This window comes from Chitinophaga agrisoli, from assembly GCF_008386695.1.
Taxonomy (GTDB): Bacteria; Bacteroidota; Bacteroidia; order Chitinophagales; family Chitinophagaceae; genus Chitinophaga; species Chitinophaga agrisoli.
The window spans coordinates 403,700-444,135 of sequence record NZ_VUOC01000004.1; the positions used below are offsets into that span (position 1 = coordinate 403,700).

At 51.2% G+C, this 40,436-nt stretch carries 21 protein-coding genes (1 of these 21 cut by a window edge); 2 read left to right on the forward strand and 19 right to left on the reverse strand.

The genetic code is table 11. The features are described from left to right. The 4 genes from F0L74_RS20940 to F0L74_RS20955 form a co-directional block, all read right to left on the reverse strand. A protein-coding gene (locus F0L74_RS20940; protein ID WP_149839867.1) for an LXG domain-containing protein crosses the window boundary here: on the reverse strand, positions 1 to 1,059 show its 5' portion. Its footprint begins 435 nt before the window's first position; only the first 1,059 of its 1,494 coding nucleotides appear in the window; the start codon lies at positions 1,057 to 1,059; its stop codon lies beyond the left edge, outside the window. Positions 1,060 to 1,070: 11 nt separating this feature from the next. After that, positions 1,071 to 1,727, reverse strand: coding sequence for a hypothetical protein (locus F0L74_RS20945; RefSeq protein ID WP_149839868.1), 657 nt, complete (start codon positions 1,725 to 1,727; stop codon positions 1,071 to 1,073). A 59-nt stretch (positions 1,728 to 1,786) separates the two neighbouring features. Next, positions 1,787 to 2,248: a hypothetical protein gene (locus F0L74_RS20950; RefSeq protein WP_149839869.1), complete on the reverse strand. Its 462-nt coding sequence runs from the start codon at positions 2,246 to 2,248 to the stop codon at positions 1,787 to 1,789. Positions 2,249 to 2,330: 82 nt separating this feature from the next. Continuing rightward, the gene (locus tag F0L74_RS20955) at positions 2,331 to 3,227 is read right to left on the reverse strand and encodes a hypothetical protein (protein WP_149839870.1); all 897 of its coding nucleotides are present in this window, start codon (positions 3,225 to 3,227) and stop codon (positions 2,331 to 2,333) included. Between the two features lie 495 nt (positions 3,228 to 3,722). Here F0L74_RS20955 and F0L74_RS20960 point away from each other — a divergent pair, with 495 nt between their 5' ends. Both F0L74_RS20960 and F0L74_RS20965 read left to right on the forward strand, forming a co-directional pair. Next, the gene (locus F0L74_RS20960; RefSeq protein ID WP_149839871.1) at positions 3,723 to 5,456 is read left to right on the forward strand and encodes an ATP-binding response regulator; all 1,734 of its coding nucleotides are present in this window, start codon (positions 3,723 to 3,725) and stop codon (positions 5,454 to 5,456) included. Positions 5,457 to 5,643: 187 nt separating this feature from the next. Further along, positions 5,644 to 7,395 carry a hybrid sensor histidine kinase/response regulator gene (locus tag F0L74_RS20965; protein ID WP_149839872.1) on the forward strand — a complete coding sequence of 584 codons (1,752 nt, stop codon included), beginning with the start codon at positions 5,644 to 5,646 and terminating at the stop codon, positions 7,393 to 7,395. Here the strand turns inward: F0L74_RS20965 and F0L74_RS20970 are convergent. The 15 genes from F0L74_RS20970 to F0L74_RS21040 form a co-directional block, all read right to left on the reverse strand. Further along, positions 7,383 to 8,360, reverse strand: a complete 978-nt coding sequence (locus F0L74_RS20970) for a terpene synthase family protein (protein ID WP_149839873.1) — start codon at positions 8,358 to 8,360, stop codon at positions 7,383 to 7,385. The two genes, F0L74_RS20965 and F0L74_RS20970, sit on opposite strands and share 13 nt — an antisense overlap. Before the next feature lie 227 nt (positions 8,361 to 8,587). Continuing rightward, positions 8,588 to 10,726, reverse strand: coding sequence for a tetratricopeptide repeat protein (locus tag F0L74_RS20975; protein ID WP_149839874.1), 2,139 nt, complete (start codon positions 10,724 to 10,726; stop codon positions 8,588 to 8,590). Between the two features lie 246 nt (positions 10,727 to 10,972). Beyond that, positions 10,973 to 11,233, reverse strand: a complete 261-nt coding sequence (locus F0L74_RS20980) for a hypothetical protein (RefSeq protein ID WP_149839875.1) — start codon at positions 11,231 to 11,233, stop codon at positions 10,973 to 10,975. A gap of 42 nt (positions 11,234 to 11,275) precedes the next feature. Further along, the gene (locus F0L74_RS20985) at positions 11,276 to 13,312 is read right to left on the reverse strand and encodes an alpha-L-arabinofuranosidase family protein (protein WP_246197781.1); all 2,037 of its coding nucleotides are present in this window, start codon (positions 13,310 to 13,312) and stop codon (positions 11,276 to 11,278) included. A gap of 79 nt (positions 13,313 to 13,391) precedes the next feature. Next, entirely contained in the window at positions 13,392 to 14,345 is a 954-nt protein-coding gene (locus tag F0L74_RS20990; protein WP_149839876.1) for a hypothetical protein, read from the reverse strand. A gap of 168 nt (positions 14,346 to 14,513) precedes the next feature. Then, positions 14,514 to 20,066: a T9SS type A sorting domain-containing protein gene (locus F0L74_RS20995; protein WP_149839877.1), complete on the reverse strand. Its 5,553-nt coding sequence runs from the start codon at positions 20,064 to 20,066 to the stop codon at positions 14,514 to 14,516. A gap of 10 nt (positions 20,067 to 20,076) precedes the next feature. Then, entirely contained in the window at positions 20,077 to 22,173 is a 2,097-nt protein-coding gene (locus tag F0L74_RS21000) for a fibronectin type III domain-containing protein (RefSeq protein ID WP_149839878.1), read from the reverse strand. Positions 22,174 to 22,184: 11 nt separating this feature from the next. Beyond that, a complete protein-coding gene (locus tag F0L74_RS21005) occupies positions 22,185 to 26,687 on the reverse strand; it encodes a hypothetical protein (RefSeq protein WP_149839879.1) in 4,503 nt (1,500 codons plus the stop codon). A 36-nt stretch (positions 26,688 to 26,723) separates the two neighbouring features. Further along, positions 26,724 to 27,251, reverse strand: coding sequence for a hypothetical protein (locus F0L74_RS21010; protein ID WP_149839880.1), 528 nt, complete (start codon positions 27,249 to 27,251; stop codon positions 26,724 to 26,726). Then, positions 27,248 to 30,673: a glycohydrolase toxin TNT-related protein gene (locus tag F0L74_RS21015; RefSeq protein ID WP_149839881.1), complete on the reverse strand. Its 3,426-nt coding sequence runs from the start codon at positions 30,671 to 30,673 to the stop codon at positions 27,248 to 27,250. Before F0L74_RS21015 ends, F0L74_RS21010 begins: the two co-directional genes overlap by 4 nt. Before the next feature lie 4 nt (positions 30,674 to 30,677). Next, a complete protein-coding gene (locus F0L74_RS21020; protein ID WP_149839882.1) occupies positions 30,678 to 32,918 on the reverse strand; it encodes a fibronectin type III domain-containing protein in 2,241 nt (746 codons plus the stop codon). A gap of 20 nt (positions 32,919 to 32,938) precedes the next feature. Continuing rightward, positions 32,939 to 34,588, reverse strand: a complete 1,650-nt coding sequence (locus F0L74_RS21025; RefSeq protein ID WP_149839883.1) for a hypothetical protein — start codon at positions 34,586 to 34,588, stop codon at positions 32,939 to 32,941. A 274-nt stretch (positions 34,589 to 34,862) separates the two neighbouring features. Then, entirely contained in the window at positions 34,863 to 36,317 is a 1,455-nt protein-coding gene (locus F0L74_RS21030; protein WP_188316094.1) for a RagB/SusD family nutrient uptake outer membrane protein, read from the reverse strand. Positions 36,318 to 36,339: 22 nt separating this feature from the next. Continuing rightward, positions 36,340 to 39,429 carry a SusC/RagA family TonB-linked outer membrane protein gene (locus F0L74_RS21035; protein ID WP_149839885.1) on the reverse strand — a complete coding sequence of 1,030 codons (3,090 nt, stop codon included), beginning with the start codon at positions 39,427 to 39,429 and terminating at the stop codon, positions 36,340 to 36,342. A gap of 314 nt (positions 39,430 to 39,743) precedes the next feature. Further along, positions 39,744 to 40,286: a hypothetical protein gene (locus F0L74_RS21040; RefSeq protein ID WP_149839886.1), complete on the reverse strand. Its 543-nt coding sequence runs from the start codon at positions 40,284 to 40,286 to the stop codon at positions 39,744 to 39,746. Positions 40,287 to 40,436: the final 150 nt, after the last annotated feature.

The following is a 40,436-nucleotide window of genomic DNA, read 5'->3' on the forward strand; positions in this document are numbered from 1 at the left end:
ACCAAACTCCAGCCGTTGCAGGAAGCTTTTGGTCTTCATCTCATTGGGTTTGAAATCCGGCATATCAGCCGCATTGTCCACATCCGGGAACTTGCTTTTCAGCTGGTCAAACTGCTCCCTGGCCTGCGACATCTGCTGGCTTACCGCCGCGCGGGCATCCGGTCCGCCACCACCCAACCGCTGCTGTATAAGCTGTTCTACCTGGTTACGGGTTTGCAATCCTTCCAGGCTTTGGGCCACATCTGCGCCCGCGCCGCCGGAGAGGTTAAACAGGCTGGCCAGCTGGGAATGCTTTTGCAGGAAATCGTTATACGCGGGCAGCTTCTTTAAGGTTTCCAGGGCTTTCTGTTCCGCTTTTTTCTTGTCTTTCAACAGGTCTTTGTACTCCTTTAATTGCTGGCTATAGTAATAAGCCTCTTTGTTGATGTTCTGCAGGTCTTTGCCAAAGCCGGCATACTGGGCCAGCTGTTCTTTCAGCTGCTCCCGCCGCTCGCGGATATAGGCTTTGATCTTCTCTGCCTGTTGCAACCGGGATTGCAGGTCCTGTACACTTTGAAGGGAACTGTTCAACTTACCTTCCGCGCCACTGGTAAGACCTTTGGCGCCCTTGAGAAAGGATAAGGAGTTCTGCAGGGTATCCAGGTAGCCGTTATAGTTAGCACCCAGCGCAGCTGGATTGTATTTACCAGCTTTGCCTTGCAGGCGGGCTTTAAGGCTACCCAAAGAATCGATGGATTTGCTGAAGATGTTCTTAGCCGCAGCGGAGTCGATCTTCGCCATTTTGGCCTGCATCTTTTTCTCCTGGCGGGATAATTGGTCTAAAGCTTTCTGGGAGCGCTTATCTACCTGCTGTTCCATTTTGCGGGATTTGGCAGTTACCTGTGACAGGTATTTATCCGGCGCCTGGGCTACCGCATGGGCGGTGCTGTCTGCCTGCTGCAGGGGCTTTTGTGCGCTACTGTCAGCGGTTTGGGCATGTACTGCCAGCCCGGTCATCAACAGCAGCGTGATAGTCACAACACACACACGCCGGCCTGCAAAGCTTTTATGGTTAGGCATATAATTATTGCTTAGTGGGGTTGCTTCTTTAATTCAGCTATCTCCTGCTGCAGTTTTGCCAGTATTTCATCCTGTTTTTTTGCGGTTGCCTGCTGTTCGTTCAGTTGTTTATGCTGATCGATGATATAGAGGGTCAGCTCTTCTACTTTCTTTAATAACAGCCGGTTCATTTCGGCTACATCCATTCCGTCTTTTTCCACTTCGGCAGCAGCTGGCATTTCGGGCAGGTGTTTATGCTGTGTTATATAGTTAGCCAATTCACGAAGGGCAGGCAACTGGTAGTTATCGCTAAATACATAGTCAGGCCATGTTGCGTACGTTTTCACTTTGATCTTGGTAAACATGGCGTCGCCATTCACGGCTAGTTTAAAGCCTTTGGTATCCTCTGTGCCAATACCTATGTTGCCATCTCCGGTGAGAACGAAACGGGAAAGGCCCCTCGTAAACCATTTCATACCTCCATAGGCGGATGTCCATAAAGTAGGCCCGGAGCCTGTCCAGCTATCCATTGTCCATTGCAGGCCATAATGCGGTTGCATTTTATTGTCATAACGAAATGTATCCTGCATGGCTACACCAAACTTAGCCCCTATAGGCATCAGTAAATTCCCGTCTGAAGTAATACGGAAACGTTCCACAGGAGTGGCCATATTTGTCGGAGTGGTCATAAAACGCAGGAAAGTAGGTTGTGAGGTACCATCGGTCCAAGCCTTCTCACTCAACGCCTCTATCTGGGCGCCGGTCCGTAATGTGGTTCCGGTAGGGATAGTGCCAACAGGATGCCTCCCAGCCTTTGATTTACGGCTGTAGGCGTACCACTGTTGTATATTCTCAGGAATGCCCCGCTACCGCCAGAAAGCGCGAATCTGCTCTGCACGGTGATCCCTCCGGCGCCTGCAGCAGTGGATACATGTAAAGCGTCCAGGGGATTACTGGTCCCTATACCTACTGAACCGCCATTTTCATTGATACGGGTATACCCCCCGCCATCCTGCAGTATCAGCGTGCCAGCTGTACCCGTAACGCGGTTATATGCCTTCAGGTAACCGGCGTTGTTGGCACTGCTGCCATATAACTCCAGCCCCGCGCCTGTTGTAAGAATCCCGTTGGCCCCCGTGATCTGGAGCCACTGTGTGGTGCTGTTGCCATTGGTGGTAACCGTCTGCAATGTTTGCGCAAATGTCGGCAAACAAAAAAATGATAATACTGCGGGTAAAATTATTTTTTTCATGGGCTTATAGGGCATATTCATATCCAATAAATGATATTTATTAATGAGATTGTTTCTTTAATTCAGCTATTTCCTGCTGCAGTTTTGCCAGTATTTCATCCTGGTTCTTCAATTGTTTATGCTGATCGATGATATAAAGGGTCAGCTCTTCAACTTTCTGTAACAGCTTCTTATTCATCTCACCCACATCCTGACCCTCTTTTTCCACCTCTGCTGCAGCGGGTATTTCCGGCAGATGTTTATGCTGCCGGATATAACTTTCCAGCTCCGGCAAGGCAGGCAGGGTAAAAGAGGGCTCAAATACATAATCCGGCCAGCCGGTGGCGGTCACTTTCACTTTTTTGGCAAATACATCGCCATTCACGGCCAGTTTGGCCTGGGGCGTGGTGGTTCCAATGCCCACATTGCCGTCTTTATTCCATATGCCACCCTGCAAGTATACATCACCCGCAAAACGGTTTACATAAGGCACTTCTATCTGACTTGTAGCTGTGGCCAGCAGGGCTTCATCCACTACCGTCCAGCCAGCAAAATTAGCAGGCACTTCCGCCGGAAGCCCTTTTGCAAATGCCCGTACTGTAAAACGTATATAGTACTCCCTGTTTGCGATAAGGATCACCACTTTGCCTCCTTCATTTGCTAACTTAACCACTGGCGTAAAACCGCCATAGGAAGATATAGACGGCAGGTAGAAATTATTGTTATAAATATAATAGGTGAGCATAAGGCCAATTGGCGCTTTACTGTTATAGGCAAAGCCCTCTATGATGACAGTCATCATGTGCGAGCCATCTGTAAAGGGCATATTGGTCTTAATTTTTACACCATTTGCGGGGGTGCCGTTGATAGAATAAGAGGCAATATTTTCATAATAATTTTGTGCATGTGCGGAGAAGGCGACAAACACCAGGCATAGGCAAACGAAAAGCTTTTTCATTGATTTACCAGTTAACAGGTATAGAGATCTATTCAAAATTATTCTCACGGTACGCATACTATCTGCATACCACCGCTTATAAAGTTCTCACGGGCAAGATCATATATTCCAGGATTTAATTGATGGCAGTCTGTTTATTACATCGGAACATCCACATTCGGCTCGCATATAAAAGATGCAGAAAATCCGGGTTACTGATTGCGGGTAACAACATAACTTTCCAGGTATAGTCCGACACAAAAGAAAGTTTTTTCCCGGAATGTTCAAATACCCCTACTCATATAAATAGTACAAGAATATGATATAATAATAATATAAGGAACGGACTGCTGCCCCTTCCATACCGCCTTGTGTTATAGCAATTATTTTTATTATTTAGCTAAAATTGCGTACTTTGATCTCGTAAGAACGATACCGGAATCTATAGAAAGTCCTATTCCCCACTAACTAAACTCAAATAACCATTGCACATGCATTAACGCAACTGTACACACTATGTATCTTAGTAAAACCCTCTACACTGTTATCGGCGCCGGTACCCGCCATGTAAAAGACCGTCATAAAAAACTATTGATCAACAAGGTGAACGGCGTTGCCTGTTCGCTTATCCTGCTCAGCCTCATATTCGGGATCCTGTTCTACGCATTATCCGGTTACCTGATCGTATTGCTTTCCACGATAGTGGAGAGCCTGTTGCTCAGTTCCATCATCATACTTAATCATTATGGCCGGCACAAACTGGCGGCCTTTTCACTGCAGATGGTGCTGAACGGGGCCATCCTGTATTTTGGCCTGCTGCTGGGCAATGCAATAGACGGGCTCTGGCTGGCGCTGTTCCTGATCGTGACCTCTTTCCTGTTCCTGAAAACACGCACAGCGCAGGTGATCAGCCTTACGGGCGGCTCTATTTCGTTGGTATTGATAGAGACCAACAAATACCTGCAATTTGTGCCCCCTTTCCCCTTTACGCCGATGGTACAGCTGGTGGTGCATTATTCCGCCATTGGCGTGATCCTGTTCCTCACAGTGCTCACATTAATGCACTACATACAGCATAACAAACTGCTGGTAGCAGAAGTACAGGAACATACCGGGGAACTGGAAAAAGCCAACCGTTCCCTGCGGGTATTTATGCGGGAGCTCACGCATGAGATCCGCACGCCGCTGAATGCCATTTACAGCATTTCCCAGCTGAAGCTGATGGAAGCCCGCCCGGGCAATGAGAGCATTACCAATGAGCACCTGCATTTTGCGTGTCATAATGTGCTTAGCATTATCAATAACGTGCAAGACCGTAGCAAAATGGAAGCAGGCAAACCGGATGAGCTGAAACGGGAGGCCTTTAACCTCCGCAGCTGGATGCATGAGGTATGTAATATTTACCGGTACTTTGCCAATACAAAAGGGGTAACCATACAGGTATCCATAGACGAGCGCCTGCCCGCGGTGATCTTTGAGGACAAGACCAGCCTGACCAAAATAGCCAACAATATTATCGGGAACGCCATTAAGTTCACGCGGAAACATACGGTGGTCACGGTCAGCATTTTCCGGCAGGAGGCCAGTTGGATGATTGCCGTGAAGGACCAGGGCAAAGGTATCCCTCCGGAAAAGATAACCACCCTGTTCGACGAATTTACACGGGAGCGCATCAACTTTGCGGAGGGCACAGGACTAGGCCTGAACATTGCCAAAAAACTGGCCAATCATCTGCAGGGAGATATACGGGTGAACAGCGAACAGGGCACAGGCACCACCTTCATCATCAGCCTGCCTTTACGGGAATACCAGAGCCGGCTGGCGGAAAATGCCAGTACCGGTAAGGAGCTTTCCGGTTTCCAGGGGAAGAAAGTATTGCTGGTAGAAGACGACCTGATGAGCCAACAGTACCTGAGCCGTTTCCTGAGCGCAAAAGGCTTTCAGGTAGCGGTGGCGGAAGATGGGCTGGAAGGCTTATACACGGCCAGCGGCGATCAGTTCGACGTCATCATCTCTGATATGGGCCTCCCCCGGATGGGCGGCCGGGAGCTGCTTGCACACCTGAAAGACAATACCTATCTGCAACATATACCGGTGATCATTACCTCTGCAGACACCGCCATTAAAGACGATATCCTGAAGGCCGGGGCCAGCAGCTGCCTCATCAAACCAGTGGATTTTAAAGTGTTACACCGGGTATTACAGGACCTCATCCATAGCCGTACCCTCATTCCGGAAAACCGGGCTTGAGCATAGTGCGGCGGTTTTGCAGTTTGGCCAAAATTCCGTATTTTGATATTGCTATAGATTTTACCATCTTTGGAGTTAGATAATCATTACCTGACACCGGCACTGTTACATACTCAATAACCATATAGCTATTTAACCATAATTATGAAAACCTTCGGTTACAGCGAACCAATTAATACTACCCCTTATGACGTTACTTACTAGACTTGTACGGAATGGCGCCGCAGACGCCGACGAGATAACCGGACATGGCGTTATTGCCGTTAACCGTTTCAGCCTGGTAGCGTTTGTGTTAACCTGCTGCTTTGGCGTCCTGTTCTATCTGCTGACCGGAGAACTGAAAGTATGGATCGCTACATTTACAGAAGCAGGCGCCCTGATCGTAGTGCTGGCGCTGAACAAAGCCCGCAAATATGTGGCGGCCAGTTTCTCGTTCATTATCACCGTAAACGCTTCCCTTATATATTTCAGCGGTATACTCGCCGCCATCATAGAAGTGCACCTGGCCTTCCTGCTGCTGTTTGGCGCCTCCCTGCTTTTTTTCCGGGAAGATAAATACCGTGTGGCAAGTATTATTATAACAGCCATCACCGTAGGCATCTGCGAGTATAACTACTCCTACCCTTTTATAACGCCGCTGCTCAATTCCGAAGGCGAACAACAGCTGCTGCGCTGGGGCGCCCGGCCCGGTATTATCCTGCTGGATGCGCTGGTGATCTGGTATTACAAAAAGAATAACGAAGCCCTCGTAAAAAGCCTCACCAAACGTACGGAAGAACTGGAAGCCGCCAACACTTCCAAAAACTTCTTTATACGCGTAACCAACCACGAGCTCAAAGGCCCGCTGAATGCCATCCATGAGATCAGCCAGACCCTGCTGCTGCATGACGAGGTAGAGGAACACCCCGTGCTCAAACCCCTCGCAGAGGACCTGTACGCCGCCAGCAATACTGCCATGCAGGAGGTGAGCAATGTGCTGGACATGTCGCAGATAGAGGCCGGCAAGATCAATAATATAGAGAATACGCCCTTTAATATCCGGCTGCTGCTTACGAACCTTTGCAAGGTGCACCAGTACAGCGCCAACCGCAAACAGGTCTACATTGTCACGGAGTTCCATGAGCAGTTGCCCGCCCAGGTAGTAAGCGATAAAGCCAAGCTGACCAAGGTGATCCGCAACCTGCTGGTAAATGCCGTAAAGTTCACCGCCAACAAAAGCAAGGTGATCCTGCGCGCCTATGTAAAGGACGCTCAACTGCATATCTCCGTAAAGGACCAGGGCAAAGGCATTCCCCCGGACAGGCTGCGGACCATCTTCGAAGCATTTGAAACGGAGCAGAACAGCCTCATGGAAGGCTCCGGCCTGGGCCTGTATATCACACGGCATTTTGTAGCGTTGCTGGGCGGCCATATCACGGTGCACAGCAGCCCTAAGGACGGTACTACCTTCACCATTCAGCTGCCGTTAAGGACCGCCCGGGAAGAGGCCTTGCAGGGAGGCGTCGCAACCGCTGCGGACACAGCTTTTTACCGTGGCAAACGGATCCTGATCTGCGAGGATAACCTGATGAGCCAGCAATACCTGGCCCGCTTCCTGGAAAGGAACGGCTGTACCATTTTTGTAGCAGAAAATGGCGAGGCCGGTATGGCCATCGCGGAACGGGAGCCGCTGGACCTGGCGATCGTAGATTCCCATATGCCGGTCATGAGCGGCCGGGATACCATCACCCATATACGGCAACACCCACAGCTACGCCAGCTGCCCGTGATCGTTTTATCCGGTGACGCCTACAAAGGAGAAGATGAAGAACTACTCATGGCCGGCGCTAACGAATACCTGCTTAAACCGGTCGATTTCAAAACCCTGGGCGAGGTCATGCGCAAGTACCTCACCTCCCCCATTGCCGGCTTTTTTCCGCCGCCGGCTCAGGCCATCTGATAACGGGCTGTATCCATACCGCTCCAGTCAATATTTCCACGCATCATGACCGCCAGGGCATTCACGAAACGTATAAGCTCCCGGTCCGTTTCCTGGTCAAACGACGGCAGTTGCTGCGACAGCCGGATAAACTCCTTCACTTTATCATCATGGATCTGGGTGGCCTTAAAAACGGCGTCTTCGATAGACAGGCGCTCATGCCGTTTGAGCAGCATCACCAGGTTCATTTCGTCTCCCTGTTTCAATTCCTTCCGGTACGAGAACAGATCGTTGGCATAACAGATCGTGTCAGAGCATAGGGTGATCAGCGTTTGTACGGTAGCGTTCCAGATCACCTCATCCGGCAGGTTAATGTTTTCCATTACCTCTACCAGGTCCGCAAAAAAATTAGCGCCGCCAAACTCCTGGCGGAACTGCATGTACTCTTCCACCGCGGGCAGACGGTGCTGTTTTACCAGCTCTATACGCCAGAGGTTAGCGACAAAAGCCCGTTTCATGCTTTCCGCAAAACGGACTTGCCAGGCAGGCGTACTTAACTGGCTGATCCGTTCCCAGAAATCACTGATGGCAGCCAGCGAAGGGCCGTGCTGCGCCAGCGTTTTACGTTCATGATCTACCAGTATACCCCGGACCTGCGCAAGGAAACGCTCAAAGTTCTCCTTCTTGCGCACAGCCTCCGTGGCTTCCGTGGCTTCGTCATACTGATCATCCAGTACAAACAGCAGCGTGTTCAGGTCTGCCGCAATACATAAGGCTTCAAAGGTGGCGGAGGGAAACATACGCGCCACCATCCAGGTGAATTTCTGCTCCCGGTACTGTTCCCATACATTGGCTGACTGCACGAGACCAAATCGTTTTACCCAGTTGGCTGTGTGTTCGTCGGCATGGATCACCAGCGGATTTAATTGTGTGGGGAAAGGGCAATAGAGCTCGGGAATGCTCTGTGAGCGATGAATGAGTGCCATAGGAAAATAAATTTTGTTTAAGAAAATATAGCTAAAATTGAGCAATCACCGGCTAAACTCCGCGATAGATATGAGTTGGGAAGGAGCTACTGTAATAATAGCGCAGTGGGCCTTACCACAGCGATAAGCGTTAAATTGACACGCTGAACGGCACAGTGAGATATATGGCGTGATAATGATTGAATGAATAGCGTAACTATTCTCAGGGGTTAACGGGTAACACCCGGTTATTGCTGCCGGCTTACTTTATTCAACAATTCGCGGGCGGCAGGTTCCCCGCTATCCGCAGCCATGCTTAACCAGAAAAGGGCATGGCTTTTATTCTTTTCCACCGCCAGCCCGTTCAGGTAATAGCAGCCTACTTCTTTCTGCGCGATGGTCTTACCGGCTTCCGCAGCCAGCAGGAAATAGCGGAAGGCTTTGAGATGATCTGCTTTATTAACGGCGTTGCGCTCGTAAAACTCCGCCAGGTAGTACATAGCTTCCACATGCCCGGCGGCGGCGGCCTTTTCGTAGAGCCCTAAAGCAATCCGCACATTGTGTTCATCAGCGATGCCTGGCTGGGACAACAGGCGCCCTTCGTTATCATAGGAAAAGCCGCCTTTAAGCAGCTCATAGGCCAGGCGGTACTGGCATTCAGAGCCGTTCACCGCGGCGCCCTGGTGCAGGTAACGCGCGGCGGCCTTCACGTTGCGGGCTTTATGATCACCGTAAAAAACTGTTTTAAATGCCTGGAAACAGCATCCTTCTTCATCATGCGGGTCCAGGTCTGCCGTTTTGCAATACCATTCCGCGGCGGCATAGGGGTCACGGTCATCCTCGTATCCTTTATCATAATAACGGGCCAGGCAGGCCATCGCCTTTACATAACCCAGGGAAGCGCTTTTCAGCAGGTATTCCAGCGCCATTTTGCGGTCGTCGCGGTTAGGCTTAAAGAAATGGCCGGGCACCATATGTACGCTGCGCCAGAGCAGGCGGCCTTCGTAAATGCGTTTGCCTACCAGGTAATAACAATGCATGCTGCCATAATGCATGCCCAGGTTTATATAATGGGTGGCCAGGCTGTAATCATGATTGCGGCTACGGGTCTCCAGTTCCAGCTCTGCCAGGCGGGCGCAGGCCCAGCCGCTGCCTTCCTGTGCAATGGTCTTAAGGATGCGGATGGCTTTATCGCGGTTCTTTACAATACCGGCGGCAGCATCGCCTTTCCAGTACAGGCGGGCCAGCTCTTCGCCGGCGGCCACACAACCTTCCTGGTGGGCCACCTGGAAATAGTTCAGCGCTTTGGAGATATGCCGGGCTTGCCCGTTCAATCCATCGCGATAAATCTCTCCCAGTTTTATCCATGCGCCGGGATGCCCGTAACGCGCAGCCCTGCGGTAATATACAACGGCCTTTGGATCTGCCGGATGCACCACTGCCAGGCAGGATGCATATTCATACAGCAGCACTATATCCTGCGGAGACCAGGTCAACGCCTCGCGGAAATAACCTAATGCTTTTGCCGGGTTACCCTGGTGCTGGTAATAACGCGCCAGCGCCGGGGCGCCACGCTGCGGCGACAGCCAGTACATGGTTTCCAGGTGCTGCAGCGCCTCTGCCGGCGTATTTTTATGGAACAGGCAGTAACGCGCATAATGCCCCCGGTATACGGCACGCATTTCATTACGGGCTGTTGCGGACAGGCCGCTGTATAACGTATATGCATATAGGTGCATGCTTTCTGACCAGGCAGGCGCAGTGGTATCCTTTCCTTCTGCTAAAGCAATATTCAGTATATCGGGCGGCGTTTTACGGAGGGCGTCCAGCATGGCTATACGCAGCGGAACAGAAGATGGTTCCAGCTGCTCCGCACGGGTGTACCAAAGCGGCATGGGATGCAGGGTGGTACGTTCTTCGAAAAACAGATCCTTAGCCGCGCCATAACGGGGATCTACAGCATTCATATAACCCAGGTATAACCAGGCGTGAAAAGGTCTGCGGGAAAGGGTTACAGCATTCTCGAGCAGCGCTGCGGAACGGTCCATTCCCAGCTTGAGGCTGCGGAGGCCGTGTACGGATGCAGCGGCTGCAGGCAGCGTGCCACGTTTCGTATAGGCGTCTGATAATATGCAATCGGAAAGTATGATATGCGCCGCATAGGATTGCGGATAGCGGGCCAACCACTGCACGGCCAGTTCCCTGGCGCTTTTTAAGCGGATGGGATAATAGCGCAGGTATTTCCCGAAATCGCCCGGCGTATGCTCCGCCCCTTCTTCATAACGCTCCTGCACTCCCCGGTATAGGTATTCCAGCGTATCAATATCTTCTTCACGCACCAGTTCCAATAAAAAAAGGTAGTTTTTCAATCCGTTGTTCTCCATCATTGTTTCACCTCATATGTATTGGTTAAAAGGAGGGGATACCACCCCCATATGCAAGTTCTGCAATTTACGGCGGTTAATTGTTAATAAGATGTAAATGATCGTTGGTTTACTAATTAGGACAAGAGTTAGTTACCAAAAGCAAGCCAGCAGGCGGTTTGCGGTGACCCATCCTGCATTGTGGAGGGCGTTTTGCGGCAGGCTAAACAACACGTAAATACATTAACAACGGTAGGACTGCGAACTAATTTACGGCAATGATGAGGTACCGTGCCCATTGGGTTTATGCAGGTATTCCATTAACCTGGTAGCGATGGCGCGTATGAGATCCGGTTCTATATAAGCATCTACCTCTGATTTGAACATTCCATTTTCCTGCCGGTAATATTCCACTGCATGCTCGTCATCGATGGAAGCACGGTAAAACGTTGCGCCATGCTCATGATGCAGATGCACTGGAATGACGTAGTTCTTACCATGCAGGTCGAAATCGAGGATGAATGGTTCCATAACACAAAATACAAAAAACGCCCCATATAAGGGCTATCGCGTTTAGCGGTATGGCACGGTTACTACATTCAGGGAAGCCGGCGCCGCCGTAAAGGCCAGTTTATTGCCCGTGGCTGTTAACGGCTGTGTTGTGGGTTTTACCTGCTGCGGCGCATCCAGTGTATTGAAATCAGCCGTAGCAGCCGTTAGCAGCTGGTTTACCGGCGCTTCCCCTGTTGCGGCGCCACCTTGCAGCGTAATAGCCAGCTGTACCGGCCGGCCGGAGGCATTTACGATCTTCAGCAACAGCTTTTTAGCCGGGCCGTCTATGGTAGCACTGGCGTAGAGGCTGTCTGTACCAGCCAGGGCCGCGCCGTTATGTAATACCGGCACTACCTGTGTGCCCTTGTTTACCGAGAACAATTGCTGTACATAATAGTTGGGCGTGCCGGCGCTCCGCAGGTTATCAAACCAGATCAGGTCCGGGCGCCATTGCCAGGCTTCCACATGGGCCAGCAGCGGCGCGTAGGACGCCATCTGCACCACATCCGCATTGCGCTCCAGGCCGGTCATAAAAGCGGCTTCTGCCAGGGCGCTGCCCCAGGTATTGCGGCTTTCTGCCTCCTTCCCTTCTTTGGTATGCGCGGCATATTCGCCCGCAAAGATCTTAGGCCCCTGTGTACGGTCATAATGGTCATACCGGCCGGCATTGGCCAGGAACCATTCCGGCGGCATATAATAATGCTCGTCTATAAAACCGGCCTGGCTGGTCTTCAGCTCCTTCCACAGGTAATCGAACATCGGGCCTTTGGAAAAAGGCCCTGCACTGGATACCAGCTTTATGTCCGGGTACTTTGCATGAATCGCTTGTTCAAATACTTTGTAGCGTTGTATGTATTGTTCGTCCCACTGCTCGTTGCCCACACCCATCATGCTGAGATGGAAAGGAGCCGGATGGCCCATGGCCGCGCGCAGGCCGCCCCATTTCGTATTTACGCTGCCGTTAGCAAACTCTATCAGGTCCAGCGCATCCTGTACATAAGGGTCCAGCTCATTCATGGCGGCCACTTCGCTGCTGTTGAACTGGCAGGCCATGCCGCAGTTGAGGATGGGCAGCGGGGCGGCGCCCATATCTTCCGCCAGCTGAAAATATTCGAAAAAGCCCAGGCCAAAGCTCTGGAAATAATCCGGCGCGGCGCGGTGCGCAAACTCTGTATTCCAGCGGTTAATGATAAGGGTACGGTCTTCCGGTTTACCTACCGTGCGCTTCCACTGGTAGCGGCTGGCCAGCTCGCGGCCTTCCACGATACAGCCTCCCGGAAAACGGATAAAACCTGGCTTAAGGTCTGCCAGCTTTTGCGCCAGGTCAGCACGCAGGCCACCGGGGCGGTCTTTCCAGGTATGCGCCGGGAACAGCGAGATCATGTCAAGGTCTATCTCTCCCTTACCGGTAAAGAGCAGCTGCAGCCGGCCTTTAACGGCGGTATCTGCCGCGGTAAATGATACATTGTACTGTTGCCAGCCATTATTACTGAATTGATCCAGGGCCGCCTCCCCTATCTGCTTTCCACTATTATTCAACAACACTACTTTGGCTTTAAGATTGGCCGCATCACGGCCATTAGCCCATATAGAAAAATTGTATTGTTCGCCTTTATGTATGCCCATACCGCGGAAACCTTCGTTGGATAAACCGTAGGCTCCCTGTGCCGCGTTTACGCTTAGCTGCGCATAACGGGGGTTAGCGCTGTTTTCCGTGGCACGGTTCACGATCAGGATATGCCCGGTGGCGCTGTCCTGTTTCACTTCTTTCCAGCCCATCATAGGGGCATTGAATTCAAAGGAGCGGTTTTTTACCAGTTCTGCGTATAAACCACCATCTGCCGCAAAGTTGATGTCTTCAAAGAAGATGCCCCACATGGCAGGTGGTACCGCGGTAATGGGTTTGTTGATCTGAACGGTGATGTTGACCGGCGCTGCTTCTTTAGCAGTCTTTGCTGACATAGCAGTGATGGCTTGTGCGGTAGCGATGGTCTGTTCGTTGGCGGAACATGCGAGCACAATGCCGGCGGCTGACAGTAACAGTTTTTGGGCGTACATGGGCGTGGAATTTTTACGGATATCCCAATATACAAATATTTGCTGTATTGTTGACACTTATAAAAGATAGCCGGATCTGTTAAAAGATCAGGAAGCCTACCAGCACAGCTACCCCCAGCTCAGCGACCACCAGGCCTACAACGACAACCGGCGCCCAGGTATCGGCTCTTTTTGCCCGACGGAAAGATTGCTTCATCTTCTCATGCCCTTGCACGTTTTTTAACCGGGTGATGGCTGCTTTGTTGCTCACCGTACACCAGAACATCGCATCACGGTCCTGCGGTAAGTCTTCCGCCAGCTGAAGAAAATAGGCTGGTTGCTCTACTGCTATTGCATTGACCGCATCTCTATAATAGCCTTTATCGAAATACCGGGCCTGTAGCTGCGCCAGGCTGTCCTTTAGGGTGGCATAGTCTATCTGGCGTATGTTTTGTGTGATATAACCTGTTACCCGGTTATATTTCTCCTCTGCCGCCATGGCGGTATCTTTTATCTCTTTTAGCCGCGCATCCGCCCATGCTTTGAACTGCATCTGATCCATTTCCTTTTCTTCCTTTGAGAAGGCGCGCCAACGATCAAAAGCATAGACAAAATCGTAGTAATGCAGTGGATATGCCTTGCGCAGCTCCTGGTGCAGCATACCATATTGATCAAGGAAGTAGGCATTGTTCAGATCATTGTTTGCAAGACCAGCATACATGACCGTATCCAGGCGGAGCGCACGGTTGCTGTTCCCGAACGTACTAATAAGGCGCAGGCCATTTTTTTGGCGGATGATCTTTGAGTGCGGGCCTTCATAAGATCCATCTGCCTGTCTTTTCAGCGTATCTGCATTACGGATGGAGTAACCGCTTCCAATCAGCGGCTCTGAGTGGTATCCCATTGCGTAGACCACTGCTTCACTCGCGGTCAGGTCTGCATAATAACGACTTATTTTACTGTTGGTCCGGAAGAACTGGTGGGTTGTATCTGTTTGCGCGTGCGCGGCCAGGCAGGGCAGACATACAAGGGTTATTGATATCAGATATCTCATATAGGTATAGGATGAATTGCAAAGACGGTATTCCGTCCAGCTAAATATAGCATAAATATTGAGACGGCCACACCACCCAAAAACGTGCAGATAAAACAGCCCTACCCCGGAAAACCGCGGGTAGGGCCATTTTATCTGCACAACGATAAGATATTCAGTTTAGCAGCACTATAATTTTAACACTCTTATAACTTGATATTCTTTCTCTACCTGCAGGGCAATGATATAAATACCTTGTGGCAACTGCGCCGCGTCAAAAGGTATCTCATAATTATCCGTTCCGCCGGCGGTCTTTACATCCACAATATTCCCTGTGTTAAAGCTGATCAGCTTTAAATTAATATCTGCTGCTTTAGACAGGCTGATACGTACTTTAAAAGGACCATCTGTTGGGTTGGGATATGCCATCATCTCCTTCACCAGTTTTTCGCGGTAGCCCAGCAGGCTGTCTGCTACAGGGCCCTGATCTGCTGGCAGGATGGTAATGGTTTTGCTGATCATATCTACGCATCCGCCCAGCGTTACCATCATTTGTATGGTATAATCCCCCGGCTGGTCAAAGATCAGCTGACGGAGGGCGCCTCCGGCAGCGCTGCCCGCATCGCGCGCGCCGGTGGGTAATGTCCAGTCGTGCGTGGAGGGCGTAGGTTTGGATACATCCACCAGCACGATGGTGTCACCGGTAAGGCCATAGGACGATAACAGGAAATCTGCGGCAAGTGCTTCGCCGGAGATCTGCACGTTAAACGAGCCCTCTGCCTTACAGCCATTTTTATTGGTGACGGTTAAGGTGTAGTGCCCCGCCTTATCGAGCAGCACGGTCCTCTCCTGGCTGCTAAAGCCGGCGTCCGATGTCCAGCTGTAGGTAGCGCCGGCGTTGCCCGCGTCCAGCGGAAGGGTTTGCCCGGTGCAAAGTACGGTATCGGTAAAACCAAGCCCTATCTGTACGGCTTCCGGTTGTACCAGCACAGCACTTTCTTCCGCCTCACAGCCATGGGCGTCTGTTACGGTCACCGTATACGTGCCGCTTCCCAGGCCGTTAACCGCATTTCCGTTAAGCGCAGGATCGTTCCAGCTGTAAGCATAAGGCGTAGTACCACCGGTAACGGTGATGGCAACACTGCCATCTGCCTGGTCACTGCAACCTGGCTGGGTTACCTGTTTGGTAACCTGCATTTGTGTTGACTGCTGCAGCGTAACAGACTCATGCGCGCCGCATAAATTAGCATCCTGTACAGACAGCAGGTATGTACCCGCCGTTAAGGAGCCAAAGCTGCCATTATCCTGCGACGGCAAAGTATTCAGGGCATAAGTATAACCTTTGGCGCCGCCGCTGGCAGCCACCTGGATACTGCCGGTGGCCTTGCCAAAACAGGCGATATCCTTTGCCTCCGTTACTTTTAACTGTAATATTTCCGGTTCGTTGATCGTGTCTTTGACCGTTTGAATACAACCATTATTGTCTTTTACCTGGAGCGTGTAAGCGCCTTTTTGCAGTTGCATGAAGGTGGGTGTAGTGCGGTAGCTGACCCTGTCCATTGAATACTGGTAAGGCGTTACGCCGCCTGCCGCGCTCAGGGTGATCTCTCCATTATCCATACCAGCGCAGGAAATATCCTTGCTGGCTGCCACTGCAGCCGTTAACAGGGGCGGTTGCTTTACCTCGCCTGGCACGCTGGCCGGGCAACCCTGGGCGTCTTTTACTTTTAAGGTATACTGGCCGGCAGCCAGGTTGATAAAGCTGGGCGTGGTGTTGAATACCCCGTTATCCAGCGCAAAAGCGTAAGGTGCTGTACCGCCGCCAGCAGATACGGTGAGCGAACCATTTCTGCCATTAAAACAGCTTACAGGGGTATTATTGATCAGCTGCAGGGATAATGCCGTTGGTTCCTTTACTTCGCCTGTTACTACCGTCTGACAGGTATAAGGCACATCCCGCACGCGTACCTGGTACACGCCCGCGCGGAGGTTCTTAAATTCAGCGGAGGTTTGATAGCTCACCCCATCCAGCGAGTATTCATATTGGTTATTACCGCCGCTTACACTCATTACTTTCAGGCTGCCGGTATTCTGGCCGTTACAGGCCGCCAGCTGGGTCTGTACGGTGGCATGCAGGCTGGCCGGCCCGGCAGCCGAAATACTGCGGTCAATGGTACAGCCATTCGCATCTTTGATATATACCGTATACTCGCCGCCAACCAGGTTATTAAATGTAGGATTAGTATTATAGACTGCGTTATCCAGGCTATAACTATAGGGCGATGATCCCCCCTGTACATCAATCACCGTAATACTGCCTTTGTCATTGCAAGTGGCAGGAAGCACTGCATCCAGCGACGCGATAAGCGGCGGGTGCAGCGCTGCCAGCGGCACAGTAAAGCCGCGGGAACACAGGTTATTGTCTTTTACCGTGATGGTATAGTTACCTGCGCGCAGCTGCGTATATATGGGGCTGGTCTGGAACGGTGCGCCATTCAGGCTATAGGTATAAGGCCCTGTACCGCCGCCGGCTTTGAGCTCCATACTACCGGTAGCTTCGCCCGCACAAAGGATATCTGTTTTATTGAGCACCTGCAGGGTCAGTGCTGTGGATTCCGTAACATCGTCGGTTATACTGCGCCTGCAGTCATTATCATCTTTTACCACGATGGTATAACTACCGGCGGTCAGGTTATTGAAAACCGGCGATGACTGGAAAGCGCCGCCATTGATCGAATAGGTATAAGTACCAGTGCCGCCACCGGCAGACACCGTTAATGCGCCGGCATTGCCGCCTGCACAGCCGGCGGGCTTTTTGTCTGTTACCTGTAAGGTAAGCGCGGGCCGCTGGCCTACTATAATGTTATTGCTTTTTACACAGCTATTGGCGTCCTTTATACTTACCAGGCGGGCGCCGGGTGTTATATTTTGCCACACATTGGCCGACTGGAAAGGCGCACCATCTACACTGTAAGTATACGGCGGCTTTCCCCCATCGCCGGTAATGGTGATAGTGCCGGTGGGCGTACCTGCGCACAGCGCGTCCGTTGATGTTGCCGTAAAGCTAAGCAGCGGTGACTCATCAATGTCCACAGGCACACTGGCGCTACAATTATGGGCGTCTTTTACCGTGGCGGTATAATGACCGGCGTACAGGTTCTCAAATAAAGCCTGGCTGCCAAAATTAACGCCGTCCACGGAGTAAGTGAAAGGCGGGGTACCTCCATGCTCCTCTAGCGCCACTTTACCGGTAGCGCCGCCAAAACAGGATACTTTGGTAATGGTGGCCGTTAGTTCCAGCAACACGGGCTGCCCTACGGGTGCATCTACTGTGGCCGTACAATTATGATCGTCTTTAGCGGTAACAATATAATCACCTGCGGGCAGGCCGGTAAAAATACCGGTAGCATTGGGCACAGCAGGCGCTGTGTTAATATAATAACGCACCGTGCCGCTGCCGCCTGCGGCAGATACGGTAACGCTGCCAGTCGCCTCATTAAAACACTTAGCGTCTGTTAGTGCATCCCTGGAAATCGTAAGCCTGGGAGGTTCTGAGATCCCGATATTTGGCTGTGTAGCGGGACAGCCCTTACTATCCTTCACATTTACCGTATATACCCCGGCGGCCAGTTTGTCAAATACATTGGCGGGTTGCCAGGCGCCGGTGTTCAATTGATATTGATAAGGCCCAACACCGTTGCCGGCCGTTATGGTGATACTACCGGTAGACTCTCCATTACAGCCCACATTCACCGGTGCAACGCTCAGGGATACCGCTTGCGCAGGCTGTGCGATATTGAGCTGTGATGTGTAGGCCCGGCAGCTGTTCACATCCTCCACCATCACGGTGTATTGGCCAGCTGGTACATTAAAAACAGGCTGGGCCTGTAAAGGGCCGTCGTTCAGGCTATACTGCAACGCGCCGGTACCGCCATCAGCCGTAACGGTGATCTGCCCGTTGGACTGTCCGTTACAGGGCACATCCTGCTGGGCGCTTACGCTTATGCTCAGCACGGGAGGCATGGTAATGGTAAATGGCGCGCTGCCGGTATTACCTTTACTATCTTTTGCCCATACGGTATACAAGCCTGCCGCCAGGTCTGAGAAATTGTTCAACGGCAGGAAAGTGATATTATCCGCAGAATAAGTATAAGGCGGTAGGCCCCCGTTAGCCGTTACCGTTACCTTTCCATCCGCACGCCCGTTACAGGTAATAGGCGTAGGTGTTGCGCCCACGACCAATGGTACGGGGTCCTTCAGGGAAACCGGTAAGGGCACAGCAGTGATACAACTCTGCGCATCACTTACCCATATATTATAATCGCCTTGCGGCAGGCTGCCAAATTCATTACTGCTTTGCCAGTGCTGGTTATCCAGGCTGTAAGTATAAGGCCCTCCTGCCCCACCGCCAGCTGTAACGGCAATGCTGCCATCTGATAAACCGGGACTGGTAGGATCTGTTTTACCGGATAAGGTCACGGTTACCGCTGCCTGCGTGGTTTTGGGTATAGAGGTGCTACAATCTTTAGCATCATGTACCCATAAGGTATACGGCGTGCCCGGCGCCAGGCCGGTGAACACATTATCTGCATCCGGGTTGGATACGCCGTCTATGCTGAATGTATAAGGCGTGCTACCGCCGGTGGCGGAAAGCGTGAAGGCCGGCGCGCCGGTGTTACAGGAAGCGCTGGCGCTTAATGCCAGCGGTGGCGGTGCGGCGCCAACGGTGGGAACGGTTCCCATATCCTTAACGCAGGTGGTGGAACTGGATGTAAGCTTAAGCTGGTACGTGCCCGGCGGCAGGGGCATACTATAGCTGCCTGTATTGAAGGCGGGCACTGATGTATATACATCACCGGTATTAACATCCTGGAAACGGGCTGTTAACGGAATGCTGCCGTTATAAGATGTACCGTTGGTATATTTGAAATCAGAGAGATCGATCTTGCCGTTCTGGCCTGCGCAGTTGGGCGGTGTAGCCTGTATAACATTCGGGCCGGGCATGGGCGGGTCAAAATGGATACCACTTACCACAGCGGGGTGCATGATGGTGTTATTGCCATAGTCTACAGTAGCCCGAAAACTCAATACACCACCGGGATTACTGACGCCGCTATTCACTACGTCCTGGTACGAAAAAAATATGTCTGAAGACAGAAAGAACGTTTCCCGGAAGGGTATAAAATTAGTGCCATCGCTGGAGATCTCCCATTGAACATGCTCCGGGAACTCATTTACGCTAAGGTCCACATATTCATCCGCACAATAGCTGATCTTGCCAGCGCCGCTGATCACACATTCATGTTGTATTACCGTAAAGTCCGCGTCGCGGAGGAACGGCTGGCAGTCAGGGATGATGTCTGCATTGAAATTTGTATATGTTCCGGAGAACACATTACCAGACTGTGTGTCCGTAGAGATAAACTCAAAAATATTCGGGTTGGTTACCCAAACATTCAGGAAAGGAGGCCGCCAGGGAAGATATATCCTGTTTTCTATCAGCGCCTCACCCCCGGATAATATGCCAAAGTCAGAGTAGTTAGCGACTACATGGCTCATGCCCGCTTCACGCCGTTCCCACAAAGTGGTCTTAATGTCAATACCCGGAACATGGCAAAAGCCCCCAGGATCATTTACATCAAAGTTTATCCGATAAGCACATTCATAAAAAGTAGTTTGTGCGGATACGGCCCATCCGCACAGCAATAACACCAAGAGTAAACCAATACGTTTTGTTGTCACGGGGTAATTTTTAATAGTTTACAGTAATGGTCTCCGTAAAAAAGCTATCACCACTGGTTCCTCTAAAGACTTTCATTTTATATCTATATGCGGTATTTATAAACAGGCCGCCGGTATCTTCCAGTTCCTTCTCTCCTGGCTCCAGTGTACGGTACAGGCGGAAAGGCTGCCCCGGGATAGCCTTGTACAGCCACAATTGCGTAACATCTGCCGGCACTTGCCACCGGAGTACAATACTTTTATGTTCCCGGTCAATGACCGCTTTCAGGGCATTTTTGACGGCTGGGCTGCCCATATTGATACGGGCGGCGGTAAGCGGTTGTGATAGGGAGCGCAGTTGGCTGCTATCTACCGCAGCAACACAATAGCGGTAGGAACGGCCGGGGACGGCGCTGGTATCTGTAAAGGCGTGCAGGGTATCCCCAACGGGCACACGCAGCAGTGGTTGCCAACCGGTATCCGTGCTGCGCAGCAGCTCATGACGGGCTACATCCTTACTGGTGCTCCTTTGCCATTGCAGGTAAATACCATCCACCTCCGAGCGCTGGGCGGTGAAAGCCGGGGGTACCGGCGGCACTACATCAGGGCGTCTCAGGGTGAGCACGGGCGAAAACGCAGAAGGGTTATAATGCCCATCCAGCGCTACCAGTTTATAGTATACCTCGCGGGTGAGCGTTTTAATTTCAATGGTATCAGTGAAGCGGGTTGCTTTTATTGGTTCTTTTGTGACCTGCACAAATTCCACCGTGGAATCATTGGCGCGGAATACACGGTAGGCGTAGAGATCCGTTTCCTGGTTGGGTTGCCATTGCAGCTGAACGATCCCCTTATCATCCACCTGGCCAACAAGACCTGCCGGCGGCGCGGGCGGCAGGCTATCTTCCAGCTGCACAAAATAGGGCAGCGAAAAGCTGGCTTGTCCGTCTTTGGTAAAGGCCTTGATGCGGTAGTAATTGGAAGACCGGGGTGCGTTATCTGTAAACGCCGTATCACCAGCCGGCAAACGTTTAGTCAATGGCAGGTAAGGTTTATTGACCGCAGGGGCCCGCTCTACCTGGAAGCCGGTTATACGCGCCTTGCCCGGCGGCATCATCCATTGTACCCATACTTTGCCATCTACCACGCCCGCACCGGTAATGGAAGGCCGCGCCTGTAATTCTTCTGCTACCGTAATGTGTACCGTATCAGAAGGCGGGCTCAGCTCCCCAAAAGAAGTGATGCCACGGATGCGGTATACCAGGGGTTGCTCCAGCTGTACCGTATCTACCCGGAAAAAGCGCTGCTGGCGGCCTGTGTCTGCCGCGCTGCTGGTGTTGATCACCGGCTCCTGGTTAATGGCATGATAAGTAGCCCCGCCATTCTCTGAGCGCTCTATTATATAACCCACAAACAGGCGCTCATACATGGTTTTATCCCAGCTAAGCAATACAGCCGTTTTAACGGCCTGCGCTTCCAGCCCATGCGGCGCTGGCGCCGGCGCGGCGTCCGCATAACCGGTAAATACAAAACCGGTATCCCGTTTTATCTCCGGCGGCGTGCCGGTGATAAAAATGCGGTAAAGGTATTTTTCATCCGGGCGCACCTGCTTGTCTACATAGCCTAAACCGGCCGCACAGGCTACTTCAAAAGACAGATCCGCAGACAGCAGCATAAAGCTGTGCCGGGCTTCCAGTTCCTGCGCCTGGTGGTAAATAGACATGATATCGCGGCCTTTATGCTGTTGGGGTGCGCTTACCTCAAACCCTTCTCCATATAAAGCCTGTGCTGCAATGGCCCCATATTTCTCCTGTTTTTTAACTACCCCTTCCCAGGCGGGCAACGGCAGCGGTTTCAGCGGGCGGGTAGTGAGCAAGGTTTCTTCCGGCACTGGCAATAACTGACCCTTACGCAGGATGGTATAACGTTTTATAGTATAGCCATACTGGTTAGCCATTTTCCAGAGCATGGGCGTAGCGGGGGCCCACCGCAGCAGGATGGAATCCTGGCGGGGCCGGGCAATAACAGCTATATTAGGCGGCTCCGTCTTTTGTTGCGCTTGCAAAGGCGCCTGCCACAAAAGGATGCCGGCAAAACATAAAACTATCCATATACGGTTCCTGTACTTCATAGGTATACCGGTTACATGCCCGGCGTGTTTTCTATTGTTACTGTTTTTACGGATGTCGTAGTATTGGTACCCGGTAATACATATTTTATGTTAAACCGGTAGGTACCTGTTGTAATAGGTTTGAAGGGCGTAGTGACGATCTGCTTCTGCACATCTGACAACTGCAGCTGCAAAGGCGGCAGCAGCGCATTCACCACTTTGCTCTGCATATTCTGGTAATCCCAGGCCATGTAATATGGCAGATTGTACACAAAGGTGCTGCGACCGGTAAACTGCCCTGTACCAGTAGTATCCAGCACCAGCGCTTTTGGCTGCTGACGCAGGTAAATGGCCTTCACCGGCGGCAGGCCCATGGCGGCAGTGTTTCTCCAGTCTATCTGCATATAGGGCGATACCGGGTATCCCGCATATACGTAGGGATAGATATATTGCTGGTACCAGGTATTACCATCCAGCTGCGCTTCAAACTGCAGCACCTGGCTATTGCCCTGGTCATCTATCTCCTGCGCATCAAACAGTTCCGTATTATCCATTACATATCCCAGCTCGCTGATGCTGTTGGCCAGCGGCCAGGTATAGGCGCTGCTCATACCCAGGCGGTCTATCTTTTCTGAGAAGCTGCTATAACGGCTGCTGCGGAAATTAAGCTGGTAGAATACCTTTTCCACAGCCTCTGTCAGTGAGCCTACGGCAGACCTGGTCTGTACAGCCAGATCACCCGCGTCCCCGCTGGACACATTTGTTTGCTGCGTTTGCACGTTGCGGTCTACGCTGTTATCACTGGATACCGGTACGTTCACAAACTGCAGCGTATATAATTTATCATTCAGGATACCCTCCGGCATGTTAAAGTTGATGTGGCCACTGCTATAGGTGAAATTAAAGTCCACCGGCGTGCCGCCTTGCGGCGTAAGACGAGCCACCTGCCTGTACTCCGGTCCCGGATCAAACATATAGGGCATACCCTGTGTAAGCCAGATATAGGCCTGGTTGGTCTCCTGTTTATAATAGTTCAGCTGTCTACGGATAGGATAGGTATAGGTGATCCTGGCATCCGGGATCACATCCGGGCCTTTTCCCGTGGTGAACTGTTGATCTACGTTCTCTGTATAGGGCTTGCCATCTGCGAGGTAAGGCGTCCAGCTGCCGTTAACGTTTTCTTCAAAGACCACTCTGGCGCTGAGGCGGAAAGTGGTTTGCGGGTTCAGCACATCCGGCGTTTTAATGGCTATTACCGTATTGTCGCTATTCCATTCCTGGGTGCTGGTCACCGGCTGCCCATTATTATCCAACAGTTTAAAATAATCCAGGCGGGCCCGGAAACTATGTATTTTATTGGCATCGTCCTGGATGGAGAAGGTTTTACCCACCGGCATATTACATACCAGCTGTGGGTTGGTGAAGATATCCACATCGGCTTCGCCGGACCCGGGCGTTACATCCCCTATTACCTGTACGCCTGCTTCCGCAAACAGGTTTTGATTTACCAGCTTACATTCCTTACCCAGTGTTACTTCAAACCGGCAGTTACCGGATACCAGGCCGCCCAGTATGCTGAAACGGCCGCCCACCACACCTCTCATCCAGGTAGGATTAGGCAGCTTGGCCTGCAGCACAGCAGCTGCGCCAATGTCCAGGATATCGAATTTACCTTTCTTAAAGAGCAGGTTCACCTTCACCCCTATCTTGCCCTGGAAGTACGCGTACACCTGGCCGTTTGCATACCAGCCATTGATGCCTATGGGCCCACTGCTGCCTTCGCAACGCACCTGGTTGCCATAATCCTTCAACATCACATCAAAACCCAGGCCTGCAGCCAAGCGGGCGTAGAAGATCAGGAAGGTCATATCTCCGGTATCGAAATCGAGCCCCGCGCCAAATGCAAAGCCAGAACCTTTGCCCAGCGCATTGAGGTCGCGCATATAATCCATATCCATTCCGCCCAGTATGTCTGATACATTTGGCGGTGGCGGCGGGCTGCCCGGCAGGTCCTTGCCCACCATAAAATAGGCATGCGACCTGGCAAGCCCTAACATGTCTAAGCTAATAGGATTATCCGGGGTGCCAATATGCAGGTACCAGCCATCAGGCCCGGCGTACATAACGCCCTCGCCGGCCAGGCCGTCCGGACCGGCGCCTTTGAGCGCACCGCCGGCTACATTAATATATGTCTTGACATTCGCGTACAGGGAACTATTCTCGAAATCGCAATCTATTAAAACGTTCACGGAGATCTGGCCGCTGGCGTCGCTGCTGGCCGCGCCCGGCTTTTTATCCGCGGCGGCCGCGTTCTCCAGCAGTTTAGGATACTGGTCCTTGATCTTCTGCAGTACGCCGGGTATGGGCGCGGTGATCACATTACACTGCCCGCGGAAGGTGATACGGGATAAACCGCCCCCACGGTTAAACGCCATCTCAAAACCAATGTTGCCATTCATTGTTTTTTCATTGGCCAGCGCAAAACTGATAGAGGCCTTAATGCCCAGCCCCGCATTGGGATCTGGTTTGTACACTACCCCGGTGGGCGTAGCGCCCAGCTCATATCCCCTGGAGGATTCCGTGCTGCCCAGCTGCGAAACGCCGTAATACAGGCCGCCGCCAAAACCTTTGGCCAATACGGGCGGGAAGATGGGGATGGCGCCGGGGAACTCCACCAGCACATCCGCATACCAGTAACGGTTATCCTTTACCGTACCAAACAAAGCGGCAGCGACAATATGGAATCCATTGCTGCCGCTGGTGATCTTCAGTTTTGCATCTATATCACCGCGGAAGCCATCGCCGTAGATAGCATCCTGGTTAAAGAATTCAAGGCTGCCTTTAAGGGCAAACGGTCCCTGGTCCACATCAATGGTGATGCTGCTTATTTTCGTACGGCTGTACCTGTAGTGATGGTGGCCATTATCATCCACAGATATATTGCCCAGTACCGCCAGGCCGGCTTTTGCCGCAAAAGCGCTATTGCCGCCCATCATGTTCAGCGATACGTCCAGGCCTATGCCACGGTCATCACCATCTTTTACAAAGCGGATATGATCAATGGTAAGATCGTAACCACCCAGCTTAGCGGTTATGCTGGGCACGCCTACTAATGCAAATGTGCCGGAATGTATATAAGGCGCTTCTGTAGAAACGACCAACTGTTCAAACTCCAGGTGTGGCAGGGAGAGCTTGGTTTTCCCGGCTGCCGGCTGCGACTGGGGCGTTTGCCCCGTTTGCGGCGTTTGCTGGCTGCCGCCACTCACCCCGCCATCAATGGATAAGGTACCAGTGAGGTTGGCGGCTACTATAAAACGGCTATCCTTTACGGCCACTTCCAGGAAAGAGGAAGGCTCCAGTTCTACATGCGCCGCCTGGAAGATGGTGAAGCTTACCTCCTTGCGGGGTTTTACGGTGAATACATATTCCTGGCCCGGATGAAAGATGGCGGAATATATAAAAGTAGTGGTATCGCCGGTGATAGGCACGTTGATGGCGCCGCCCAATCCGCCGGACTTCAGCTGGTTGGCCACAAAACCAAGCGTTAGCTCGTCAACGGAAAATGACCAGCCGCCCATATCGCCATTCTCCAGCGGCAACAGGTAAGGCGCGGTAATGGTGCCACTAAAACCCTTTTCATCGATCAGCGCGTTGTGTACAGAAATTGTTTTGCGTTTGCCTTTCTGCCTGTTATCCTTTATCTCCGGCGGCAGGGTTACCGTAAAATCCTTTATAAAAAAGCCGCGCCACAGGTTCATATCCTCCTGTCCGTAGATCTGGCTGTATTCTGCCGGAAATACCATGCCGGCGCTGTTATTCAGATCACTCAGGTCTATCACGGCGCTCTCTATGTCAAAAGTAACGCCCTTTACGCCCCTTACCTGGAAGGGGTCTATGGTCACCGTGGCAATAATATCATTAAGATCAGAGGCCTGCGCTTCGAAATAAGCCATTACACGCTTCTGCAGGTTCTGGGTACCGTCTGCATTCTCCGTTACCAGCTTGGGGCTCATTACCACATCCGCGCCAATGCCCAGGCGTTTAAAACCGTTACAGTCAAATTCCGCGAAAGTTTTGCCGTGCTGCACCACCACGGTCGTGCTATCGCCAAAAAGGTTCAGGGGTATATCATTCACCAGTTCCAGGCGGGCCGTGCCTGCCAGGCCGCCTTTGCGGGTAACGGGTATGCCGCGGCCAGCAAACATCAGCTCGCGCTCTGTACCCGGCAGCTGCACTACCAGGAATGCGGTGATCTCCGCATGATCCGGTAAAAAACGGATACTGTCTATGATGATGGGAGGCTGTCCGTTATCCGAATTGCCGATACCCACCGGCAATTTAAAACTGGCCGTATCTGTAAGCTGATCGTAAAGGTCTTCCTGGTTCAGGTTACGGTTGGCCCGGCGCTCCTGTATGAGTTTGTATACGGCGCGGATATGCTGCTCCAGCGGCGTTTCCGCTACCTGTGCGGAAGCGCTCCAGGCGGTTACGCACAGGAGCAGCGAGAGGAACAGGCGGTATAGGGATCGGTGCATAGGATATTAGGTATAGGAATACGACTGCTTATTTTACTAGCGCTTGTTGTTGAATTTTTCCATGAAAGCCGCTTCATCAAATGCTACTTCCATGATGCCAATTATATAGATGCTATCCGGTTCCGGGGGTCTTTCCCTTCCGGAAACTTCCGTGTAACACATGAGATACTGCGTGTTACACTGCTGGCATTTATAGTAAATAAATGAGCAGGATGTCAGGGCTTGTTTTGGATAATTATAATAGTGTATGAATTTTCCATTGCTGTCCGTATTACTCACCAATTCCAGGTTAAACAATTGTCCTATCTGGTCTAAAAGAGGTTGGTATGGCAAACTGGCGATGTGCAGGTTGCCACCGGCAATATAATTTGTATTACCCACCCCGTTCCCTATCGTAACATCCGCATCACAATGCTGGCATTTATGTACCAGTTGCCATTGCCCCCCGCTGTTAAAAGATCCAGGCAGGTTCATCGCTAACGATCTACTGGTTTTGAAGCTATCGCTCCTTCCGGGCCAGACCGTCACCATTACATTATGCACGTTTGCTTTTCCAGTGATCATTTTTGAATTTTTAGTGTATTGTTAGGCGAAGATATCGGTATAATCTCTATGTACCCGTTCTCTGTCAGCCACTTTACTTCCTTCTGCGGATCAAACCTGATCTGGATCCCCTCCCCTTTGTACCCCCACCAGGGTATAATAGTGGCTCGCTCTACCCGGAAATCAAAGTCCTTCAACACCTTTATTTGATAGTATGCCGTATATTTCTTTTCTTCTCCTCTCAGGGCCCTGGATGGATAATCATACGGTTCACCATTTACCGGCGAACAATATTCCCCTTTGTAGATCGGCGTAACGTTATCTGGTTTCATATCCACCAGATATTGATAACGGTCAAGCACATCCCCTTTTTTCAGAAAAATCATCTCTGCGTCATATCCGCCATTTCCCGGAGGCCATCCACCATTTATTTTATTCTCCGCGAAGATCTCCTGTAATTTAGCCCAATTCTTCTTCTTGAAATAGTTATAGATCTCGCCTCTGATCGTGCTGCTCACCTTCTTTTTCGGATCGTAGGTAGCGCCCAGCTCATCTACGGAATTATACACCACTTTATTCGTACCGCCAGTGGTAGCACTGCCTTGCGAATCGTCATTCGTATGGGTGTTATCAGCGCCATCGTTGCCTGTTCCGGAAGATGTATGGGTATTGGCATCCGTGTGTGCCGCAGCCTGGCCTTTCGGGGATGATACCGGCACAACTTCAATATACCCGTTCTCCGCCAGCCACTTTACATCTTTCTGTTTCTCAAACCTGATCTGGATACCTTCTCCTTCATGCCCCCACCAGGGTATGATAGTAGCTTGCTCCACCGGGAAATCAAAGTCCTTCAATACCTTCATCTGGTAGTAGGCATCATAGGTGTTTTCTTCTCCCTTCAGCGCCCGGGATGGATAATCATACGGCTGGCCATTTACCGGCGAACAGTATTCCCCTTTGTAAACCGGTTTCCCATCCGGGCCTGGCTTCAGCTCCCATTGATAGCGGTCAAGCAGGTCGCCTTTTTTCAGGTAAACCATCTCCCCGTTATATCCACCGTTGCCCGGAGGCCATCCGCCATTTATTTTATTCTCCGCGAAGATCTCCTGTAGCTTGGCCCAATTTTTATTCTTGTAATAGTTGTAGATCTCGCCTCTTAGCGTGCTGCTTACCTTCTTTCCGGGATCATAGGTAGCCCCTAACTCATCCACTGAATTATACACTACTTTATTCGTAGCCGTATTGGCAGTGACGTTCTCATCCTCCGTAACAGCCATCATGTCGGAGTTATCATCGCCTTCCTTCCCTACAACCGCCACCCTCCGGTTATTGCCGTCCGTGATCTCTGTGCCCTTGCCATCCGCAACGAACTGCTTTATTTTAAGATCGCTGTTCCGCAGGTCTGCGGCGGAACCTACCATCCGCACGCGCACCGGGTGACCGGCGGGGTCCGGCAGCTCCAGGACGGTAGTATTGATATTCCATTTTGACGGATCAATGATGTTCAGGCTTTCATCAAACAGCTGTATATAATATTTACCTGATTGCAGCAAGGCGCCAATAACGCCTTTCCCGCAGGTAAAAAGCAGGCGGCCTGTAGGCATTACGACCACTTTTACAAATTTGCCGGCGCCCTTCATAAACAGGTTCATCGGATCCAGTATCTCCAGCGCATCGCTGATCTTTCCCAGCGCCCCCAGTTTGGACGAAGGCACTACGGTAGTAATGATCTGGAACACGGCTCCTCCTGCCTTGTAGGCGATCACGCAGGCATTGCCCTCGGTGAAGTGTTTAACAAGGCCATCCCATACGCACAGCACAACACCATCCCCAAACGTGCGGGGCAAAAGGATCTCATAATGGTTCTGCGCGCAATCCATTAGCATCCCCTTCCACTTATTTACAAACTCCGCCCGCGCATTATCTTCGTTCAGGATCATTTTTATGCCCCAGGAGTATGGTTGGGGTAAGCCGCTGAACATATCTACAAATCCATTCCATAAGCCGCAGACCACGGCAAACTCCAATTGCGAGGGGGTAAATTTGGCGTCCGTTTTAATAAGGGAAGCCAGCGCAACCGGGTCCAGCGCTATAGTACTGGAGACCTGGAAAGTGCGGTAGAACAAGGGGTTATAGTCATTTTCACCGGTGGTCTCGTCTAAATGTTCCGGGTTATAGAACCTTTCCGGCAACTGCAGCCAGTTGATCATGGTGGTGATGCCATCCAGCATGGCCGTTAACGGATCAAAGTTCCCCGCTACTTCCGGTAATACCTTCTGCAGTAATTTCAGGAAGGAATTGGTGTATTGCTGGTTGGGCACGTTTTTTCCGTAGCCGGCTTTCAGCTGGATCTTCTTATCCTCGTTAAAATGCACCCACAGGATAATATCATTGGCCGCAGGATTCGCTACATAATCCTTTACGGCGTTGAGTATCTCCGGCGGATTCTGGTAATCGGTAATATAAAGCCTGGTAGTGTACTTGCTGGTCCTTTGGGAGATCACCGCCAGTTTGGCGGCCATCTTCGCTTTTTCTTCCGGTGTTAAGATGTTGGAGTAATCGAACACCTGCGTAGACGGATTATCAGGCGCAGGGCAGTTTTCACATTTATCAGGGCCTATTCTTTTCTGCAGCTGGTCAAAATGACTGTTCGCCTTTGGGGTAAACTCATAATCCAGCTTCAGCTTGCTTTGGGCATCTTTCTTTAACAGGTACGCTCCATATAGTTCATTGGGTAAGGCCAACAAATATTGAAGAGGTTTCCCCATCGACGGCAGCCTTCCCTTAATGGAGGCATTTATCTCGGCCAGCACGCCTTCACCCAGGCCGGCGGCATAGGATTTACTAACTGCAAAAGACTGGAACTTGTCTTTACCCAGGTAACAGATCTCCCGCCCGTATACAATAGCGACCTTCGTTTTAAAGCCATAGAGCTCTGACCTTAACAGGATATCTTTTCCCAGGTCTTTTACCGCATCCGCTACCTTTATCTTAAGGTCTTCATTGGTATAAGGTTTCAGGTCCAGCACGTCATTGATAGTGGCATCTTTCGTGATCTTCTTCTTCAGGTCTACCACCCAGCTGTTTACGACCACCACAAATTCACCAAAATCCTCACTGGTGTTGATCAGCTGCAGACGCGTATTAATGGCCGCTTCCTCTGTTTCGCTGAATATAGGCGGGTATACAATGCCGCCGGCTGCCACGTTTTTCTGCTCTATATATTTACCGTTGCCATCCAGCACCAGCACATACCTGTTCTTAAAGCGCTCGCCGGCCAGTGTGTGCTCCCGGTTCTCCCGGATCATTTTATTCAGCGCGGCAACGCCTTCCTGTACGACCTTTTCACGGATATCATCATCTGCCACGGTCTTTGATCCCGCATTGGCCAGGCCCAAATGACAGCACCATGTTATAATGAAGAGTAGGAGTCTTTTCCTCATGCTATCATAATTTTTCGATGACAGACCTGATCCAATCCGCAAGCGCCGCTTTTACCTTATCCACCGTATCAGATTCGTCTTTTTTATCGGTTTTTTGTTGATTCAAAAAGTCTTTGAATGATTGCTCGTTCACCTTCAGCTGGTCTGTTACCCGCTTAGCATCCGCATCGCTGCTTTTTTCCAGGATCTGCGCTATCACGCCAGGCTCCAGGTCGTCTGCGGCAGCCGCATAGTCCTTCATTTCCTGCGGTATGGAAATGCCGCCGCTGTCTTCCCAGTCCTCCACGGCCGTTACGCTCTCTATATCCCCACCGCTACCCTGGCCAATGCCTACAGCAGCGTTATTATCTGCGATCAGTTTATCCAGTGCGCGCTTCTTCTCGTCATAATCCGCTGTGAGCTCCTGCATATGGCTATCAGGATAGTCATCCTTCAGCTTAACTACCGCTTTCCTGAATATGCCCAGCAGCTCTTTCAGGATCTCGCCCAGCGCCTGCAGGTCCTGTTTCATTTTATCTACCACCGCCTTAATATCCTTCCCAAGGCGTTCCGCCAGGGAAGCTTTTTCCTCCGGCTGCATGTTATTATCCTGCTGTACTTGCCTTACCTGTTCCAGCAAGTCTTTCAGCTTATCCATGTCTTCTTTGGTAGTAGCATCCAGCTCGCTCCAATCCTTCATTTTATCGATCTCTGTCAGCAACCCGGCGGCATCCAGCTTTTGCAGGCTGGCAAGATCTGTTTGCTGCAGGTCATTGCTGATATTGTCCAGCATTTCGGTCAGCGTTTCTTTCAGGTCTGCGGATACTTTACCGGGATCGTCCTGGAGTATTTCTATCACGCCATCATAAAGCTGATGATCCGTATTTACATGTATGTTATTAAAGCTCACCGTCAGGGACAGGAATTGCAGGAATGGCACCAGCACTTCACCGGTACCGGTAAAGGCCCCTTCAGCGCCGCTTACCTTGCTCACCACCACTTTAAAATCACCGGCGGTAATGGTATCGCCTTCGTGCAGCTGTGGTATGTTGTCCCGGTTGCTGATACCGTTGGCGCCACCGGAACTACCGCAGACAAAATCACCTTTATCCATTTCCGCATCCGGCATGGTAAAGGTTTGCGAAGGCGTATAATCTCCATACCCCCAGATACACTGTCCTTTAACCTGGTATTCATACTGTTCACCGGCTTTCAGGCCGCTAATGGTCAGCTGCGGCACAAAAGCCTCTTCCTCATACCATTGGGAGGGGGTATCCCCCGCTTCACGATAGCGTACGGAGAATGCCTGCTGTGACGGCGCCCCCATCCACGTAAGTTTGAGGCTATTGCGGCTGGCCACGGCAGCCACCACATTCTGCGGTACGCTGCATTTTTCGCCGTAGGTGAAGGGCACCGCCTCGCTATACCCATCGTTAATGAACATATCCTTGCCATCCAGCTCAATGGCCTGCACCTGCACCGCATAGTTATTGCCCGGCGTAAGCGCGGGCTCTCCGGGGCCATATACCAGCACGGTCTGCGGCGTTGTGGTTTCCAGCAACGGGCGGGTGGTGCGCAGGGCGTCATTAGGATTACGGTCTGCCGGTATCAGCGGCACCAGGCGGAATTTATATACCACGTTAAAAGCGGCGTTAAAAGACCCTGTATGCCGGGGCATCCACTGGAATATGATGTTCTGCGGGTTCAGCGCCTCTACTTTTGTATTGGCAATGGGCAGGTTAATGATGGGGGGATAATCCAGGAAAGTAGAGACCACCGCATTTCCGGCATTGGAGATCACATTATTGCGCGTATAGTCCAATACCTCTATGGTGAACTTATAGATCCCCTCCGGCAGCTTACCGCCATTCTTCGAAAACTCGCTATTATCCAGGCCCTGCACCAGCAGGTTCTTTGGGTTAAAATAAGGCGCCAGGTCTGCCCCGCTCAGCGTTAACATTTCTCCGCCGTTTAACAGGATGGGCGGCGTATAAAAACTGGCCTTACTTTGCAGCGTAGTGCCAAAACCTTCTATAGTAAGGCGCAGGCGGCATTTGTAATTCGTTTCCGTAAGGTCTTTCATCAGCAGGGTTACCTGCATACGCTGCACATCGGGCGCCGCATAGTCTGAGAGATACAGGCTGTAGGGCGGGTTTAGCTGCACAGTGGCTACCACGGGATAGTTGACCTGTGCCCGCAGCGCTGTTGTAAAACAACAGAGGCCGCAGCAAATGAGCAGGATAATATGTTTTATGCGTTTGTACAACAACGTTATAGCTGTTTGCTTTAAAAATTATAGTTATAACCCAGTGTGGTGGTCAGCTCTGAGATAGTAGCCGACCGTTGGGAGCTCCGGTTAAGGCCTACCAGGCTCAGGTTAAAGCTGTGCGCCTTATGGATAGTGTATGCGCCGGATACCCGCGCGGTGAGTATACGCGCGGTAGATTCCCCGTTGGTATAGCTGCCATTCCAGGACACGCTGCCAGAGGTGCGCAGTTTCTTATCCAGCAACATCTTATTAAGTCCCAGCGTAGGGCCCAGGGTAAGCGTATTAAAGTCTGCGGAATTGTTGGCGTTCACATTTGCGCCCAGTGTAAAAGAGAGGTCCCTGGGGACCAGCTGCAGGCTATACGATGTATTCAGATTATACAAAGTAGCCCCGCTGGACTGGGTTACGCCGCCCTGTTTATCTGCAGAGCGCATGTAAGACACGTTACACATCAGCATCTGCATCCTTTCCTTACTTTGGGATAACCGGTAATTGGCGCCCAATGTAGCATTGGAAGTGATCTGTGTATAGTTAAGGGTGTCCAGGTTATCATAGGGCGTAAGCCGGTTCAGGTAATCAAAATCAGACCGGATGTTTACATAGGACTGGAAATTGGAATAGGAAAAGTTGAGGTTCATTTTTTTACTGGCGGCATAGGTCATGTTCAACGCGCCTACCCAGCGGTGCATGGTGCTCAGCTTATTATTCTCCAGGTTATTACGCTGCACGCCCGCATTAATAGCCGTTGTAAGACGGTCTTTTAAAAAGCGCAGCTGCAGGTTGCCGGTAATGTTCTCAAAATCATTGGTAAAATAATAAGCGCCCAGCGTCTGGTATTCCGGCGCTACCCATTCATAGCCTATGCCAAAGGTATACCAGCGGCCACCGTAGGCTATGCTGGTCTTATAGGCATAGTATTGCGCAGTGGAGCTGTTCTTGCTGATAAGCCCCAGCGAGGGCAGTTTGCCGTGCGGCATGCTGTCTGCGCCTGCGCGTGTATCACGGGTAAGCAGGCTCAATCCTATTTCCGCGTGAAAAAGCAGGCGGGTAAACAGTTGTTTGGTAACGTTAAGACCCAGCGCCACATTCTCCATGGGCGTGATGGCCGCATCAGCCGGTAATGGCATAATGGAATTAGGATCGTCTTTGGCGCTGAACAGGATCAGGTCAATATTATCCTTTTGCCGGGCATAAGTAGCTTTAAAACCATATCCCATGCGCTGGTAGGCCGGTTCTATATCCGGGTGCAGCGTATCTGCCTCTACCCCCTTTTGCAGGCGGCCATACATAGCGCTGAATTTAAAATTACCAGGCGGCGCCAGGTCCACCCCTACGCCATTGAACAGATGTCCCGCCAGCGTATAGCTGGAAAAATTCATGCTGCTGTACCCCAGGTGGCCGGTGATCCATTTATAGGTAGGCGTTAAACCGTATTGATTAAACGGCTGCTGAAATGTTACCCTGCTTTGATTAGAATAATTAAAGCTGAATGGCACTGACCAACCATAGATATTAATATCCAGGTTGCCGGAAAGGAAAAAGTTGTAGGGATCACGGCGCCCTTCGGACAAACCGGATGATGTGTAGGCGATCTGTTCCAGGCTAAGCCCTCCGTTCACTTTGAGAGGTTGTTCCCTGCCAATCGCATCCAACTGTTGCGCACGCACGGTGAGGGATATACACGCCAAGGTTAAAAAACATACAGTGCCTTTAAAACAGGATAGTAACGTTGTGTTCACAAATAAGGTTTATTCATAGGGGGACTGCTCTATTACGCTTGCACCATGCTAATCTTATCAAATCGGGCGCAATATATTAATATTTTTTTCATATTACAAAATATATAAAACTGAATAACCCTATAAACGACCCTAAATGAAAAACCCCCGCCCCGGAAAACCGGGAGCGGGGGACTCCTTTTATCAACGTTCAACCTTTATACTAATAGTTAGGATTCTGTACAAGTATGCCTTTGCTCCTGTCAATCTCCTGCTGGGGAATGGGGAAATAGTAGTGTTTAGGGCGCACAAAGGTGCGGGCCGGTTCCACTACGCTGCCATCATATGCCAGTTTGGGTTTGTTATAATAAGTGGTGATATCTATCAGCTTGGCTTTATCCCAGCGGATCAGGTCCTGGTGGCGCTCGTTCTCGCCGCACAGCTCTACCCTCCGCTCATGCATCAGCTGGGGCATGCCTGCGCCTGTTACCGGCGTTAAAGCGGCAGATGCGCGCCTGCGCACCGCATTGATCTCTGCATCGCCGGCGCCAGGGCCATTGCTGCGGATCTTTGCTTCCGCTACCAGCAGGTAAATATCCGCGGAGCGCATCAACGGCGTTTTAAGGGAGTAGTTCAGGCCACCGGTAGATTTCCAGCTGCAGAACTTCTTGTAGTGGCGGCCGGTAGTGGAAAGGTCCGCGGTGTAAGTAGCCATTTCCGTACCTATGTTTATCTTATCGCCGGGGCCCATAAAACACACGGCTGCGCGCGGATCGTTGGCCTCAAACTCATCAACCAGGCCTTTTACAGGGTAAAAGAAGCTCCAGCCACCCCATGCGCGTGGCGCGTGATAGGTGATAAAATCAGAATAACCCCAGCCATCCACTGTTTGCACGGCCAGCAGCATTTCTGAATTGTTGCCGGTAGCTACGGAGAAATTATCCGCATAATTGGGCGCCAGCGCGTAATTGGCATTGGTGGTCACTTTGGTGCCAAACTCAATGGCCTTATCCAGCTTTGCCCAGTTCATATACAGCTTACACAGCAGGCCCCAGGCAGTGCCTTTGCTCACCCGGCCTTTGTCTGCCGCTTCATAACTTTCCGGCAGCAGGTCAGCCGCCTGCAGCAGGTCTGCCTCTATCTGCGTGCGCAGCTCTTCCTCGCTTACCTTGGGTTTATCATAATTGCCGTCCAGTACATCCTGCTCTGTAACAATAGGCGCTTCGCCATACACCAGCAGCAGGCGCCAGTATGCAAAGGCGCGGAAAAAATGCGCTTCGCCCAGGCAGCGGTTCTTGATACCGTCTTCAATATCCGAGATCTTAGGGATGTAGATCAGCGCATTATTAGCGCGGTTAATGGTCTCATATTTCCAGCGCCAGCCTACCCTTACGGAATAGGTGGAGGGATCGTATTTAAACTCCTCTATCACCTGGTCATAATCGTGGTCGCCGCCCCTGATCTGGTCATCAGAACAGTTGTCGAACACGAACTCATTAAAGCCGGTGTAATCCTCTTCCAGCAGGATATTGTAGATACCGGTAATACCATCCAGCGCATCGCTCTGGTTACGCCAGTAGTTGCCGGTGGTATAATTGCCTTTAGGTTTTACATCCAGCACATTACAGGCGGAGAGTAACAGAAAGGCGGCTGTGCATATATATATTATCCGTTGCATAGTAATCATCATTTAATCCTTATTAAAAATTGATCGTTCCGCCAAAGGTGAAGCTCCTGGCCTGCGGGTAAGCGGCTACATCCACACCGCGCTGCAGGTTACCATCGTTCACATTACCATTGTAACCCAGCATAGGCGTAAGGCCGCTGTAGTTGGTGATGATGAACAGGTTCTGCGCGGCTACATAGATCCTCAGGTCAGATACGCCGGTGCGGCCCCATACTTTAGCAGGGATGGTATAACCCAGGGAGATGTTACGCAATGTGAAATAGTTGCCGCTTTCTACAAAACGGTCAGATACGCGCAGGTTCTGGTTAGATACATCTGCCGTCATACGCGGTACGGAGTTGCTGGTACCTTCGCCATGCCATCGGTTCAGCGCATCTGCATACATGTTGTAAGGATAGATGGGGTCCATGCCCTGCATCTTGTCTGCGTTATAGAGCTGTACACCTGCTACGCCGGAGAAGGACAGGTTCAGATCAAAGCCTTTATAGGCGGCGCCTGCCTGGATACCGTAGGTCATTTTAGGATTGGGGCTGCCCAGGAAGGTACGGTCGTCTTCATCTATGATACCATCGCGTTTATCATCAGGACCGCTTACATCCAGGAAGATCACGTCGCCGGGTTTAATGCTGGCCTTACGCGGATCATTGGCAATATTAGGATCGTTGTCTATCTGCGCCTGGTTCTGGTAAATACCACCGGTCTTCCAGCCATAGAAGGAAGCCAGGGGCTGTCCTTCATAGGTACGGGAGATCTCCGCGCCCTGACGGCCGTATAAAGAAGCGCCTATGTAGGAATCCTTATCGTACAGCTTCGTGATCTTATTCTTTATAAAGGAAGCATTGGCGCCAATATTATAGCTAAAGTCCTTGCTGCCGCCCTGGTAGCTTAATTCAAATTCCCAGCCGCGGTTATTCAGCTCGCCAATATTACGGTCCGGGATACCGGCAGTACCGTGTATATCCAGCGCGGGGGCAGGCACCAGCATGTCGCGGGTATTTTTATTAAACCAGGTGATCACCGCGTTCAGCTTGTTCTTGAAAAAGCCAAACTCGCCGCTGATATTGGTCATCTCTGCTTTTTCCCAGGTAATATCCGGGTTGGCCAGGCGGGAGTTCCATACGCCGGTGAAAGGGTTGTCGCCAAAGGAATAGCGGCGGTCGCGGGAAATAGGCGCCAGGTATTGGAACGCATCCACTTTCTGGTTACCCAGCTGGCCCCAGCCACCGGTAATTTTCAGGTTGCTGAACAGGTCTTCATTCACCATCTGCTTAAAGAACGGCTCGTCAGAGGCGCGCCAGCCCAGGGAGAAGGCGGGGAACTTGCCCCAGCGGTTACCTTCCGGGAAATTGGAGGAACCATCTGCACGGAAGGTCAGCGTTACCAGGTATCTGTCTTTAAAGCTATAGAAGCCCCTTACGAAACCGGAAGCCAGTGCGCTTTGCGGCAGGAAATTGCCGTTAAGGGCGTGATAGTCGTTGACATTATCCAGTACGCGCTGATCCGTTGATTCATCATTCAGGCCCCAGCCTTCTGCACGGAAGAAATAACCGTTAAAGGTCTGTACGGAATAACCGCCTGTCAGGTTGATATGATGCTTTTGTGAGAAGGTCTTATTATAAGTAAGGAACACCTCTCCCAGCTCTGATTTATTGCTCTCGCTGCGGTCCCATAGGGTGGCATGGTCGCTCGTACGGGTCTGATCCAGCACCTTGGGCGAAAAGCTTTGCTGATTGAGGATGCTGCCGTCAAAGCCGTAGTTACCGCGCAGGGTAAGCCCGTCCAGGATCTCCACCTCTGCATATACGCTACCTAACAGCCGGTAGTTCTTATTCCAGCCATCGCTGGTCTCCGCGGTGAACACCGGGTTATTGATATCGCCCAGCTGGTTGCTGGCTTTGGAAGAGCCGTAGCTGCCATCAGGATTATGCACCGGTATAGCCGGGTTAAAACGCAGGGCGCTGAAGAGCAGGCCTGTCTGGGAAGAATAGGTATCCAGGCCCCAGCTTTGTTTGTAGGTCATCTGGATGTTCTCGCCTATCTTCAACCGTTTACCCAGTTTATGCTCTGAGTTGATGCGCACAGAATATCTTTTAAACGTAGTATTCTCCACGATCCCTTTTTCATCATAATAACCGCCGCTAAGCATGTAGTTGGAGCTGGCATTACCGCCACGCACGCTCACATCAGCATTGGTCACCTGGCCGGAGCGCAGGATGGCCTTCTGCCAGTCTGTACGCTGGGTGGCGTAGAACGGGTCCTGCCAGATAGGATCAATGGCTGCGCCATCATTTGTATAACGTTCCTTTTTCAGCATTACCAGGTCTGGCGCGGTAAGCATGGGAATATTACGTATGCTGTTGGAAACGCCGCGGTACACGTTCACAGAAGTGCGGAGTTTCTCCCCATAGTTGCCTCTTTTGGTGGTGATGATGATCACACCGTTGGCCGCGCGGGTACCATAGATTGCGGAGGATGATGCATCCTTCAATACTTCCATGGAGGCGATATCATTGGGGTTTACATCGTTGATGTTGCCGGCGGGCACCCCATCAATTACGATCAGCGGTTCTGCATCATTAATGGTGCCCGTACCGCGGATACGGATATTAGGCTGTGTGCCCGGCGATCCGTCAGAGCGTACGATATCCACGCCGCTGGCGCGTCCCTGCAGGGCCTGCGCTGCGTCGCTCACGGGCAGGTTCTTGATATCGGCCCCTTTAATGGAGGAGATGGTGCCCGTAGCATCCTTACGGGTTTGGGTACCATAACCCACTACCAGCACCTCATTAAGGCCTTTGCTGGCAACTTCCAGGGCCACGCTGATATTGGCCTGGTCGCCTATGGTAAAGGTCTGCGGCCGGTAGCCCACATAAGAAAAGCTAAGGGCATGTACGGCTTGCGGCACCTGCAGCGAGAAACGGCCGGTGGCGTCTGTAACGGCGCCCCCTGCTGCGCCCTGCATGGTGATGGTAACCCCCGGAAGGCCGGTACTGTCAGCAGTACTGGTCACTTTACCGGTAATAGTGCGTTGCGCAAATACGGAGCTTACGCCCATGCACAGCAAGAAAAGGAAGCAATACTTCCACGAGTAAAATTTCTGCATAACAGGAAAATAAATTAAGTGACTAAAAGGCCTAAAAAAAAACGGCTAATGTTCTTCATCCACAGACGATACGGTCAGACCATTGGCTGTACTCCTCTAAATAATGGCTGGGAAATGCGTTGACGACATTCCATTGTTCGCTTTGGTTTGCAATATTATATAAAGATACATCCTTAACAAAACTAAGTTAATAGTTTTTTAACGAAAATAGAAAGGGGATTAAGGCTGTGTTAAGAAAAAACAGCCATGGGGCAGGGAGAGGCCGCATGGCTGTTTAAGTATGATGGTAAATTGGCTAATGCCAGCTTATTATCTTATTTCTTCACACGCTTCATAAACGTATCATGATCAAAGCGCACCTGGTATATCTTTTCTACATACATCTCGTCCGGTTCTGCACTTCGTTCATTCTGCGCAAAGGCGTGCATGAACGTCATCAGGTATTGACTTTTGCAGTGCGGACATTGGTAATATGCGATAAGGGCCATGCCTTTGAAAATACCAGTGAGGCTATAGTACCGGAAAGAACCCGGCTGCTCTCCGTCAAAATCAGTGCTTATGTTTAATCCAAATAAAGCGCCTATTTCGTCCAGCAGCTGTATGTCCCGTATACTACGCCAGGACAGAAAGCTCATAAAAAACCAGCCGCTATCCTTATATTCAATATCCACTTGCCTGATCTCTACATTATTTCCGCATTGTTTACAGGTATGGGTCAGGTACCATTTTTCACCCATGAGGAAGGTACCGGGTATCTGCACATGCTGCTGCTGTGGCTCCTTAAAGATATCCCGCTTGCCGGGATAGGTCAGGACCTCCACCGTAATTATTTCATCCAGCTTTGCTATCATGGTCATCAAGTTAAGGTTTCTTTCTTAAAATATTGCCCGGCAGGATCTCAAACGTTCCTTTAGGCGAGCTCACAAATTCTATCTCTATATATCCATTCGCTTCCAGTTTTTCCCAATCCCAGGTTCCGTCGGAGGGGAACTTAAAGCGTGTTTGGA

Excerpts from the sequence above, each read along its gene's own strand:
- F0L74_RS20960 (WP_149839871.1), top strand. The coding sequence starts at position 3,723 with ATGTATCTTAGTAAAACCCTCTACACTGTTATCGGCGCCGGTACCCGC.
- F0L74_RS21040 (WP_149839886.1), bottom strand. The coding sequence starts at position 40,286 with ATGACCATGATAGCAAAGCTGGATGAAATAATTACGGTGGAGGTCCTG.
- F0L74_RS20985 (WP_246197781.1), bottom strand. The coding sequence starts at position 13,312 with ATGTACGCCCAAAAACTGTTACTGTCAGCCGCCGGCATTGTGCTCGCA.
- F0L74_RS20965 (WP_149839872.1), top strand. The coding sequence starts at position 5,644 with ATGACGTTACTTACTAGACTTGTACGGAATGGCGCCGCAGACGCCGAC.
- F0L74_RS20945 (WP_149839868.1), bottom strand. The coding sequence starts at position 1,727 with ATGACCACTCCGACAAATATGGCCACTCCTGTGGAACGTTTCCGTATT.
- F0L74_RS21015 (WP_149839881.1), bottom strand. The coding sequence starts at position 30,673 with ATGAGGAAAAGACTCCTACTCTTCATTATAACATGGTGCTGTCATTTG.
- F0L74_RS20975 (WP_149839874.1), bottom strand. The coding sequence starts at position 10,726 with ATGATGGAGAACAACGGATTGAAAAACTACCTTTTTTTATTGGAACTG.
- F0L74_RS20970 (WP_149839873.1), bottom strand. The coding sequence starts at position 8,360 with ATGGCACTCATTCATCGCTCACAGAGCATTCCCGAGCTCTATTGCCCT.
- F0L74_RS20980 (WP_149839875.1), bottom strand. The coding sequence starts at position 11,233 with ATGGAACCATTCATCCTCGATTTCGACCTGCATGGTAAGAACTACGTC.
- F0L74_RS21005 (WP_149839879.1), bottom strand. The coding sequence starts at position 26,687 with ATGCACCGATCCCTATACCGCCTGTTCCTCTCGCTGCTCCTGTGCGTA.
- F0L74_RS20955 (WP_149839870.1), bottom strand. The coding sequence starts at position 3,227 with ATGAAAAAGCTTTTCGTTTGCCTATGCCTGGTGTTTGTCGCCTTCTCC.
- F0L74_RS21035 (WP_149839885.1), bottom strand. The coding sequence starts at position 39,429 with ATGCAGAAATTTTACTCGTGGAAGTATTGCTTCCTTTTCTTGCTGTGC.
- F0L74_RS21010 (WP_149839880.1), bottom strand. The coding sequence starts at position 27,251 with ATGATCACTGGAAAAGCAAACGTGCATAATGTAATGGTGACGGTCTGG.
- F0L74_RS21000 (WP_149839878.1), bottom strand. The coding sequence starts at position 22,173 with ATGAAGTACAGGAACCGTATATGGATAGTTTTATGTTTTGCCGGCATC.
- F0L74_RS20990 (WP_149839876.1), bottom strand. The coding sequence starts at position 14,345 with ATGAGATATCTGATATCAATAACCCTTGTATGTCTGCCCTGCCTGGCC.
- F0L74_RS21030 (WP_188316094.1), bottom strand. The coding sequence starts at position 36,317 with ATGCAACGGATAATATATATATGCACAGCCGCCTTTCTGTTACTCTCC.